The following is a 55515-nucleotide window of genomic DNA, read 5'->3' on the forward strand; positions in this document are numbered from 1 at the left end:
CGAAGCGGCGATGGCGAGATAGGGGTTGCTGTCGGCACCGGGCAGGCGGTTTTCGACGCGGCGGTTGTTCTTGTCGGCGATTGGGATGCGGAAACCGCAGCTGCGATTATCCTCGCCCCACTGGACGTTGATCGGCGCGGCGCTGTCAGGGCGCATGCGGCGAAAGCTGTTCACATTGGGTGCCCACATTGGCGAGATTTGCGGCATGAAACGGATCAGCCCCGCAACATAGCTGCGGAACATCGCGCTATCACGGCCATTGGCGGTCGCGAACAGATTGCGCCCGGTATCGGCATCGACGATCGACTGATGGATGTGCATCGCGCTGCCCGGCTGACCCGCCATCGGGTTCGCCATGAAGGTCGCATAAACATCATGCTGCTTCGCGACATTGCGCACGACACGCTTGAACAGGAAGACCTCATCGGCAAGGCGTAACGGATCGCCGTGGATGAAGTTCACCTCCAGCTGCGCGGCGCCCATTTCATGGATCATCGTGTCGATATCGAGCCCCATCATCTCGCAATCGTCATAGATATGATCGATGATATCCTCATATTCGTTCATCGCCTCCAGCCCATAGGGCTGGCTCGCGCTTTCACTGCGCCCCGACTCTCCGGTCGGCGGGGTCAGCGGAAAATCGGGATCGGTGTTCTGCGACACGAGGTAAAATTCGACCTCGGGTGCGATGATCGGGCGCCAACCCTTGTCGGCATAGAGCGCCAGCACTTTTTTCAGGATCGTTCGCGGTGCGATATCGACCTCGCTGCCATCGCGGTTAAGGGCGTCGGCGATGACGAAAGCGGTGGGTGACTTGAACCCCGGCGCGACGCAGATCGTGCTGGGGTCGGCGATCAATATCTTGTCGGGGTCCTTGTCCCAGATATCGTCGATATCTTCAGGATAATGGCCGTCGATCGTACAGATGAAGACGCTGCCCGGAATGCGCAACGACTTGTCTTTCACCGATGACAGGAACTTCTTCGCCGGCAGCACCTTTCCGCGCTGAACTCCGTTGATGTCGGGGACGATGCATTCGACCTCGTCGATATTATGTTCGCTGATCCATTGTTCCAGATTGACTGACATGCGCCCCCGATTGGGCCGGGGGTCCGGCCCTGTTGTGGAAGATGCAGCCTATCGTGAAGTCGAGGGGAGCGCCAGAGGGGCCGGTATCGGCCATTTTTCCTCCCCGGCTATTCCGTCGGTTCCGCGCTCTGCCCGGCGGCGCAAAGCGACTCGACTTTTCGCTGTCCTACATTGTTCGGCCGCGATACCCTTCCTTCATGTCCTTGTCCGTTTTCCCTTCTCACTCCGCCGCACGGGTCCGCGCCGCTGCGTTCGGGGGAGGGGAAACCAGGGGGGACGTAGTGTGACTTTACTATACTTTGGAATAAAATTGCGCGGGCGCGTCGCAGGACACGCCGGCGATCATGGAGGTGAATGATGAGGGGCGACAACGACCAGATGGCTTCCTTTTGGATGCCCTTCACCGATAACCGGTCGTACAAGGCGCACCCGCGCCAGCTCGTTTCGGCGAGCGGCATGCATTATCGATCGAGCGACGGGCAGGCGATTCTCGACGGCACCTCGGGCCTGTGGTGCAGCAATGCGGGCCATTGCCGGCCCGAGATTACCGAAGCGATTGCAAAGACGGCGGCGACGCTGGATTTCGCCCCGACCTTTCAACTCGGACACCCGCTGCCTTTCGAGCTTGCACAGCGGCTCGCGGCGCTGATGCCGGAGGGGCTTGACCGGATATTCTTCACCAACAGCGGCTCTGAATCGGTCGATACGGCGCTGAAAATCGCCATCGCGGTTCAACGCGCCAGGGGGCAGGGGACGCGGACCCGCCTGATCGGGCGTGAGCGCGGCTATCATGGCACCGGCTTCGGCGGGATCAGCGTCGGGGGCATCGTCACCAACCGGCGGACCTTCGGCGGCGGGCTGCCCGGCGCCGACCATATGCGCCACACCCATGATATCGCGCGCAACGCTTTTTCGCGCGGCTTTCCGCAGCATGGCGCCGAACTGGCCGACGATCTCCAGCGTCTCGTCGATTTGCACGGCGCCGACACGATTGCGGCGGTGATCGTCGAACCGATGGCGGGGTCGACCGGGGTGCTTGTGCCGCCCGTCGGCTATCTCCAGCGGCTGCGCGAGATTTGCGACCGCCACGGCATCATCCTCATCTTCGACGAAGTGATCACCGCTTTCGGCCGCGTCGGCGGCGCGACCGCGGCGGGGCAGTGGGGCGTGACCCCGGACATCATCACCATGGCAAAGGGGCTGACCAACGCGGCGGTGCCGATGGGCGCGGTCGCGGTCCGGCGCGAGCTTCACGACGCGATGATCGACAGCGTGCCCGGCGGGATCGAGCTGTTCCACGGCTATACCTATTCGGGGCACCCGCTCGCCAGCGCGGCGGGGCTTGCGACCCTCGACCTCTATGCGCGCGATGGATTGTTCGAGCGCGCGGCCGACCTCGGCGCCTATTGGGAGGATGCGGCGCACAGCCTGAAGGGGCGACGTCATATTATCGACATTCGCACGATCGGACTGGTCGCGGGGATTGAGCTCGATCCCCGCCCCGGCGCTCCGACGGCGCGCGCGATGGAACTGTTTCGCGCCTGTTTCGACAATGGCCTGCTCGTCCGCGCGACGGGCGATATCATCGCGCTGTCGCCCCCGCTGATCGCCGAGAAGGCGCATATCGACGAAATGTTTGGAAAGCTGGGCGATCTGCTCGAGGGTATCGCTTAAGCCTCTGTTTCAAAACGGGACGCGGCTCGCCGTGGCCAGCCATGGCAAAATCGGCTATGGGCGCGGTCAGGCCTATATGGCTTTTCCCATTCACTACAGGCGTATCACCGTGTCCTTTGCTTTTCGTTCGCTCACTCCGATTGCCGCTATCGCCCTGGCGGCGGTGTCTTTGCCCGCGCTTGCCCAATCGGGATCGCCGATCATCGGCATCGACGCGCTGCGCGAATGGAACCTCGTCGTTCTCGGCAATCTCAACTCCTCATCGGAGGTGGAGGGACGGACTTTTGTCGGCGGCAATCTGACCGGCAATTCGTCCAACTATGGTATCCGCCCGCTCGCCGCGTCGCCGAATGGCACCCCCGGACTGACGGTGGTCGGTGATATCAATGGCGGACACAAGAATCTGAACAATGGTTCGGGCGCGATCGTCGGCGGCAACGTCAACAGCGGCTTCAACCTCAACGGCTCGGCGCAGACGGTGAAGGTCGGCGGCACGATCAGCAACACCAACGTCAATCAGAACACCGTCCTGTCGGGGCTCGGCGCGAAGGACCCGGGCTTTACCGTGGGCTTGCAACAGCAGAAGAGCCAGCTCAGCAGCAGCATGGCCAGCCTGTCTTTCGACATGGGCACATTGGCAACGAACAGCAAGTTCGTGACGCAAGGCAATCGCGGCATTTTCACCGCTCAGCCGAACGCCGACGGGATGGCGGTTTTCAACATCACGTCAGCCGACCTCGACAAGATCGGCGAGATTCAGTTCAATCTGAACGGCGCGAAGACCGCGATCGTCAATGTCACGGGTCAGAAGATCACGCTCAACGACAATTTCCTCGGCGGCACGAATAATCTGGGTGAGAATGTCATCTGGAACTTCCCCGACGCTGAAGAGCTGAAGCTGACGACCGCGTGGGGCGGGTCGGTGCTGGCGCCGCACGCCGATGCGCAGACCGGCAATTATATTCAGGGCTCGGCGGTTTTCGGCAATCTGAAGCAGAATGGCGAGATGCACATCGGCACTTACAAGGGTGGCGATATCCGGCCGCCGGGTGGCGGTTCCTCGTCGGGCGGCGGCACCAGCTCGGGGGGCGCGACGCCGATCCCGGAACCGGGGATGTTCGGGCTGTTCGCGCTGGGTGTTGGCGGGCTGATCTACGCGCGCCGCCGCCGCGCAAAGCGCGCCGAATAAGGGCCAACGCGCGCTGAATAACGGGCGTTCAGGCTTCGTCGGCGATCGGGAAGGTCACCGTCACCCGCGTTCCCTTGCCCAGCTCGCTCTCGATATCCAGCTGCCCCTGATGGCGCTCGCTGATATGCTTGACGATGGCCAGGCCAAGGCCGGTGCCCCCGACCGAACGGCTGCGCGCTTCGTCGACGCGATAGAAACGCTCGGTCAGGCGGGGGATATGATCGGGCGCGATGCCGTCGCCCTCGTCGCTGACCGACAGCCGCGCGCGCTGGCCCTCGCGAACGAGTTCGACCGTCACCGGGCTCCCGGCGCGGCCATATTTCATCGCGTTCGAGATGATATTGTGCGCAAGCTGTCCCAACTGCGCTTCGTCGCCGAGCATGGGATAGGCGCCGTCGTCGAGCTTGGGGGCAATGTCCTTCGTCCGCGGTTGTTCGCTGTCGCGCAGCTGTCCGATCGTGTGCCGGACGATCGCGTCCAGTTTGACCGGCGTCGTCGGCCGCCGGAAGCGGTCGGCTTCGACGCGTGAGATCGAGAGGAGGTCAAGGACGAGCTGTTGCATGCGCCCGGCCTCACGTTGAATGATCGACAGGAAGCGGTGCCGCATCGGGGCGTCCGCCTCGGAGTTCATGTCCTGCAGCGTCTCGACATAGCCCAGGATCGCGGCGAGCGGCGTGCGCAGTTCGTGGCTTGCATTGGCGACGAAATCGGAACGCATCCGGTCGGCAGCATCGATCACCGAACGGTCGGTCAGAAAGATGATTCGTTCGGCCCCCGACAAAGCCGCGATGCGCATCGTCCAGCGCTGACCGGGACGCGGATAGTCGACAAGGTCGATGGTCTGCATCGAAGCCGCGACGTCAGCCTGCGACAGCGAGCCCGCCGCGGCGGGGTGACGGATCGCGGTTCGGATGTCTGCCCCAACAATGTGGCGGCCGAGCAGCTTGATCGCGGCGTCGTTGGCGATGGTGACGATATTGTCGGCAGTCCCGAGCAGCGGCTCCTTTTCCTGATCCGCCCAGCGTGCGAAGTCGGGATGACGCAGCAGCGAGGGGTGCTGGGGATTGGCAGGAAGATGTGCGACCTCGCCGCTTGGCTCGGGCAATGCGGTGGGCAGGGCAGCATGGACGATAGCGGCCGCGGCGACGCCGGCGATCGTCAATATGGCGATCGTCAGGGCATCGCCGCCAGCCAGTGCGGCAAAAATGGCTGCGACAGCGACGAGCGTCAGTGCGATGACCAGGCTGGACAGACGATCGAACATTGCAGCCGGCCTCGCACGAAGCGGCGGCCGCCGCAAGGCGGTTTTCAGCGGTTAATGATCGGCCGGTGAATGTCCCAAGGTGGGATAATGCGCGGTGATGCCGGTCTTTCGCTTTTCCTAAACGACTCATTGGGTTATGCGCTGACCATGGAAAACAGCGATATCCCGGCGGAAAGCGGCTCGGACAATGAACAGGACATCCCGACGCGCCGCACGATGCTGGCGCTGGGGGCGGTTGGTGTGTCGGCGGCGCTGACGATCCGTCCCGCTTTCGCCCAAACCGCCGTCTCGGTGATGAACTGCCAAATTCCCGTGCCCGCGCCGACTGCGGCGGGGAAGTTCATTGATACCAATGGCAAGCTGGTCCCGCCGGGCACAAAGGGTGCTTTTCCAGGCGCGTCGAGGCCGTTTACCGGCGAAGAAGTGAAGCGTGCGTTCCGCGGTCAGACGTTGCCGGGAACCTCCTACAAGCAGTCGCAGGCCTATCTGCAATATATACGGCGCTTGCAGGCGGGGCAGAGCGGCTTTACCTGTTTCGCATCGATCCAGATGCCGCGCTGATCATCGCTTCCTTTTCTGGTGATGACGGCTTCGACCGCATCGCAGACAAAGGACAATGTGTGAAACTAGCTTCACTGAAGCAGGGCCGCGATGGTCGGCTTGTTGTCGTTTCGGATGATCTTGCCTGGTGTGCAGATGCCACGCATGTCAGCCCGACCTTACAGGCCGCGCTCGACAATTGGGCGTATGCCGCGCCGCGACTCGCTGCGCTTGCCGAAGATCTCAACCATGATGCGATTCCCAAGGATCGTTTCCATGAGCGTGACGCGGCTTCGCCGTTGCCGCGCGCCTATCAATGGGCCGATGGCAGCGCTTATGTGAATCATGTCGCGCTGGTGCGGCAGGCGCGCGGTGCCGAAATGCCCGATAGTTTCTGGCACGATCCGCTGATGTATCAGGGCGGCAGCGATGCCTTTCTGGCACCGCGCGATCCAATCCCGCTGGGCGACCCGGCCTGGGGCTGTGACATGGAGGCCGAGGTCGTCGTGGTGACCGGCGACGTTCCTGCGGGCGTCGATGCGGTTACGGCGCGCGATCATATCCTGCTCGTCGGCCTGACCAACGACGTCTCGCTGCGCGGCCTGATCCCGGGCGAACTGGCGAAGGGCTTCGGCTTCTTTCAGTCGAAGCCATCGAGCGCGATGTCGCCGGTGTTCGTTACCCCCGATGCGCTGGGCGACCGTTGGAAGGACGGCAAGCTGCACGGAACCCTGTGCGTGGACCTGAATGGCGAACCGCTGGGCCGCGCCGATGCCGGGGTCGACATGACCTTTGATTTCGGGGCGCTCGTTGCCCATGCCGCCAAGACGCGCAATCTGGGGGCCGGTACGATCATCGGGTCGGGGACGGTGTCGAACCGCGATGCGGATGGCGGCCCGGGGAAACCCGTCAGCGAAGGCGGGCTGGGTTACTGCTGCCTTGCTGAAGTGCGCACGGTTGAAACCATCCGGAACGGCGAAGCGAAAACGCCCTTCATGCAAAAGGGCGATCGCGTCCGCATCTGGATGGATGACGATCGCCACCACAGCATCTTCGGCGCGATCGAACAGCAGGTGGATTGAGGTCGCCGGTCAGGGGAGGGCGCGGCACGCCGCGCCCTCCTTGAGATCATTTGCCACCCGACATGGCGCCCGACGAGAAAGCGTCGCCCAGCGAGCAGGCTGCGGGACCCAGAATGACAATGAACAGCACCGGCAGGATGAACAGGATCAGTGGAATGGTCATGATCGCCGGCAGGCGCGCGGCCTTTTCCTCTGCTCGCATCATGCGCTCATTTCGGAATTCTGCCGACAGCACGCGCAGCGCCGAAGCCAGCGGAGTGCCGTATTTTTCGGTCTGGATCAGCGTCGTGACGACGCCTTTCACCGATTCCAGATTGACGCGGTAAGCCAGATTTTCAAAGGCCTGCCGTCGTTCGGTCAGGAAACCAAGTTCGATCGATGAAAGGGCGAACTCTTCGCCCAGTTCGGGGTAGGCGCGGCCCAGTTCCTTCGCGACGCGGCTGAACGCTGCATCGACGGTCAAGCCTGCCTCGGCACAGATGACGAGCAGGTCGAGCGCGTCTGGCAAGCCCTTGCGGATCGCGTCGGTACGCTTGGTCCGCTTGTTCTCGACGAACAAGTCGGGCGCTTTATAACCGAGAATGAGTGCCGCCATCGTAGCGCCCGAACGCTTGAAGGACGAAAGATCGGGCCACATATCAATGCCATAAATCAGGAAGGCGGCGGTGCAGCCAAACAGGATCGGCAGCACCATCCGGCCAAAAATCACCGTAACTGCCAGATCCTTTGACCTGATGCCGGCCTGTGCGAGCTTTTGCTGGACCTCCTTGATCTGGCTGTCCTGCAGCACTTGCAATCGACCGAGGACGGTACGCATCTTGTCGGCGGTTTGATTTTTGCGAACCAGCTTCGCGCGTCGCTTCGCGGTGGAGGCTGTGATCCCGGCCTTCAACTGTTCGCGGCGCTCATTTAGCGCCTTGACCCGTTTGGTCATCGGGTTGCGGACGGTCAATGCGCCATAGATGGCGACCAGCACGGCGAACACGCCCACCGCGGCCATCACGGTGCCGACCCAGACGACGTCGATACCAAAGATCGTCGGACCGGCCGGGGTTCCCGTAAACGCGGCGGAGAGGAGGCTGCTGTTCATGGCTGTTATGCCTTCAGATTTCGAAGCTGATCATGCGCGACATGATGAACACGCCTATGCTCATCCACACCAACCCGCCGGCGCCGGCGATCATCAGACGCTCTTCGGAGAAGAATCCGACCAGATATTCGGGATTCATCATCCAGACCATTGCGAACACAAAGAAAGGAAGCGAGCCGACGATATAGGCCGACGCCTTGGCTTCCGATGACATTGCCCGGATTTTCAGTTTCATCTGGGCGCGTTTGCGGAGAACGTCGGACAGATTGGCGAGCGTTTCAGCGAGGTTTCCGCCCGTTTCGCGCTGGATCGCGATCGTGATGCAGAAAAACTGGAATTCCGGCGTGCCCAGCATGGCGGCCGTTTCCTGAAGCGCGGCTTCCATCGTATTGCCGATGCGGATGCGTTCGACGACGCCCTTGAATTCCTCGCCGACCGGGCCGGGCACTTCCTGGCTGACGACCTGAAAGGTTTCGGTGACCGGCAGGCCCGATCGCAAGCCACGGACCAGCAGATCGATCGCATCCGGAAAGCGGGTGTTGAACCGCGCGACGCGTTTTGTGATCATTTGGCCGACGATCACATGAGGCAGCCCGACCCCTGCGAGCAGTCCGAGCATGCCCGCCAGCATCGCAGGTGCTCGCAGCATCAATAGCCCGCCAGTGACGAGGATGAATAACCCCATGGCGCCGAACATATATTGACTGACGGTCCAGTTCTTGCCGGTTCGGCGCAATCGCAATTCCATCAAATCGCGGCGCGGCATCAGGCTGGAAATCTGGCTGTTGCCCGCGTTTCCGGCGGATTGGATTGTCTTGCGCATCTGGGCGGCGACGACGGCCTCGGTCGAGGCAGCGTGGCGGTCCTTCAGCATGGACAGGCGCCGTGTCTTCGCCTTGCCCACCGACGGCCCGCCGAGGAGAATCACGAGCAGCGAAAACGCCAGAAAGGCGGCGCTGATGATAAGAATCACTGACAAGTTCATAGTCGCCATTCGTCCCGTTTGGGCCTTGCAAGGAGGTTGCGGCCGGAGGGTTCCGGCCGCAATATCATCCTTGTTTCACGCCTTTTTTTGCCATTATGCCGCCGATCCCGCCCAGCTTTCCAAGCAGGGATCCGCCAGATTTGCGCTTCGCTGCGACCGGTGCCGCTTCGGCTTCGATATCGGCGCCGTCGAGGACGATCCGCATCAAATTGGTCCATGGCTGGGCGGATTTTGTTCCCTTGCAGATTTCGGCATAGGATTTGCCAAGTTTGGCTGCCTGGCTGACCATTTTGGGGTCGAAGGGGATGACGATGTCAATCTGGCGTTCGATCGACGATTCAAACTCCTTGCGCGACAATTCGCCGATGCCGTTCTGGAATTTGTTCGCGACCAGCACGACGCGGGCGCCCGGCAAATTTTGCTTGAACCACGCCAGAAGGCGGATCGTGTCGCGTGCCGCAGCAAGCGTCACGTCGGTAACCAGCATCATCGTTCCAGCTTCCGACGCCAGATGGGGGAAGGGGATCAGCACCTGACGCGGGATGTCGACGATCGTCATCTCGAACGCGTTGCGCAATTCTTCCTCGAGCTGGAAGAAAGCAGAGCCGTCGGTCATCACCGGCTGATGGATCGGCGCCTCGGCCGACAACAGGCTGAGCTTATCCGACGCCCGCACCATTGCGCGTTCGATGAAAAGGCCGTCGATGCGGCTGGGATTGTCGATTGCGTCGATCAGGCCGCGCCCCGGTTCGAGGTCGAGCGTCAACGCGCCGGTCCCGAAATGGACGTCAAGATCGAGCAGCGCGGTCTGGCGGCCCGCCTGTTCGCTCATCGCCCATGCAAGCGATGTCGATACGAGCGACGCGCCGACCCCGCCGCGCACGCCGACGACCGTCATCATGTGATGCGGCTTATCGTCCTGCATATCGGCGTGTTTCGGCGCCGTCAGCATCGCCTGCGCCATGGTCAGCGATTCGCGAACCTGGTCGAGCGACAGGGGTTTGAGCAGATAGTCCTGAATGCCGCTGGACAGGAGGTCGCGATACAGACGGACATCGTTGACCTGCCCGGCCGCGATGACGACTGTGCCGGGTTCGCAAACCTCCGCGAGCGCATTGATATCGTTGATCGGGTCACCCGACTCCGACATATCGACGAACAGGATGTTCGGGCTTGCCGAAACCGACAGCGACTGGACCGCATTGCGCAGCCCGCCCTTGTTGCACTTTTCGGTGGGCCATCCCATGTCGGCGGCGGCGACGCGCATCAGTTCCAGCGTGTCTTCGTCACACACAAAGGCGTTGAACGGATCGCGCAGCCCCGCAGGTTTGAAAGGAGCGTTCACTTGCCGCCTCCGTTGGTCTCTTCGGCCTTCAGCTGACCGGCCCCGGTCTGGGGTTTTTCCCGATAGGTTTTGATCGGCCGGGTTGCGGCGGACGGATCATAATTTTCGTTGCGCGCACCCTTGATCAGATCATTGGGGTCGGCAACCATCGCCGCCAGATTGCTGTTTGCCGCGCAGCCAAAATTGGCCGAGGTGGCGTTGGCGAGGTTGATCGACGATGAGCTGGACCAGTCGGGGCATCCCGGCACATGGGCCGATGCGCGGGTGATGATCACGCGCAAATAACCGGACGGAACAGCGCCGGTGGTCACAGGGACATCCGCACTCAAAAGCAGCCCGCGCCGCTCGACCATCTGGCGGACCGCCGCCTGTGCCGCACTCGCACCATAGGTTGCTGGATCTTCGATCGCGATGCGGTCACCGTAGCGCGCACCCATGGCGTCAAGCCAATCGCGCAGACGGGCTTGTTCGCTTGGCGCGAGGTCGCCGTCACTGGCAGCAACGTCGAATTGATAGGTGGCTTTGCGCACGATCGGCTGATGGACCGAATCCAGGCTGCGATTGCTGGTGGCGGTGCCGTTTGCGCATCCGGCAAGCGAAGTTGCCAGCGCCAATATTGTCCAGGCTGCGATTTTGTTCATCACTTTGCTCCTCGAAACCAGCGCGTCATTTGTTGATGCTGAAGCCCGGCGATACGTCGCCGCCGCCGCGCGGGCGGTCGGCATCGCCGGGTGACGTGTCGAGCCGCGGCTTGGGGCGGTCGCCGCCGGTGATGCCGTCGCTTTCCTGGCTGCCCAGAAGTCGGTCGGCGTCGTTCGCAACCTGAAAAGCGTCGGTAGGCAGCTTGATGTCGTTCGCCGACACCGGCTGGACCAGATAGGGGGTGACGACGATAACCAGTTCGGTTTCACCGCGGCGGAAGCTGTCCGATTTGAACAACATGCCAAGGATGGGCACGTCGCCGAGACCCGGAATCTTGTCGATGGCGCCGATCGAACGGTTGTTCATCAAGCCGGCGATCATGAAGCTTTCGCCCGATCCGAGTTCGACGGTCGTTTCGGCCCGACGAACGGTGAGAGCCGGGATCTGGTATCCCTGCATCTGGATCGCGCCTTCCGTCGACAGTTCCGATACTTCGGGACGGACGCGCAGGCTGATCCGTCCGTTCGACAGGACCGTCGGCGTGTAGGCCAGGCTGACACCATATTGACGATATTCGATCGTCGTGCCGGCGAAGTTTCCGGGGATCGGGATCGGGAATTCGCCGCCAGCCAGGAAGTCGGCGGTTTCACCCGAGATTGCGGTCAGGTTTGGCTGAGCCAGCGTGACCACCATCCCCGAACGCTCGCCGATATCGAGCGATGCGATCACATCGAGTCCAAACAGGCGTCCGGCGCCGGCAAGGCTGTTCGTGCCCGAGGGGGTCTGGATGTTGTAGGTGGTGCTGCCGTCGGGGTTGCGGGTGATCGTGCCGGCTTGCCGGCCGCGGACGATGTTGCCGAGGAAGCCGTTGCCGAAGGGGCCGTCATTGTCGCTCGTCGCCACGTTTCCGCTGATTTCCTTGACCAAAGTGCGGTTCACTTCGGCGATGCGGACCTGCAGATTTACTTGCAGCGGCGTGGCGGTGCGGAGGCGCGACATGACTTTGGTCTGTTCGCCCACGAACGCCTGGACAAGGCGTTCCGCCTCGGCCGCGTCGTCGGGCGACTGGACAGTTCCGGTCAGCAGGATGAAGCCGTTCATCGCATTCGAAGAAATGCTGGCATCCGGCATGGCGAGCGACAGCATCTGCTCGATCGTCTCGATATTGTTGCCGACCCGGGCGACGGTCGAATACACGACCCGGCCGCTGGCATCGGTGGCGTAGATGCTGGTTTCGCCCGGCCCCTTGCCAAAGATGTAAAGCTGACGGCTCGAACGGATTTGCACGTCGGCGACGGCATCGTTCGCGACGAAGACGTCGCTCATCGAAGCGGGCAGGCTGATCAGGCGGCCACGGCCCACCGACAATTCGATGCTGCCGCTGGCGTTCTGGACGGCCTGAGCCGAAGCGGGGCTCGACGGGGCCCATGCAAGGGTGGCCGCCATCAGGCCGATGGCCAGGGTGCGCGCGAGCGCGGCGGCCTTGAAATCGGGTTTGCTGTTCATCTTACTTGCCCCCCACCGGAACTTCGGTCACCTTTTCGCCGCGCGTCACGCGGACCACGGGTCCGCTGCGAACGGCTGGTGCGGCGCTTCCGCCGTCGCTGGACGACTGTTGCACCAGCGCAGGCCGGCCGAGCGACCCGCGGCCGCTCACCGGAATCCAGAAACGTGACACGTCGCCGCCGGTGGTCGCAGACGAGCGGCCTGCGGTCGGACGATTGGCGACTTCGGCCAGCATTTTCCTTTCGGCTGCGCTGCCGCCTTTCGCGGGTACGTTCACGTCGCCCGAAGCGATCGCGGCGTCGAGGTCGCCGGTGCTTTCGGCGAGCGGACGCAGTGCGAGCGACAATTTGCCCATGTTCTGGCCGACTGCGATCTTCTCGGCGATCTCGGGCGTCGCTTCGAGCGTGACCGAGCTGAAGGTGTTCACCGGGGTCTTTCCGGTTTCATCCTCCGCATTGAACCGCTGGTCGGTGGCGAGGACGCGCACGTTGCGCACGATGGTTTCCGCGGTGAAAAGCTGGGAGTCGGGATAGGAGCTTCCTTCCTTGACCTCGATCGTCTGCGACAACACCACATCGACCCGGTCGCCCGGAAAGACGAAGCCGGCGACGCCCTGTTCCTGCGAAACCTTGACGGTGACGGCGCGCATGCCCGGGCCGAGCGCCGCAGCAAGGAAGCCGCGATCATTCGGATGGACGAGCGCGCCTTGCGTCAGCGGCTGACCGGCAGTGATCGGGTGGCGTACGACGGTTCCGACCAATGTCTGAGCGTCGGATTTGTCCTTCAGGAAATAGGCGTTCTCGACCAGTTCCTTGGGCCAGGGTTGATAGCGGAAGCTGTCGGGGCCGATGATCGTACCCACCGGCAGCGACCGCGTCGCGACGAGGATAAGCGGACCCGTGATCTCCGGTGCAGCCGCAGCGCGGGCCTCCGGTGTCGATGCCCCACGCATTATCTGGTTGACCCCGAATGCAGCGCCGATGGCAATCACCAGCGCGCCGACGATCAGCATTATCTTTCGCGTATCCATGACGATTTTTCGCCTCCTGCACCTACCGGGAACGGCGGTGCTTGCCCTCAGGTCGAACCGATAGCCTGAAACTGGTTAAAATATTGTTGGTGAAGTGCCCAAAGCCCTGCAGCCGCGATGGCGACGCCATAGGGAACCTCCACCGGCGTGTCGGACGGGCGCAGTTTTGTGCCCACGAGCATGACCGCCGACAGGATGCCACCCGCGATGGCCATGACGGTCAGCATCGGCAGAAACAGCGGCAGGGGAATCCACAGCATCACTGCGCCGATCATCTTCACGTCGCCTCCACCCATTGCGCCGACGGCAAACATCCCGACAAAGACAAGAAAGACCGCCACTGCGGCGCCGAACTGCAATGGTATGTCAGGCCATAGCGCGAGCCCGGTTGCTACCCAGAAGGGAATGGCGAGCAGCGCGATCGCGGCGTTGAGGCCGTTCGATATGGTGCGCGAGCGCAGGTCGCTCACCGCCGCGGCGACCATCAAGATCGCGAGCAACGCCACGAGGCACAGGGTGATCGAGCCTTTGTCCATCGGCACAGCTCTAGTCAGCATGGCTTACCAAAGAGTAACCATGTTCGCGGGCCCGGCAGCTTGCATTCCTGTCGTCAGCCGATATGCGGCGGGGCATGACCGCCGCCGCCCCCTCCGCCACCGATGTCCTGATTGTCGGCGCGGGTATTGCCGGGGCCAGCCTGGCCGCCGCACTGGCGCCGTATCGCCGGGTCATGATGATCGAGGCGGAGGATATGCCCGGCTATCATGCGACGGGGCGGTCGGCCGCTTTCTGGCACGAAAGCTATGGCGGGGCAGAGGTGCAGCCGTTGTCGGCCGCATCCTTTGCGACGCTGGCCGATCCGCCGGCCGCATTCGCCAGCCGCGGTTTTTTGTTTCCGCGCACCGCGCTGACGATCGGGCGGCGTGGCGAGGGGGCGGCGGTTGACGCTTTTTGCGCCGAATTTTCCGCGAAGGGCGTCGATGTCTCGCGGATGGGGCATGCGGAAATGGCACGCATGATCCCCGGCGTTCGTCCTGAGTGGAGCGAGGCGGCTTTCGAGCCTGCGTGCAGCGACATCGACGTCGGTCGGCTGCACTCCGCCTATTTGCGCGCGGCGAAGCGCGGCGGCGCGGCGTTGGTGACGCGCGCACCGCTGGAGCGCGGGCGGCGGATGGACGATGGCTGGGAGGTCATCGCGGGCGGCGAAGTCATACACGCGTCCCTGATCGTCAATGCGGCGGGGGCATGGGCCGACGGCGTGGCGGAGGCGTGTGGCGCCGCTCCGCTGGGCATCCAGCCCTATCGGCGAACCGTCCTGCAACTGCGCCTTGGTGTGCCGGTGCCGGCGGAGCTGCCGCTGATCGTCCATGTCGGCGGGCAGTTTTACTTCAAGGGCGCGAGCGAGGGGCGCATCTGGCTGACCCCGCACGACGAGACGCCGTCCGATCCCTGCGACGCTGCCCCCGAAGAGATGGATGTCGCGCTGGCGATCGACCGCTTGCAAGCGGTCGTCGACTGGCCAATCGCCGCCGTCGAACGCAAATGGGCGGGGCTGCGCAGCTTCGCGCCCGATCGCGCGCCGGTGTTTGGCATCGATCCGCATGTCCCCGGCTTTGCCTGGTGCGCGGGACAGGGCGGTTTCGGCATTCAGACCGCACCGGCAATCGCTGCGTTGCTTGCGGCCCAACTGGGCGCGCCGCGGCCTGAAGGGGAGATCGGCAATGTCGATCCCGCACCTTTCGCACCATCACGTTTTGCTTTGTCTGGCAGCTGAACTTCAGCAGGCCGCCGCGCGCATCATTTTTTGCGCGTGGCGCGCATCACTTCGATCGCCGCGTCGCTTGCGAGCTGGTCGGCGATTTCGTTGTCGCCGTGGCCTGCATGGCCCTTGACCCACAGCCATTCGATCTTGTGCCGCTTTGCTTCCGAAACGAGCCGCTGCCACAGATCGGCGTTGGCGACCGGCTTTTTTGCCGCGGTTTTCCAGCCGTTTTTCTGCCAGCCGAAGACCCATTTGGTGATGCCGTCGCGGACATAGACGCTGTCGGTCGACAATTCGACGTTACAGCCGCGTTTGAGCGCCGCCAGCGCCTCGATCGCCGCCATTAATTCCATGCGATTGTTCGTCGTGTCGGGTTCGCCGCCGGACAATTTCTTGACCACATCACCCCAACGCAGCACCGCGCCCCAGCCGCCGGGGCCGGGATTGCCCTTGCACGCGCCATCGGTCGCGACGATCACGGTTTTTGTTTCGCCTTCGGTCATGCGATTGCAAACAGGGTGGCGGCGTCGGGCGCCTGATAACGGCGCAAGCGGTTGAGAAAGGGCAGCGGGTCCTTGCGCGTGACGAGCGCATCGGCAGGGGTATGGACCCAGTCATGCGCGCGGGTCAGCAGGAAGCGCAGCGCTGCGCCGCGTGCGAGCAGGGGCAGGGCGGCGATTTCGGCGTCGGACAGCGATACTTCGCGGGCATAGCCGCGCATCAATGCCCGCGCGAGATCGGCGTTACAGTCGCTGCCGTCGTCCGAGAAGGTCCAAGCGGCGTGGGTGATCACAACGTCATAAGCGCGAAAATCCGTCGCGGCGAAATAGAAGTCGATCAGGCCGGTCACCTCGTCGCCGAGCATCAGCACATTGTCGGGAAACAGATCAGCGTGAATGACATGCGCGGGCAGATCGGTGGGCCAATGGGCACCCAGATAGTTCAACTCGTCATCGACAATCGCTTGCAGGCCCGGCATCACCGCGTCGAGGTCACCCGTCGCCTTGGCGACACCGCGCCAGCTGGGTTGACCCATGCTGTTTTCGCGCGCGCCGTCATAATTTTCGAGCGCGCGGTGCATCGCGCCGAGTGCGACGCCGGTCGCTTCGGACTGGCCGACGGTGGGATGGGTCAGCGACATCCCCGAGAGAAACTGGATGATGCACGCCGCGCGGTCCGAAATTTGCTGAATGGCGATCCCGTCGCGATCGCGGATCATTGCGGGGACGGGGCAGCGGCTGGCGGCGAGATGTGCGAGCAGATCGACGAAAAAGGGCAGGTCGCCTTCCTGCACGCGCTTTTCATAAAGGGTCAGGATGAAACGGCCGTCGGTGGTTTCGAGCAGGAAATTGCTGTTCTCGACACCCTCTGCAATGCCCTTACACGACAGGACGGTGCCCATGTCATAGCGCGCGACCAGCGCGGCGAGGTCGTCGGGATCGACAGCGGTGTAAACGGCCATGGCGGGGGTCCTATTCCGTTTCCGGTTCGAGCCCGCGGGGCAGTTTGAACACCATATTTTCCTCGGCCGTCACCACGACATCCTCGACGATCGGTCGGTACATCGCGACCGCATCGATCACTTCGCGAACGAGTGTTTCGGGCGCGCTCGCGCCCGCTGTAATTCCGAGTGTCTCAATATCGCGCAGCCAGTCGGGATCGATATCGGTCCCGCGCTGAACCAGATGCGCGGGTATACCAAGGCGTTCGGCGACCTCGACCAGTCGCAGGCTGTTTGAGCTGTTGGGTGCACCGATGACGATCATGCGGTCGCACTGTCCGGCGATGGCCTTCACCGCGTCCTGGCGGTTCGAGGTTGCGTAACAGATATCTTCGCTTCGCGGTCCGGCGATGTCGGGGAAACGATGGCGCAGCGCGGCGACGATATCGCGCGTGTCGTCCACCGACAGCGTCGTCTGAGTCAGGAAGGCCAGTTTTTGCGGGTCGGGCGGCGACAGGGCAGTAACATCGTCGACCGATTCGACCAGGGTCATCGCGCCGTCGGGCAATTGGCCCAGTGTGCCGATGACCTCGGGATGGCCGGCATGGCCGATGAAGATGATGTGCCGTTCGGCATCATGGTGACGCTCGGCCATGCGATGGACCTTCGACACCAGGGGACAGGTCGCGTCGATAAAGTCGAGTCCCCGCGTTTCAGCCTTCGCCGGCACAGCCTTGGGCACCCCATGGGCGCTGAACACCACGGGAATATCGTCGGGAACCTGATCGAGCGATTCGACGAAAACCGCGCCCTTGGCCTTCAGCGATTCAACGACATAGCGGTTGTGAACGATTTCGTGTCGCACATAGACCGGGGCGCCGAAGCGTTCGAGTGCGAGTTCGACGATACGGATTGCCCGATCGACCCCGGCGCAAAAGCCGCGCGGTGCGGCCACCAAAACCTTGAGTTCTGCCGTTTCATTGCCGGATAAGGGCGTCATGGGATGGGGTGCATTCATGGTGTGGGCGCTCTAGCGCAGCAGGGCATAAGCGGTAAAGCGGCTTCGTCCGAGTTGCGCCGCGTTCATCGCACCGATAAGAAGCGGCGCGCATGAAGCGGGATCAACCGTCCCGACGCAATCGCGCCTGTTTGGAAAGCCTGTTCATCATGATGCCCATTTCGTCTTCGCCCCGTAAGTTTCTGGCTGTGCTTTGCGGCACGGCGGCGATGGCGACGGCGGCTGGCTGTGCAAAGAACAACGACATCGACGTGTCGTCGGGCGTCGGGATCACGTCGGTCCGCGATACCTGCCCCGCCGTTGCCGTGCCGCTGTACACCGGCGATATCACGTTGTTCGACCCGGCGACCAGCCGCGATGCGCGCGCGATCGACGTTGTTGCGTCGATCACCAATCTGACCCCGCAGTGCAACGACACCGGCGAAAAAGTCTATCAGCTCGCGAATTTCGAGGTTGTTGCGACGCGGCGCGACGCCGGTCCGGCGCGCACCCTGACCTTGCCCTATTTTTCGACCGTCGTGCAGGGCGGCACCGCCGTCGTTGCAAAGCGGCTTGGCAATGTCACCGTCACCTTCCCCGAGGGACAGGTGCGAGGCACCGGCCGCGGTCAGGCGTCGGCCTATGTCGACCGCGCCGCCGCGACGCTTCCCGCCGACATTCAGGAACGCATCACCCGCAAGCGCAAGGCGGGCGATCAGGATGCCGCGGTCGACCCGCTGAGCATCCCCGAAGTACGCGTCGCGGTTCAGCGCGCCAGTTTCGAACTGCTCGTCGGCTTTCAGCTGACGCAGGAACAGCTGGAATATAACGTCCGACGATAGGCTTTGCGGCGGCGCGCCCCTGCGCCGTTTGCCCTGCGGCGCCATTTGGGCGGCGCAGGGCTTTTCGCGTTGCCCAAGCTGCGGTAGGGCGCGCTAACCCCTCTTGATCCCAGATAGGCTTTGCCCGTGACCCTGTTTAGCCGCTTTTCCGACCATATCGGCGCCGCACTCGATGCGCTCGCCGCAAAAAATGCTCTGCCTGAAGGGCTCGATCGCAGCGCGATCAGCGTCGAGCCGCCGCGCGATCCGGCGCATGGCGATGTCGCGACCAATGCCGCGATGGTGCTGGCCAAGCCCGCGAGCATGAACCCGCGTGCGCTGGCTGAGCTGCTTGTCGCCGAACTGGGCGCGCTGGACGAAGTGACCGAGGCGAGCGTCGCCGGGCCGGGCTTCATCAACCTGCGCCTCGTCGAAGACAGCTGGCGCGGCGAACTGGCGCTGATCCACGCCGACGCTCTTGAATATGGCCGTTCGACAATGGGGCAGGGGCGGCGCGTCAATGTCGAATATGTCTCCGCCAACCCCACCGGCCCGATGCATGTCGGCCATTGTCGCGGTGCTGTGGTCGGCGATGCGCTGGCTACGCTGCTCGAATATGCCGGGCACGATGTCATTCGCGAATATTATGTCAACGACGCGGGCGCGCAGGTCGATGTTCTCGCGCGGTCGGTGCACATGCGTTATCGCGAGGCATTGGGCGAGGATATCGGGTCGATCCCCGAGGGCCTGTATCCGGGCGATTATCTGAAGCCCGTCGCGGCCAGGCTGGCGACCGAATATGGCGACCGTTTCGTCGGAGCACCCGACAGCGCGTGGCTGGGACTGTTCCGGGCCGAGGCGATCAGCGCAATGATGGATATGATCCGCGCCGACCTCGCCAAGCTGGGCATTCATCATAACCTCTTCTCGTCGGAAGCCGAGTTGCAAGCCGCGGGCAAGCCCGACGAGGCCGAAAAATGGCTGCGCGAGCAGGGGCTTGTCTACGACGGCGTGCTCGAGGCGCCGAAGGGCGAGACCCCCGAGGATTGGGAGCCTGTCGAACTGCCGCTGTTCCGTTCGACGCAATTTGGCGACGATCAGGACCGGCCGATCAAGAAATCGGACGGCAGCTGGACCTATTTTGGCGCCGACCTCGCTTATCATTACCAGAAGGCGCAGGACGCCGACGAGCTGATCGACATTTGGGGCGCCGACCACGCCGGTACGGTGAAGCGGATCAAGGCCGCGGTCGCCGCGATGACCGGCGGGACGAAGAAATTCGACGTCAAGCTGGTCCAGATGGTGCGCCTGCTCAAGAATGGCGAGCCGTTCAAAATGTCGAAACGTGCAGGCAATTTCGTGACCCTCGCCGATGTCGTCGACGAAGTCGGCAAGGATGCCGTGCGCTTCACCATGCTGACGCGAAAAGCCGACGCCCAGATGGATTTCGACTTTGCCAAGGTCGTCGAGGCGTCGCGCGACAATCCCGTCTTCTATGTCCAATATGCCCATGCGCGGATCGCGTCGCTGAAGCGCAAGCTTGCCGATGCCGGGATTGCACCCGTCGCGCCAGCGCCCGCCCGGCTCGACGAGCATGAACTGGCGATCGTCAAACTGCTCGCGCAATTCCCGCGGATCGTCGAAGCCGCGGCTTCGGCGCGCGAGCCCCATCGCATCGCTTTTTATCTGGCAGAGGTCGCCGCGGCCTTCCACGCATGGTGGAACATGGGCAATGATCGCCCCGAAGCGCGCGTCATCCTGGCCGGCGATCCCGAATTGACCGCGACGCGCCTTTATCTGGCCGATGGAATCGGGCAGGTTATCCGCAACGGGCTGTACCTGATGGGGGTCGAGGCGCTCGAGGAGATGGTTTGATGGCGGACGACAGGGGGGATGCAGGGTTGGGGCTTGAGGGCGAGGATCGCCTGCCCTGGCTGGAGGCCGCCGATGGTTATGGGGATGAGGGCGAAGTTTCGCCTGTTCGCCTGTTAGTCATGGTGCTGGGCGGATTGTTGTTGATCGGTACGGTGCTGGGCGGCCTGTGGTGGGTCCAGAACGGCGGCGCGCGCGGGCAGGGCGAACTGATCGCGGCGCAACCCGGCGACTATAAGATTGCGCCCAGCGACGACGCCTCGAAAACCTTTGAGGGCGAGGGCGATTCGAGCTTCGCCGCGAGCGAGGGCGCTGAGCCGGCGGGCAGGGTCGACCCGACCCGCATGCCGGAAGAACCAGCTGTGACGCCGCAGGAACGCGAAGCTGCCGCAAAGGCAGCGAAAAAGGCTGGGGCGGATAAGGCGGTCGCCGACAAGAGCAAGGACAAGCCTGCCGCCGCCCCGGTCAAGTCCGCCGAAGTGGCGCCCAAGGTCGTGCCAACCGTTCCGGCGGCGGGAACGATCCAGCTTGGCGCATTCAGCAGCGAAGGCGCCGCGACCAAGGCGTGGACCAATTTGTCGAAGCGCTTCGCCTATCTGGCCGAGCACAACAAATCGGTGTCGCCGGCGAAGGTGGAAGGCGGGACGGTGTACCGCCTGCGTGTTTCTACCGGGACGGCGGCTAATGCAGCGAATTTGTGCGGGAAATTGCGTGTTGCCGGTGAAAATTGCGTCATCGTTCGCTGAATCGGCCCGCTTTGCCGCAGAATCCGTTGGAGCAGGCTTGCCGCTGTGCCATGTTGGCCTTTGGTTGCCGCATGAGGGGGTGCCAACCGATGGAGGTTGACGCACGATGATACCCGCCATTTTCGGCCTGTCGGGCCTGACTCTGACCGATGACGAGCGCGCCTTCTTTCGCGACTGCGACCCCGCAGGCTATATCATCTTCGGTCGCAATATCGAAAATCGTGCGCAGTTGCGGCGGCTGACCGACGATCTGCGCAGCCTCGACGGGCGCGATAATCTGCCGATCCTGATCGACCAGGAGGGCGGCCGCGTCGCGCGGATGAAATCACCCGAATGGCCATTGTTTCCAAGCGGATCGGCGTTCGATGAGCTTTATGAACGCGCGCCGGCCAGCGCGATCGAGGCGGCGCGGCTGAACGCGATGGCACTCGCGGCGATGCTGGCCGAGGTGGGCATCACCGTCGATTGCCTGCCGCTCCTCGACGTTCGCCAGCCCGGTGCGAGCGACGTAATCGGCGACCGCGCTCTCGGCAGCGAGCCGATGCGCGTCGCAGCCCTCGGCCGCGCGATCCTCAGCGGATTGCAGGCGGGCGGGGTGATCGGCATCGTCAAGCATATCCCGGGCCACGGCCGCGCCTTGCTCGATTCGCACAAGGAACTGCCGCGTGTCGGGGCGTCGGATCACGATTTGCAGACCGATCTCGCGCCCTTTGCCGCGCTGCGCGATGCGGCGATGGCGATGACGTGCCACGTGGTCTTTGACGTCTGGGATCCCGATCGCCCGGCGACGTTGTCGCCGGTCATCATCGACAGCGTGATCCGCCAGCGCATCGGCTTTCATGGCCTGTTGATGACCGACGATCTGGATATGAACGCGCTGTCGGGCGACGTTCCCTCGCGCGCGGCCGACGCGATCGCTGCGGGGTGCGACATCGCGCTCAATTGCTGGGCGAAGATGGATGATATGATCGGCATCGCCAATGCGCTCGATCCGATCAGCACGATATCGCAGGCGCGGCTTGAAGGCGCAATGGACCGGATTGCCGGGGTGCCCGATCCACGTGAGTTTGCAGTGCTGGTCGACCAGCGCGACGCGCTGCTGGCCGCGGCGTAAGCGGGCCGGGGGGCGCGGTGGAGCTCGATTTCGGACCGACCCCGACGGCCGAGCGTGAAGATGCGCTGCAGCTCAACTTCGAAAGCTGGGAGGGACCGCTCGACCTGCTGCTGACGCTTGCGCGTGGGCAGAAAGTCGATCTCCGGCAAATTTCGATCCTTGCGCTGGTCGAACAATATCTGGACTTCATCAATGAAGCGCGCGCGCTGAAGCTGGAGGTTGCGGCCGATTATCTGGTGATGGCGGCGTGGCTGGCCTATCTGAAATCGGCGCTGCTTTTGCCCAAGGACCCGCTGGAAGAGCCGTCGCCCGACGAGCTGGCGCTGCGCCTGCAGTTGCGGTTGCAGCGGCTGGCGGCGATGCGCGAATCTGCGGCGCGTCTGCTCGCGCGTGATTGCGTAGGCCGCGACGTGTTTCTGCGCCCGAAGCCCGAGGGGCTGCGTGATGTGAAGGTCCGGCGCTGGGATGCCAGCCTGTATGATCTTTTGGCGGCCTATGGTCAGGTCAAGCTGCGAACGGAGCCGGTGGTGCATATGGTCTCGCGGCGGCCTGTCGTGACGCTTGACGCTGCGCTCCAGCATTTGCAGCGACTGATCGGGGTACAGCTCGACTGGACCGAGCTGTCCGACTTCCTGCCCGCCGATTATGATGGCCCCTTGCGCCGTTCGGCGATCGCATCGAGCTTTGTCGCTGCGCTCGAACTGGCGCGGCAGGGGCGTATCGCCCTGAAGCAGGAGGGGGCGTTCGAACCCCTTTATCTGAAGGCAGCCGAAGCATGAACCCGATCGACGACCGCGAACGCGCGATAGAAGCGATGCTCTTTGCCAGCGACGACCCGCTCGATGCGCGGCAGGTCGCGGGGCGAATGGGCGATGAAATGACGCCGAGCGAGGTGCGTGCGATTATCCAGACAATCGCGGCGCGACACGCCGGAAGTGGAATCGAGCTGGTTGAGCGCGGCGGGAATTGGCATTTCCAGACACCGGCGGATCTGGCCCATCTGCTCCGCCGCGAACGCGACGATCCGCGCAAATTGTCGCGCGCGGCGTCGGAAGTGCTGGCGATCGTCGCCTATCATGAGCCCGTCAGTCGCGCCGAAATCGAGGCGATCCGCGGCGTCCAGACGTCGAAAGGGACGCTCGACGTGCTGATGGAGGCCGAATGGATCGCTCCGGCCGGACGCCGCGAGGTTCCGGGACGGCCGCTGATTTACAAGACGACTGACGCGTTCCTGCAACATTTCGGTCTCAACAGCCGCAAGGATTTGCCGGGAATCGAGGATCTGCGCGCGGCAGGGCTGCTCGATCCCGTCGATCTGGCGTTTGAAGAAGCTATCGGCGAGCTTGATCTAGTAAAAGACGGCGAAGAGGCTTAGATGAAAAGCTCAAGGAGATTATAAGATGGGTAGCTTCAGCATTTGGCATTGGCTGGTTGTCGGCATTCTCGTCTTGCTGTTGTTCGGCAAGGGGCGCTTTTCCGACATGATGGGCGATGTCGCCAAGGGTATCAAAAGCTTCAAGAAAGGCATGTCGGAGGATGATGCTCCGGTCCCGCCCAAGCATATCGAAGGCCAGCGTGCCCCTGATGCCACCCCGATGTCGACGCCGACGGCCGAGCACGACAAGCTCTGATCGCGTCCGCCTGCGGGGGATAGTTTAAACGATGTTCGATGTTGCGCCCACCGAGTTGATGCTCGTCGTGGTGGTGGCCTTGGTTGTCATCGGACCCAAGGACCTGCCCAAAGCGATGCGCTTTGTCGGCAAATGGATGGGCAAGGCGCGCGGCATGGCGCGCCATTTCCGTTCGGGGCTCGACACGATGATGCGCGAGGCCGAACTGGAAGAGCTGGAAAAGCAGTGGCGCGAACAAAATGAAGCGATCATGCGCGAATTTCCCCGCGTCGATGACATCAACGCGCCAGTGAAGCCTGCGACCACCGAGGCGCCCGGCGAGCAGCCCGTCGAGGATGTCGATCAGGCTGCGGCCGCAACCAAGCCCGAAACGCATGACGCCCCGCCCAAGGATGGGCCGTTGCCATGACCGTCGAAGCTCCCGTTACCGCGGAGGAAGAGGGCGCTGGCGGCAAGATGCCGCTGCTGGACCATCTTATCGAACTGCGCTCGCGATTGTTGAAATCGCTGTTGGCCATCGCGATCGCTTTTGGCGTGTGCCTCTATTTTGCGGAGGATATCTTCCGCGTCCTAGTCCAGCCGCTCGTCGCGGCGGGGCAGGGAAAGATCATTTATACGCAATTGTTCGAGGCGTTTTTTGTCCAGATCAAGGTCGCGTTATTCGCCGCGACGATGATCGCCTTTCCGGTGATCGCGAATCAGTTGTGGAAGTTTGTCGCGCCCGGCCTGTACCGCCAGGAAAAGCGAGCGCTTTTGCCTTTCATTTTTGCGACGCCGGTGTTGTTCGCGGCCGGTGCCTGCCTTGCCTATTTCGTGACTGTTCCGGTCGCGCTCCGCTTCCTGCTGGGCTATCAGGGCGATCTTGGAGGAATTCAGCAAGAGGCGCTGCCGTCTGTCGCTAATTATCTCAGCTTCATCATGCAGTTCATCATGGCGTTCGGAATCTGCTTTCTGCTGCCGATCCTTCTGATGCTGCTCGAGCGTTCGGGAATCGTCACCCGCGAGCAACTTGTGTCGGCGCGGCGCTATATGATCGTCGCCGCTTTCGCGATCGCTGCCGTCGCGACTCCGCCCGATATTCTCAGCCAGTTCCTCCTCGCGGTACCGCTGATTCTGCTATATGAAATCTCGATCTTCGCGATCTGGTTTACCCAGCGCCGACGCAAAACAGGCGCCGAAGAGGCGCCTGTCGAGCCTCTTTAAGAGGCTTTAGTTAGGGTAAGCGGGTCTGAACGCGGTCAATCGATGGCGTCTGCGCCTGCTTGACCGACTGACTCGATATCGCGACCTGCTCCCTTAACGGTATTGCAGCCAGCGACCAGAAAGCTTGCCATCAATGCCAGGATGATTGCGCGAAAGCTCGTCATCATTCTTCACCTTGTTCGTTGTTGTCGTTGGAGCGCAAAATGGCCCGGCACGCTTTCGAGGGGGGGGAGGGAATGCGGGCCGGGCCAATGTTGCTGAGCAGCGCTGCGGGGGGGCGATGATCGCTGCTCGAAAAGGAAACGACCCAAGCGGGGAATAAGTTCCCAAAAAAAATCACTGCGGCGAATTTTTTTTCGACCCACCGAAAATTGCGGAATTGAGATCGGATTCCAGCAGCTTGTCAGGCCATGCTGGTGAGGCCGCTTGCCACCGCAAGGCCTAGGAACGCCAGAAAGCCCATAGAGTCTGTCGTCATGGTGACGAAAATCGAACTGGCGACCGCCGGATCCTGATCGAGCCGGTCGAGCAGCAGCGGGATAGCGACCCCGGCCACACCGGCAACGAAGATGTTCACCACCATCGCCGCTGCAATCACCCCGCCGAGCTGGGGATTGGCGAACCACAGCGCGGTGGCGGTTCCGGCGATCAGCGCGATCGTCGATCCGTTCAGCAGCGCGATCTTCATTTCGCGCCAGATCGCGCGCCAGCTGTTCGAATCGGTGAGCTGGTTCATCGCGAGCGCGCGCACGGTGACCGCCAGCGTCTGCGTTCCGGCGTTGCCGCCGACCCCGGCGACGATCGGCATCAGCGCGGCGAGGGCGACCATATGCTCGATCGCGCCGCCGAAAAATCCGACGATGGACGACGCCACAAGAGCAGTGCCGAGATTGGCGATCAGCCAGCGCACGCGCGCGCTATAGGTTTCGCGGATCGGTTCGTTGATATCGCCGTCGCCAGCGCCCGACAGGCGCAAGATATCCTCACCCGCCTCTTCCTGAATGATGTGGACGACGTCATCGACCGTGATCATGCCCACAAGGCGCCCGGCGCGATCAATGACAGCGGCGGAGATCAGCGCATATTTCTGGAAGCGCAGCGCGACCTCTTCCTGATCCATGTCGACTGGAATGAGCGTCTGTTCGCGCTTCATGACATCGCTGATCGCAATGTCGCGCGGGGTGCGGAGTATCCAGCTCAATTGGCAGGTGCCGACCGGGCGATGCATCGGATCGACGACGTAGATTTCCCAGAAGTCGCTGGTCAGTTCGGTGTCTTCGCGCAGCCGGTCGATGACGTCACCGACGGTGACATGCTCGGGCACCGCCACCAGATCGCGCTGCATCAGGCGGCCGGCGGATTCCTCGGGGAAAGACAGCGCATCCTCGATCGCGGCGCGATCTTCCGGCTCCATCGCGTCGAGCACGGCCTGTTGCTCGTCGGCCTCCATATCCTCGATGATCGCGACGGCGTCGTCGGTATCGAGTTCGGCGGCCAGTTCGGCCACTTGTTCCGGGGCGAGAAGATCGATGAGCTCTTCGCGCACATAATCGTTCATTTCCGCGAGCACGTCGGCGGAAAGCATGTCGCCCAGCACCGCGGCGAGCATCGGGCGTTCGTCGGTGCGGGCGAGTTCGAACAGGTCGGCGATGTCGGCGGGGTGGAGGCGGCCGATACGCTCGCGCGCGGCTTCGCCTTCGCCGGCCTCGGCGAGGTCGAGGACGTCGCGGACGAATTCGGGTTTCAGCCGATCATCCTCGTCGAGTTCGGTTTCAGCTTCGCGCGAAGCCGCATCGCGGTTGTTTTCGCGATCGTCGGTGATCGGCATATCGTCGGGGGGCAGGGAATCGTCGCGTTTGTCCATCGCGTTATCCTCCCTGTCGATGTGGCGCGAGTTGCCGGCGGGTCGAGCCTTCCCCTAGTGCCGCAGCCGCCCGATGGCAACGCCGCGCGGGCCGGCCGGGCAATTTATGCGTGGCTTTGCCGCCGTCGCCCGCTATGGCACGGCCAACTTTCCCACAGGAGTCCTTTATGACCGAACAGACCCTCACCCTTTCGCTGTCGACCGGCGATGTCGTCATCCGCCTGCGTCCCGATCTGGCGCCGAAGCATGTCGAGCGTATCACCCAGCTGGCGAGCGAAGGCTTTTACGACGGCGTCGTGTTCCACCGCGTGATCCCCGGCTTCATGGCGCAGGGCGGCGATCCGACGGGGACCGGCATGGGCGGCAGCCAGCTTCCCGACCTTCCGCAGGAATTCAGCAGCGAACCGCATGTTCGCGGGGTGTGCTCGATGGCGCGTGCGCAGAACCCGAACAGCGCGAACAGCCAGTTCTTCATCTGCTTCGAAGATGCGCGCTTCCTCGACAACCAGTATACCGTCTGGGGCGAAGTGACCGAAGGCATGGACAATGTCGACGCGCTGCCCAAGGGTGAGCCGCCGCGCGAGCCCGGCAAGATCGTCAAGGCGACGGTTGCTTAATGAGATTGTCGCCCCCGCGAAGGCGGGGGCCGCTATCGGCCTTGCACAAGGTTGCCAGCGGCCCCTGCCTTCGCAGGGGCGACGTTTTATTCGTCTAGAAACCCATTCAGCCTTTCACAGGCGGCGATCCAGTCGCTCTTGAATTCCTGCACGACCTGTCCGGCGCCCATGGCCTCGTTCATCAGTCCGACGCCCTGGCCGACCCAATAGGTCGCAAGCGCCCTAGCGCCTTCATGGCCGCCTTCGGACAATTTATCGATCTTGCGCAGCGCAGGTTCGCTGACCAGCGACTGGAGCGGCATCGGCAGCGGTTTGGGCGCGCCTTCGGCTTCCCACGCATCGGTCCAAGGCGAGCGTAGCTGGCGCGACGGTTTGCCGGTGCGGCTCTTCGACCGCACCGTGTCGCGTGACGAGGCCGCGAGCATTTTTTCCTTCACGATCGGGTTGGTTTCGGCCTCCGCGGTGGTGAGCCACACCGATCCGGTCCAAGCGCCATGCGCGCCCATCGCCATCGCTGCCGCCATCTGGCGCCCGGTGACGATCCCGCCCGCCGCGAGGATCGCCGTGTTCGCGCCGACCGCTTCGACTGCGGCGGCGACTTCGGGGACCAGCACCATCGTCGCGACTTCGCCGCAATGACCGCCGGCTTCACCGCCCGCGACGACGAGAATGTCGACCCCGGCGCGGACCTGAGTCAGCGCATGGTCGCGCGTGCCGACGAGCGCGGCGACGGGCACACCGTGGCGCTTGCCGAGATCGAGCATCAGTTGCGGCGGGACGCCGAGCGCGTTGGCGATCAGGCCGATCGGATGGCGGAAGGCGACTTCGAGCAGCTTTGCTGCGCCATCCTCGTGCATATTGTCGCCAAAACTCTGCCGCCCGGCCATGGCATCGGAGAGGCCCGCGGCATCGACTCCATGTTGTTCGAGCAGGCCGGCGGCAAAGTTCAGATGAGTTTCAGGAACCTGCGCCGGTCCCGACGCGGCGTGGCCTTTGCCAGCGAAGCTGTTGGGGACGATCAGGTCGACGCCATAAGGGCGCCCGCCGATATGCTCGTCGATCCACGCCAATTCTTCCTCGAGCCGCTCGGGCGGCAGTGAGGCAGCGCCGAACACGCCCATGCCCCCCGCCTTGGACACCGCGACGACGACGTCGCGGCAATGCGAGAAAGCCAGAAGCGGAAATTCGATGCCGAGCATCGCGCAGATCGGGGATTGCATGGGAACCTCTCCATTTTGTTATCGGGTCCATGTCAGCGCCAGTTGACGTAAACGTCAAGTTGATTTGCGCCCGCCAGCCTTTATCGCGGGGGCATGACAAATTTCACGCTCCCCGATTTCGACCTCGATGCCTTTGTTCAGGCCACTTTCGCCGAGGATCTCGGTTCGGGGGGCGATGTCACTTCGATGGCAGTGATCCCCGCCGACGCACGATTCGACGGGGTGATGGATAGCCGCGATGCGATCACCGTTGCGGGGCTTCCCATCGCCGAGCATTTTTTCTGCGCTCTCGCGCCCGACATGGATATGGAAATATTGGTTGAGGAGGGCGCCCGGGTCGCGCCGGGAACCGACCTCATCCGCCTTTCGGGCAATGCGCGCGCGATGCTGACCGCCGAGCGTTCGGCGTTGAACACCGTGCAGCATCTGTCGGGCATCGCGACGATGACGCGGCAATATGTCGATGCGATCGCCGGGACCGGCGCGGTGCTGCTGGACACGCGAAAGACCATTCCGGGCCTGCGCGTTCTCGAGAAATATGCGACGCGGATGGGCGGCGCGACGAACCACCGCATGGGTCTGTGGGACGCGGCGATGATCAAGGACAATCATGTCGCGGTCGCCGGATCGGTCGAGGAAGCGGTGCGCCGCGCCGTCGATGCGGGCATCGCGGACATCATCGTCGAAGTCGACCGGGTCGATCAGGTCGCGGGCGCTCTGGGCGCCGGGGCGACGCATCTGCTCCTCGACAATATGGACCTTGCCACCTTGCGCGAATCGGTTGCGATCGTCGGTGGCCGGGTTCCGGTCGAGGCCTCGGGCGGGGTGCGGCTCGACACGATCCGCGCGATTGCCGAAACCGGGGTGACCTATGTTTCGGTCGGCCGCCTGACCCAGTCGGCGCCGGCCGCCGACATCGGGCTCGATTTTGCGCTGGCCTAGCGTCGCCGCATTCGGGCTGCTGATCGCCCCCACGGCGGCCGAGGCGCAGGCTTTGGCGTGCGCGATACCCGATCGCATCCCGGTCCCGCGGGTCGAACAACCCCGACGCGGCGAGCCGGTGCGGAAGCCCGAGACGGCGGGCTATCTGCTGAGCATGAGCTGGTCGCCGCAGCATTGCGCCGATGTGCGCAACCCGAAGGATGCGCGCGACCGCTTTCAATGTTCGGGTGAGAATGGTCGCTTTGGCTGGGTGCTCCACGGCCTGTGGCCCGAGGCAGCGACACCGGGCTATCCACAATGGTGCCGCCCTGCGAAGATCGTGCCGCAGCCGGTGCTCCGCAAGCATCTGTGCATGACGCCCTCGGCGCAGCTGCTCCAGCACGAGTGGGCGAAGCATGGCACGTGCATGAGCCCGAATCCCGCCGCCTATTTCCGCTCGGCCGAAATCCTGTTCCGCGCGGTGCGCTTTCCCGACATGGCGGCGCTCGCCGCCCGGCCGCAGACTGCGGGGAGCATTCGCCGGGCTTTTGCAAAGGCCAATCCGGGGGTGACCGAGCCGATGATCGCGGTGGCGATCGACAAGCAGGGATGGCTGAACGAGGTGCGACTGTGCCTCGGCCCGCGGATGCGCCCGCAGCGGTGCAAGCCGTTCCAGGCCGGCGCGCGCGATAACCGGCCGGTGCAGGTGCGCCCGATGCCGGGGCGTTAGGAAGCGGAGCACGACGCGTCCCGCGACGAGACAGCGGGGCATTAACGCTCTTTTAACCTTACCGGCAGGTTAAGATGGTCCTAGCCTGCGGGCCATGGACTCGGACGATCATATCGACATTCGCGGCCGTATGCGCGCGCATGGTGCCCGCCAGCTGACGATCGCGCGGCTGGGCGCACCGGCGGATTGGGAAGGCGAATTGCGCCGGGCGCTGGTGGCGCAGCGCGAAGAGCGCGGCTTCTGGTCGCAGGGAGGCGACGCGCGCCTGTTCCTGCAGAGCTTTGCGATTTTCTTTACCGCGGCGATGATGTTCCTGATTTAATCGCAGGCCTTGTGCAGCCGCCACGCGAGGAAGGCGGACACGAGGCACATTACCGCAACCATCAGCAGCGTGTCGTCGATCGTCAGCCCGAGGCCGATCAGCACGCTGAGCATCAGCGTCGCGGCAACCATGAAACCCGAATTGACGATATTGTTCGCCGCGATCGTGCGCGCGGTCTGCGACTTGGCGACGGTGGTGGTGAGGAAGGCATAGAGCGGCACGACGAACATCCCGCCCGCGATCGCGATGCCGAGCAGCGCGATGATGATGCGATCGCCCGCGGTCAGCGACAGGAATTCCAGCCAGTTCATCAGGCTGCCGTCGACGTGGACCCAGTTTTTCACCGACCACCAGAGGTCGAGCACGAACAGGCCCATGACGATCACTGATCCCGGCGAATAGCGCGCGGAAACCTTGCCCTTCAGCAATCGGTTGACGATGATAGAGCCGATCGCAACGCCGACCGAGAAAATGGCGGTGAAGAGGGTCGCGACGGTGTTGTCGGCGCCCAGTGCATTTTTTACCAGCGGGGGGAATTGCGCCGCGAGGATCGCGCCGATGGCCCAGAAAAAACTGATCGAGACGATCGCGAGGAACAGGCGCGGAATGTGCATCGTCGAATTGACGAGCCGCCACGACGAGCGAAAGACATTATGGTCGATGACAAGCCCTTCGGCCTCTTTTTCAGGCGGCGCGGAGGGCACGAAATTGGCGGTGAGCCGGCCGATGATGGCAACGATGATAATGCCGGGAATGGCAATATGCGTCGGGGTCAGACCGCCGACGATGGTGCCGCCAAGGATGGCGATATAGGTTCCGGCCTCGACCCAGCCGGTGCCCGCGAGAACTTCATCTTCCTGCAGATGCTGGGGCAGGATCGCATATTTGATCGGGCCGAAGAAGGTCGAGTGCGTTCCCATCGCGAACAGCGCGAGCAGCATCACGGGTACATTGTGCAGCCAGATACCGATCGCGCCGACCACCATGATGCCGATTTCCGCGGTCTTGATGATACGGATCATCTTCGTCTTGTCGCTGCTGTCGGCGAGCTGGCCGGCGAGAGCGGAAAAGAGAAAGAAGGGAAGAATGAACAACCCGCCCGCCAGCGCATTGAACCAGGCTTCGGTTTCGGGGTCTTTGTAGATGGTGAAGGTGACGAGGATCACCATCGCCATCTTGTAGAAATTGTCGTTGAAGGCGTTGAGAAATTGGGTCGCGAACAGTGGCAGGAACCGGCGTTGCTTCATCAGCGCAAAGGAACCGGTCATGCAAAGCCCATCCTGATCGTCCAACATATGCACAACCGATGCCCGGACGGGCAATTTGGTTGTCGCGCGGGGGGCATATCGGTTAGGGGATGCAGGGTCAAAGCCCATTTTGAAACAGCGGCGCCGCGTTGGCGGGGAACAGGGGTCATGCTCAGCTTACCGAACATCTTGACGCTGTCGCGGATATTGGCGGTGCCCATATTGCTCTTTCTGCTGTGGCCGGGAGTGGTGGAAGGGTCGCATCAGCCGAAGCCGATCGACTATGCGCTCGCCTTTGGCCTTTATTGCCTGATGGGCATTACCGATTATTTTGACGGTTATGTTGCGCGCTCGCGCGGTATCGTGTCGCGGCTGGGCGCCTTTCTGGATCCGATCGCCGACAAGATCATGATTGCTGCGGTGATTTTGCTGCTCGTCTTCACCCGTGACATCACCGGATATCATGTCGTCGCGGCGCTGATGATCCTGCTGCGCGAGATTATCGTGTCGGGGCTGCGCGAATTTCTGGCGACGCTGCAGGTGTCTATGCCGGTCACCCAGCTCGCCAAATGGAAGACGACCTTTCAGCTTGTCGCCTTTGGCGCGCTGATATTGGCGGGCGCGCTTCCTGCGATGGCGTGGATCAAGACTGTCGGGCTTGCCTCCTTGTGGGGAGCGGCCGTGCTGACGCTGATCACAGGATGGGACTATCTGCGCGTCGGCCTGAAGCATATGGACTGAGGGGCGATGACGCTGCGCCTCTCCTATTTTTCCTGGGTGCGCGAACGGATGGGCGTGGCGGAGGAGGAGGTTGCACCTCCCGCAGAGACCGCTACGGTCGCCGACCTTACCCGCTGGCTTGCGGCGCGCGACGAGCGGGGAGGGCGGGCCTTTGCCGACCCCGCCCGTATCCGCGTGGCGATCGACGGCCTGATGGCGACGCCCGGCACGAAACTCGCCGGAGCGGGCGAGGTCGCGCTGTTCCCCCCGGTAACTGGCGGGTGATCCGGGTTGCGGTCCAGAGCGGGGCGATCGACGTTCCCGCTGAAATCGACCTTCATGATGCGGGCGGTCATGGCGCGACCGCGAGTTTCATCGGCCGGGTACGCGGCGATGATGGACTGATCGAGCTGTTTCTGGAGCATCACCCCGCCATGACGAGCGCGGGCCTGGCCGATCTGGCGCATGTCGCGGCCGATCGCTGGCAGCTGGCGGCGATCACCCTTATCCACCGCGTTGGCGCGATGGCGCCGGGGGACACGATCGTCCTGATTCTCGCGAGCAGCCGCCATCGTATCGAGGCGCTGGCGGCGTGCGAATTTCTGATCGACCGATTGAAGACCGATGTCATGCTGTGGAAGCGCGAGACATTCGCCGATGGCCGGGCGCAGTGGGTCGAGCAGCGCGACGGCGATCATGCGCGTGCGGAGCGCTGGGATTGATCTTCACCTTGATTTCCGTTTGCATCGAGCGAAGTCGAGATGCCCATCGGTTCAGCGCTAACCTGCCGGGTGTCTCGACTTCGCTCGACACGAACGGAAGCTAAAGGGCGGTCAACTCGCCTGATGTTTGCGGAAAATATCGGCGAGCATCTGAAACTCTTCGGCGCGCGGGCTGCCCTTGCGCCAGACGAGCGCGATCGTTCGCCAGTCATGCTCTGAATCGAGCGGGCGTGTGTCGATGTCGGTATGGTCGAGAATACCGGCGTCGATCGCCATTTGCGGCAGCATGGTGATGCCGAGCCCATTGTCGACCATCTGAACAAGCGTGTGCAGCGATGTTCCCATCATCCGCGCTCCGGCGCGCAGTTCGGGTCGGTTGCATGCCGCGAGGACATGATCCTTCAGGCAATGCCCATCCTCGAGCATCAGCATTTGTGCGGGGTCGAGCTGATCGGCGCTGACCATCGCGGGCAGGTCTTCGGACTGATCGCCCGGGAAGGCAACGAACAGTGCGTCGTCGAACAGCTTTTCGCTTTCCACGTCGCCGCAGGCATAGGGAAGCGCGAGCAGCACGCAGTCGACCGTGCCATGATGCAACGACTCGCACGCCTGCGCGCTCGGCTCCTCACGCAGAAACAGCTTCAGCGACGGGCGCTCCTTGCGCAGCCGCGGGAGAAGGCTGGGCAGCAAGAAAGGGGCAATGGTCGGGATGACACTCATGCGGAGTTCGCCGACCAGAGGGGCGGCGGCAGCGGCTGCCATTTCGGCCAATTCCTCCGCTTCGCGCAGCACACGATGGGCTTTGGCGACGATGGCGTTGCCAAGCGCAGTGAAGCGCACGACGCGTCGGGTACGTTCGACCAGCGTCTGACCAAGCAGAGTCTCGAGTTCGCGGATCCCGGCCGACAGCGTCGACTGGGTGACGTTGCATGCATCGGCGGCCCGGCCGAAATGGCCATGTTCGTGCAGCGCGACCAGATATTGCATCTGTTTGAGCGAAGGCAGATAATTTTGCATTGATCGAATATAGCAATGACGGCGGCGATTTTGAATGTCCTTGCCGATTATAATTCGCAGCCGAAATGGTGGCGTTTGTTGCTGCCATCCGCGGCATCGTGATAGTTATTCTGATCACCAACGCGAAGGGGGCGTGGATGGCAGTTTCCCGTTTTTTGATTGGCGGTGTGGCAAGCGCTTTGCTGCTGACCGGCGGCCTGTTCATTTGGAAGGGCTATACGCAGATAGCCGAGGAGGAGGCGCTGCCCGATCCGCCGCCCGCGATGGCGGCCATTCCCGTCGCGGCAGCCGGTGCGCCGAAGCGCGGGCCGGCACCGCCTGCGTTGCCTGCCGCCAAGGAAGCTTCGCGCGAGGAGCGACGGTTCAACCGCTTCGACCGCGACCGCAATGACCGGATAAGCCGCGTCGAACTCATGTCGTCGCGGACCGCGGCGTTCCGCAAGCTCGACACCGACGGCAACAATCTGCTGACATTCGAGGAATGGGCGGCGGCGACCGGGCAGCGTTTTGCTGGCGCCGATGGCGACAAATCGGGCGATCTGACGCGCGCCGAATTTGCGACGACGGCGCCCAAGCCGGCGGCGAAGCCGAAGTGTAATTGTTGAACGGCGCAACCCTCTCCCTTGATGGGGGAGGGGGTGCGTTTCGGCCTTGGGCTACCTCGCGGCATCACCCTCATCCAACTTCGCCTAACCGCTGCGCGGCAAGGCTCCGTATCCTTCTCCCATCAAGGGAGAAGGAATCAGGACGCCGCCTTCATCCAATCCGCCAGCGAGGCTCCCGCGCGCTGGGTATAGCCGAGCTTGCGATCCTTCTTGCGCACATCCTCGGCGAGCGGCGGGAAGAGGCCGAAGTTGACGTTCATCGGTTGATAACTCGCCGCATCGGCGCCGCCGGTGATATGGCCGAGCAGCGCGCCGAGCGCGGTTTCGGGCGGCGGCGGCGGCAAGCTGCGACCGCCGAGTTCGGAAGCGGCAAAGCGCGCCGCGATCAGGCCGATGGCGGCGCTTTCAACATAGCCCTCACAGCCGGTGATCTGCCCGGCGAAGCGGATGTGCGGCGCCGATTTGAGGCGCAATTGCGCGTCGAGCAGCTCGGGTGAGCGGATGAAGCTGTTGCGATGCAGCCCACCAAGACGTGCAAATTCGGCTTTTTCGAGGCCCGGGATAGTACGGAATAGCTCGACCTGCGCGGCGTGCTTCAGCTTGGTCTGGAAACCGACCATGTTCCACAAGGTGCCGAGCGCATTATCCTGACGCAACTGGACGACCGCATAGGGCCAGCGGCCGGTCCGCGGATTGTCGAGCCCGACGCCTTTCATCGGGCCGAAGCGCAAGGTTTCGGGGCCACGTTCGGCCATCACTTCGATCGGCATGCAGCCTTCGAAATAGGGCGTGTCCTTTTCCCAATCCTTGAAATCGGTCTTGTCGCCGTCAACCAGTCCCTGAACGAAGGCGTGATACTGGTCCTTGTCCATCGGGCAGTTGATATAATCCTTGCCGTCACCGATCGGCCCGACCTTGTCCCAGCGGCTTGCCATCCAGGCGATGTCCATGTCGACGCTGTCCCGATAGACGATCGGGGCGATCGCGTCGAAGAAGGCGAGCGCGTCCTTGCCGGTCGCGGCGCCGATGCTGGAGGCGAGGCCGGCGGCGGTGAGCGGGCCGGTGGCGACGATCGTCAGCCCGTCGGTTGGCAGCGTGTCGATGCGTTCGCGGACGATGGTGACATTGGGGTGCTCCGAAAGCGCGCGGGTGACGGCTCCCGAAAAAAGGTCACGATCGACCGCAAGCGCCGATCCGGCGGGCACCTTGTGAACATCGGCCTCGCGCATGATGATCGAGCCCAGCGTGCGCATTTCGCGGTGGAGCAGGCCGACGGCGTTGCTGTCGCCATCGTCGCTGCGAAAGCTGTTCGAACAGACCATCTCGGCGAGCGTGTCGCCCTGATGCGCCGGGGTCATATCGCCGCCGCCGCGCATTTCGGACAGGCGGACGCGATAGCCCGCCTCGGCGAGCTGCCATGCCGCTTCCGATCCGGCGAGGCCGCCGCCGATGATATGCACTTGATAGTCGGTCATTTGTCGTTTCCGTTGACATGCGCGCGATCCGCGGCGAGCAAAGGCATATGCTCGCGGAGCACAGGGGATGGCAGCCTCTGGCATGTCGCGCGGGATATGCAAAGGGGTGGGTGATGAACGGTGAGGGGAATTGGGATCGCGCGCGCTGGCTGTGGCTTGCGGCGCTGGTCGGCGGGATCAGTTATTTCTTCGCGGTGCGGCAGGGTTTGGATGGCGCGGCGATCCATCTGTGGAAGGCGACGGGCGTCGGCTTGCTCGCCGCTTGGGCGGCGGCGAATGCGCGCGGTGCGGATGGCTGGCTGATCGCTGCGGTGATGGCGTTTGGCGCGCTGGGCGACTGGGCGCTTGATGCCATCGGTATGATCGAGGGTGCGGCGGCCTTCGCGCTCGGGCATGTGATCGCGATCTTCCTTTATCTGCGCAATCGGCGGCCCGAACTGCCGGCCTCTCAGAAGATGCTCGCGATTGTGCTGGTGCCGTTGGCGCTGATTATCGTCTGGGGGATGGCGCGCGGTGCCGAACCATCGCTGATGCAAGCTGCGATCGGCTATACCGCGATCGTCGCGGCGATGGCGGCTGCGGCGTGGGTCAGCCGCTTTCCCCGCTATCGCACCGGGATCGGCGCGATGCTGTTCCTTGCCAGCGACCTGTTCATTTTCGCGGGCGAAGGCGGGGCGCTCTCCAAGGGCATCACCGGCTGGCTCGTCTGGCCGCTTTATTTCGGTGGGCAGGCGCTGATCGCGTGGGGTGTGGTCGGAACGCTATCGCGGGAGGCGAAAGCTTAGCCGTCCCACGCTGCGATCGTCGTGCGATGGAGCAGGCGGTCGTGACCGTCATAGCCGCCGGTCGCGCGGTGGAGGAGTGAGCGATTGTCCCACATGATGAGCATATTCGGCTCCCATGCGTGGCTGTAACGAAACTCCTCGCGCCCCTGCCATTGCAGCAGTTCATAGAGCAAGGGCAGCGCCTCTTCGTCGGCCATACCCTCGACGCCGATGATATAGCCTGCACAGCCGAACAGGCCTTCGCGGCCGGTTTCAGGGTGCCGGCGGATGAAGGGGTGAAGCTGCGTCGCCATCGCTGCTTCGCCCGGCTTGATGTCCATGCTGCGGCCTTTATCGTTCGCGCCGTACATGCCGGCGGGGGCATAGCCGCCGCGCGCGCTGTGGATCGCGTTTCGGCCCTCGATTCGCGCGCGCAATTCGGTCGGCATCGCATCGAGCGCGGCGTGCTGGTTCGAAAAATCGGTGTTGCCGCCGACGGGTGGGATAGTGATGCCGAACAGGCAGGTTCCCGCAGGCGGGCGCGCCTGAAAACTCCAGTCGCTGTGCCAGTTTTCGGCGAACAAGGGCGAGGTTTCGTCGGCGTGGCGCTTTACCGCTATGACATGGCTTCGTCCCGCGATGGGGGCGATGAAGGGATCGTCGCCGAAGCCGCCGAAATGGCCGGTGAAACGCTCGAGATCATCATCGCTCATCGCCTGATCGGGGAAGGCGAGGACATGATGGTGGAGCCAGGCCGCGCGGATCGCGGCGATGGTTGCGGGATCGAGCGGCTGCGTCAGGTCGATGCCGGTCACATGCGCGCCGCATGCCTGTCCGCTGGGGGTGATGGTAAGCGCCATGGCGCGATGCTGCGCGGTTTGGGCGGCAAGGTCAACCAGCCGCAAACGGGGCATTTAGCCGGGTATGAATGCGGTCGAAAAGGGAGAAATAATGCGCCAGCCCATCGATGTGTAAAGGCCGCAGCCCTCCTCGGTCGCGACGAGAAGTTCGGGGGCATCCTCCGACTGACGTTGTCCCTTCAGCACGTTCATGATGACATTTCCCAATCCTTTTCGCTGATGTTCGGGTGCGGTCACGATCCGGTCATAGATGAAAACGCCCACCGCTTCTGTGGCATGTCCGCTGGCGGCCAGGCCCCCGTCCGGCGTTATGACGCGGGCGGTCGTCGTAGACCCGTTGCGATCGCATCGAAGCTCATAGCCTTCGGGGAGCAGTCTTGTTGCGGCTCTGTGGCCGTCGGCGGCCGCCATCATGAAATAGCTTTGGGGTTCGAGATGCCATGCCGGCGGCAATGCGGCCTTCAAGGCCGAAACCGTCCCGCATAATTTGATGAAATGCCGTGGCAGCACGACCTCGCGCCCGACTTCTTCCAGCCCGGCGCAACATTCGGGGAAGACCCACCGGAGGGTCTCGTTGGGCAAATTGGTGTCCACCCTGAAGCCGCCTCGGTCGAGGACGGGCAATGGGAGGTTACGGCAAATCGATCGCGCGGAAAGCCAGCCGGATATCAGGGCGGGGTCGGCGGGCGTGTCGGACATTTAGCTTCAATAGCAAAGCTATCCGGTCGATTCATCAGAATGTTTTGATGAAGCCATGGCGTTGCCGGAATCAGCTTAGCGGGGTGGCGGCAATGCGTTGGGCGCGCTCGCTTCAGGCAGCGCCATCGGCGGCGCGTAGATCACTGGCTCGGGGAGAGGGAGTGGCGCAGGAAGCGGTTCGGGCATCGGCATCTTCGGCGACCCCAGCTCGGAGCCATCCTTTGTTCCGGGACGCTCTTGCGCGGTGATGAACGCCGTACAGTCCCGAAGCGCCTTGGCCGCCCCGTGGTTGCCGGCGAGCTCTATGGCGTAAACCTGCTTGCCCTTGACCATCGCGGTCAGGGTGACGCGGTCGGGAAGCGCCGCGAGCAAGTCGGTGACAGTCGGGAGATTGCCCGAATCGACCACGAGCGAGCCGCCAATATCTGTCGCGAAACCGGTGACCGCGAAGCGAGCAGCGCCTGCGACGAGTTCGGCGGGGAATTCGCCATGCTTGTCGCCCTTTGGCAATGTGTAGCGGGTCTCGTCGGCCAGATGAATGATGCTGCCCGAAGCGGGGGCGCCCGGACGGTAATAATAGGGGCCCATAAAGCCGAGCACCGTATCGCCATTGATGCTGAAGTTGGCGTGGCAGCGCTCGTCACCCTTATCGGTGATGGCCCAACCGTCGGCTTCATATGTCGGGAAAAGGGCATAATTGCCGGCAGTCAGCGGTGCCGCAGGGCCGGCAAGCAAAAAGAGAAAAGTAGCCGCGCACAAGGCTTTCATATCATTTTTTCCTTCGCGTCTATTGCTTGGATGCCGGATCAAATTCGGCGTGACGCCAATTTTGGCGGAAAGCCTTCCGCCCTGGCGTCAATCGCGCTTTTGCAATCCGATCACGGCGTGGATCGGCAGTTCGGCGTAAAGATGCGGGAAAAGGGCGCCGCCGCGCGCCTCCTCCCAGCGTATCGCGTCGCCGAGGAGGAGCAGGTCCACCTCGGCGATCATCAGGCACGTCTGGCCCGCGAAATGCTTTGCCAGCGTCGCGTCGAGCTGTTCGCCGGTCGACAGGTGGATATAGCCGTCGGCAATATCCACCGGCGCGCCGCGAAACACGCGCTCGCGCTCGAAATCGGCCCATTGCTGCGCGGTCAGCACCTTATAGGCCGTCGAGGCGGTCATTCGGGCGCGCCGTCCGTCGCGGCTTCGGCTCCTGCTTCGGTGCCGGCGACTTCGTTCTCCGCTCCGCCGGTTTCGCCGGCTTCCGTGTCTTCCTCGTCGCTTTCCTCGATCAGCGCCGCCGATACGACATGCTCGTCCTTGGCGACGTCGAACAGGCGCACGCCCGCCGAGCCGCGGCCGATGACGCGCATCGAATCCAGCCCCATGCGGATCAGTTTCGCCTGATCGGTGACAAGCATCAGTTGATGCACCTTGGTGGCGGGGAAGCTGGCGACGACAAGACCGTTGCGGGCGATATTGTCGATGTTGGTAATGCCTTGGCCACCGCGGCCGGTGCGGCGATATTCATAAGCCGACGACAATTTGCCATAGCCATTGGCGCAGATGGTCAGGATGAACTGTTCGCGCGCGGCGAGTTCGGCCATCCGCTCCCCGCTGAGCGTTGGTTCGTTTTCATTGTCCTTCCAGGGCGCGGCACGCAGATAGGCTTCGCGCTCGTCGCCGGTCGTACCGACGCGGTGGAGGATCGACAGCGAAATCACTTCATCGCCCTCGGCCAGCCGCATGCCACGCACACCGGTCGAATTGCGGCTCTGGAATTCGCGGACATCGTCGCCGGCAAAGCGGATTGCCTTGCCCTGACGCGTCGCCAGCAGCACGTCGTCGCTTTCGTCGAGCAAGGCGACGCCGATCAGGCGATCGTCCTCATCCTCGCCCTCGAACTTCATGGCGATCTTGCCGTTCGTCGGGACGTTGGTGAATGCGTCCATGCTGTTGCGACGCACGCTGCCCTTCGCCGTGGCGAACATGACGTGGAGCTTGCCCCATTCGGCCTCGTCCTCCGGCAGGGGAAGGACCGTCGAGATTGTTTCATCCTTGCCGAGCGGTAACAGATTGACCATCGGCCGCCCGCGTGTGGCGGGACCGCCCTCGGGCAGGCGCCAGACTTTCATTCGATAGACTTTGCCAAGGGTCGAGAAGAACAGCACCGGCGTGTGCGTCGAGGTGACGAACAATTCGGTGACGACATCCTCGTCCTTCGTCGCCATGCCGGCGCGGCCCTTGCCGCCGCGGCGCTGGGCACGGAAGGTGTCGAGCGGGGTGCGTTTGATATACCCGTCGAGAGTGACGGTGACGACCATCTCTTCGCGCTCGATCAGATCCTCGTCGTCGATGCCGTCGGCAGCCGGGGCGAGGAGAGTGCGGCGCGGGGTGGCGAATTCGTCGCGCACCGCGATCAATTCTTCGCGCATCACGGCGACCAGCTTGTTACGGTCGGCGAGGATGCTCAAAAGCTCCTCAATTTCGTCCGCCAGCTCTTTGAGTTCCTTTCCGATATCGTCACGGCCCAAGGCGGTCAGACGATGCAGGCGCAGGTCAAGGATCGCCTTCACCTGCGTTTCGGACAGGCGATAGGTGGCGCTTTCCTCCATCTCGCCCTCGATCGCTTCGACGAGGCGGATATAAGGAGCGATGTCGCCAACCGGCCATTCACGGGCAAGCAACGCATCGCGCGCTGCCGACGGGCTCGACGAACCGCGGATGATGCGGACGACTTCGTCGAGGTTCGACACCGCGACGACGAGGCCAAGCAAGATGTGGGCACGGTCGCGCGCTTTCGCGAGTTCGAACTTGCAGCGGCGGGTGATCACTTCCTCGCGGAAGGCGATGAACGCCTCGAGGATCGTCTTCAGCCCCATCATTTCGGGGCGGCCGCCGCGGATCGCCAGCATATTGGCGGGGAAGGAGGATTGCGCCGGAGTGTGACGCCACAATTGATTGAGCACGACTTCGGCGGTCGCGTCGCGCTTCAGCTCGACGACGACGCGCACGCCCTCGCGGTTGCTCTCGTCGCGAATGTCGGCGACGCCCTCGATCCGCTTGTCGCGCGCGGCTTCGGCGATTTTCTCGACCAGACCCGATTTGCCGACTTGAAAGGGGATGGAGGTCAGCACGATCGACTGGCGGTCGTTTCGGCCTTCTTCGATGATATGCGTCGCGCGCACCATCACCGAACCGCGTCCGGTGGCATAGGCGTTGCGGGCGCCACCCTGTCCCAGCATCATCGCACCGGTCGGAAAATCGGGGCCGGGGACGATCGCCATCAGTTCGTCGAGGGTGATTTCGGGATTGTCGATCGTCGCGAGCGTTGCGTTGATCACTTCGCCGAGATTGTGCGGCGGAATATTGGTCGCCATGCCGACCGCGATGCCGCCCGCGCCGTTGACGAGCAGGTTCGGGTAACGGGCCGGCAAAACCTGCGGTTCCTGACGGCTGGCATCATAGTTCGGCTGGAAGTCGACGGTGTCCTTGTCGAGATCGCCGAGCAGGGTCATCGCGACCTTGGCGAGGCGAGCTTCCGTATAACGCATCGACGCCGGCGGATCGGGGTCCATCGAACCGAAATTGCCCTGACCGTCGATCAGCGGCGCGCGCATCGACCAGTCTTGCGTCATGCGCGCGAGTGCGTCGTAGATCGAGCTGTCGCCGTGCGGGTGATAGTTACCCATGACGTCGCCGACGATCTTCGCCGATTTCTTATACGGCCGGCCGGGGACGAAGCCGCCTTCCTGCGCCGAATAGAGGATGCGGCGATGCACCGGTTTCAGGCCGTCGCGCACATCGGGCAGCGCACGGCTGACAATCACGCTCATCGCGTAATCGAGGTAAGACGTCTTCATTTCATCGACGATGTTGATCGACGAAACACCGTCTTCCGACGGCGGCAAATTCACATTTTCTTCGGTCAAGACCCGGCCTTTTTTCTTCTTTCGGGAGATGTTTTTTCCCTAGCCGATGGGGACCGTGAAGGCCAGCGATTCGCGCGATTTTTGGCCAGATTTTTCGGGTTTGAAGCGTGCCGGAAACCGGGCGCAGCGGCGCGCGCAGATCGCGGCGCTTTTGGGCCGTCCTGCCGCAATTTCGCAGCTTGCCAATCGCCTCTTCGCCCGTAAAGGTCGGCGGCGATGACCGTTTTTTCGTCCGGTGCCCGCCGATGGCCCTGATCGCGCTGATCGGCGCCAGCGAGGCGCTGCCCGACGGCAGCTTGCGCGCGCTCGTCACCGTGGCGGGAGAGACGCTGATCGAGCGGCAGGCGGCGCGGCTGGCCGATGTGGGCGTGACCCATATTGCGGTCGCGGTCGGCGCGGTTCCGGCCGAATTGCTGGCGACATGCGACCGGATCCGTCGGCGGGGCATGCGGGTGACGTCGGTGCGCGCTGCTGGCGACCTGATGGCGATGGTCGAAGGTGATGACCGGATCATATTGGTTGCCGACGGACTGCGCGCCGGCGGCACGCATTATGCGGCAATCGCGCGGCCCGGGTCGCCGGCGATCCTCGTCACCGGCGATACGATGTTGACCCAGGGGTTCGAACGGATCGACGCGACGCGGCGCTGGGGCGGGCTTGCGTGCATTTCGGACAAGATGGTCGCCGAGCTTGCGGCGATGCCGGGCGAGTGGGACATGATGCTGACGCTGCTGCGGCTCGCGGTGCAGGCGGGCGCGCGGCGGCTCTATTGCGAACCGGCCTTGTTCGAACAGGGCGAGATTGCGATCGTCACCGACCGGCCGACAGCGGCGCTGATCGAGCAATCGAGCCTGCAACAGGTCGAATATGGCGGCATGGGATTTGGCCGGTCGGCGGTGATGATGCCGTTGATCCGACTGGCCGGGCCGCTGTTGGTGAAGTCGCCGAACACCGCGCGCTATCTACCTTATATTACGGCCCTCTTATGGATTATCGTCGCGCTGCTCGCGGCAAGCGGGCTTGCGGCGGCGGGTGCGCTCGTCGCGGTCGTAGGAGGGTTTGGCCTTACCGCGATGCGCTTCCTTTCTGCCTTTCGTGCAGAAAGTGCGGCGCAAGACCGCACTCGCGAGGTGATCCGTACCTTTGCCTGGGTGCTTCTCGCGATATTTCCATGGCTGCTGTCGCTTGCGGGCCCCGCACACAAGATGCCGCCCTTTTCCGAGGCGGCGCTTGCGCCCTGCCTTGCGGCGGCCATTCTTCTCGCGCGCTGGCTTTATGAGGATTCGGGAGAGAGAAGGCGCTTTCACTGGCTGCTTCCCGACGCCGATCAGGCGTGGATATTGCTCGCGCCCGCGCTGTTGTTCGGCTTTGCGCCGTTGATGTTTGCGATCCTGCCGCTGCTCGCGCTTTTACAGATACTTCTCTGGCTGCGCCTGGCCCGACGACCGGAAAGCCGGTAAAACAAAGCGCTTCAAGGTTTAAGGCCTATTAACGCTATGCTGCTATTGGCGGATGCGCATGGCCGAATCCTTCATCTTGCCCGGCATTGCCCTGCCGTCGCCGACGCTGTCGGCGCGCCTGCGCGAACTTGCCGATTATCTGGCCGCGCCGGCCGATGGGCGGCTGACAGAGGAGCAGCGCGCGCTTTCGCTGGGTATCGCACGACGGCTCGTTACCGATGTTGCCGTGCGGCTCGATTTGGGCATCGATACGGGCGCGCTTTGGCGCGACTGGTTGGCTGGCGGCTTGCCCGGACCCGAGCGTTTCGCTCGCGCGTGTTTCGCGCGTGCCGAGGAACATCGCTGGCGCGAACAATCGGCGCAGCAGAGCGGCCCGCCCGAAATGCTGCCCCGCGAATCCAATGGGCTGGGCGACGAAGAGCCGGCGGTCCGCGAGCCCTTATCCGCAATGGATCGCGCCTATCTGATGCTTCAAATCGCCGACCGCCGTCGTTTCGATGCTCTCGGTCACCCGGCGCTGGCGGTTGCCGACCTCGATCCCATGATCTTCCGTGCGCTGCTCAACGACGTTGCTGCATGGCGCCTCGGCCAGATCAGTCAGGATCAGGGCCGCGCCGCCGCACTCGGCGATGCAGTACGCGCAGCGATGGACGGGCAGGCCGATGAGCGTGGCATCGACGCCGCTGCCAGCGGCTATCATGATATGCTCGCGGAACGTGGCGCACTTTCCGACACGGCGGCGACCGCGATCGCGCGGCACGACTGGCCGGTGCTGATCGCGCTGGCTGCGGCTGCGTCGGATCGCAGCTATAGCGATACGGCGCTCGCGTTGCTGACGGCGGAGGCCGCGGCATTGCCGTTGCTGTTTGCGCCGTTACAGCTTGATCGGATCGCGCTCGCACCGCTCGAAGCGTCGCTGGCGATGCTCTCGGCGCGCGCCGTTGCGGGTCAAGGTGACGGCCAGTGACGGGCGATCATCTCATCAGCGGTCGCGTCGATCAGGCGGGTCTGCTCGTCAGCGCCGATGCATCGCTGCTGCGCTTGCAAGAGCGTGCGGGCGCGGGGCTCGGCAAGCCATTGGCGCTGCCGCATCTGGCGCGGCTTGTCGCGCTGGCGCAGCGGCTCCAGACCGACATTAATCGCCCACTCTATACCGCCGACGATCATAGCGACGTCCATGCGCTCGTCCGCATCGTTCCCGATTCCGATGGCGCAAGCGTCGAGATCAGCGATTGGCGCACGCGTCCGATCGCTTCCCCGCACATGCCGGCGCTGGCCGAGACCAGTGTGACCCCGCAAAGCTGGACGTGGGAATGCGACCCGCAATTGCGCATGGTCGCGCTGCGTTCGGGCACCGAGGCGCCGCCGATCCCTCGAGCTTGGGAAGGGCATTCGCTGTCCGAACTGTTCGAACTTCAGCCCGACGAGGAAGGCCGCTTTCCGGTGCTGCGCGCGCTGGCAAGGCAGATGCGGTTTGACGGGCAAAGGGTACGCGCCGATGGGCCGACCGCGCGGGTGTCGATGATCTTGTCGGGTGAGGCTTTGTTCGATGCGACGGGGCGTTTCACCGGTTTTCGCGGTATTGCTACGCCTGCCGATGAGCCTGCGGCGGAACATATGGCTCCGGTACAGTCAGCGATCGATCCGGCGTTCGGATCTTTGCCGCTGTCCGATCCGATTTTCGGACGGCGGATCGATGGCGCGCTGCGCGGGCCGCTCAGCCGTATCATCGCAACGGCAGAGACGATCTCGGGCCAGCTGGAGGGGCCGATCCGCGCCGATTATGCGCGTTATGCCGGCGATATCGCGCATGCCGGGCGCCATTTGCTCGGCCTCGTCGACGATCTGGCCGACTTGCAGAATATCGAGCGCCCGGGGTTCAAGGCTGCGGCTGACGAGATCGATCTTGGCGACCTCGCGCGCCGGGCGGTCGGCTTGCTCGGCATGAAGGCGGAGGAAAAGGGCATTCGCATCGATGTCCCGCGCACCGATGACCAGATGCCTGCGACGGGCGAGTTCCGCCGCGTGCTGCAGGTGCTGCTCAATCTGCTCGGCAATGCGATCCGCTATTCGCCCGAAAATTCACTGATCTGGATCCGCGTCGACCGGGAAGGCGACCGGGCTATGGTGACCGTCGCCGATCAGGGCCAAGGAATCGACCCTGACCAGCAAGCGGTCGTGTTCGAGAAATTCGAGCGGCTGGGCCGCACCGACAGCGGTGGATCGGGGCTCGGCCTTTATATCGCGCGCCGCCTGGCGCGGGCGATGAATGGCGATCTGACAGTCGATAGCGCCCCGGGGCAGGGCGCGCGCTTCACATTAAGCTTGCCGGCGCGCAACGTCTGAATCGAAACGGCGGCACAGTCGCCTGCGCCGCCGTTGGAAATTCGCTTTAAATCGAAAGCTTAACGCTTGTCGACCGCCACATAGGGACGATGCGTCGGGCCGGTGTAAAGCTGGCGCGGGCGGCCGATCTTCTGCGCGGGATCCGAAATCATTTCGTTCCACTGCGCGACCCAGCCGACGGTGCGGGCGAGTGCGAAGAGCGCGGTAAACATCGTCGTCGGGAAACCGATGGCCGACAGGATTACGCCCGAATAGAAGTCGACGTTCGGGAACAGCTTTTTCTCGACGAAATAGGGATCGTTGAGCGCCATTTCCTCAAGCTGCAGCGCGACTTCGAACACCGGATCGCTGACCTTCAGCGCGTCGAACACTTCGCGCACGGTCTTCTGCATCACCGTCGCGCGGGGATCGTAGTTTTTGTACACGCGGTGGCCAAAGCCCATCAGGCGGAACGGATCATTCTTGTCCTTCGCGCGCGCGATATATTCGGGGATGCGGTCGGGGGTGCCGATTTCGCGCAGCATGTTGAGTGCGGCTTCGTTCGCGCCGCCATGCGCAGGGCCCCACAGGCAGGCGATGCCCGCCGCGATGCACGCGAAGGGGTTGGCGCCCGACGAACCCGCCAGGCGAACGGTCGAGGTCGACGCATTCTGCTCATGATCGGCGTGCAGGATGAAGATGCGGTCGAGCGCGCGCTCGACGACCGGGTTGACCACATATTCCTCGGCGGGAACGCCAAAGGTCATGCGCAGGAAATTGCCGGTGTAGCTCAGCGAATTGTCGGGATAGACGAAAGGCTGACCAACCGAATATTTATACGCCATCGCCGCGATCGTCGGCATTTTCGCAATCAGTCGGTGGCTGGCGATCATGCGCTGGCGCGGATCGTGGATTTCGGTCGAGTCGGGGTAGAAGGCGCTGAGCGCGCCGACGACGCCGCACATCACTGCCATCGGGTGCGCGTCGCGGCGGAAACCGCGATAGAAAGTCGCAAGCTGTTCGTGCAGCATCGTGTGGCGAGTGATCGTGTTTTCGAACGATGCCAGTTCGCCAGCGTTCGGCAGCTCGCCGTTCAGCAGCAGATAGCAGGTTTCCATGAAGCTGGAGTTTTCGGCGAGGTCGCCGATCGCATAGCCGCGATGCAGCAATACGCCCTCGTCGCCGTCGATATAGGTCAGCTGCGATTCGCAGCTCGCCGTCGACGTGAAGCCCGGGTCATAGGTGAAGGCACCGGTTTGGGCGTAGAATTTGCGGATATCCACGACATCCGGGCCGACTGTGCCGGACAGCACAGGGCTTTCGATATTCTTGTCGCCCAGAGTGATTTTCGCGTTCTGGTCGGTCATGGCTTTCCCCTTATCAATGGGCTGAGACGGTGATTGGCTACGCCCCTGCCGGAAAATTGTGCGCTGCGTCAAGTCGCGCCAGGCTGGTATCGCGGCCAAGCAGCAGGAGTACGTCGAAAATTCCCGGCGATATCGTTCGCCCGGTCAGCGCGGCGCGCAGTGGCTGGGCCAATTTGCCGAGTCCGACGCCCGCAGCTTCGCTTTCCTCGCGAATGGCAGCTTCGACCGATTCCGGCGACCAGTCCGACAACGCGCGTAAGCGGTCGGCGATCGACGACAACATGCCCTCTGGCGTGTCCTTGAGCACGGCCGCCGCCTTTTCGTCGAAGGTCAGCGGCTCGGGCACGAACAGGAAGGTCGCGCCATCGGCGATTTCGTGGAGCGTCTTGGCGCGCGGTTTCAACGCAGCCATCGCTTTTGTCAGCAACGCCTGATCGTCGGCGGTCAGATCGCGGCCGACGAGTTTGCCCGTCATGGGTGCGACCAGCGCGGCGAGGCGGGCATCGTCGGCCTCGCGGAGATAATGGCCGTTCAGATTCTCTAGCTTCTTGAAATCGAAACGCGACGGTGAGCGGCCGACATGGCCCAGGTCGAACCATTCGACGGCCTGCGCGCGGCTGATGATTTCATCATCGCCATGTCCCCAGCCCAGCCGCAGGAGATAATTGTTCACCGCCTCGGGCAAATATCCCATTTCGTCGCGATAGGCATCGACGCCCAGCGCGCCGTGGCGTTTCGACAGCTTGGCGCCATCGGCACCGTGGATCAGCGGGACGTGGGCATAGACGGGTTCGCGCCAGTTCATCGAACGCAACAGCGCGACCTGACGGAAAGCATTGTTCAGATGATCGTCGCCGCGGATAACATGCGTGACGCCCATGTCATTGTCGTCGACGACGACGCTGAGCATATAGGTTGGCGTGCGGTCGCTGCGCAGCAGAACGAAATCGTCGAGTTCGGCATTCTGGACGGTCACGTCGCCTTGTACGCGGTCGCTGATCGTCACGGCGCCTTCCTGCGGCGCGCGCAGGCGGATGACGTGAGGGATGGCAGGGTCGCCATCGTTGCGGTCGCGCCAGGGGCTGCGAACGCGGAAGGGAAGGCGCTTTTCCTGCGCTTCAGCGCGCATCGCCGCCAGTTCATCCTGCGTCAGATAACAGCGATAGGCTTCGCCCTTGGCCAGCAATTCATCGGCGACGGCGGCATGACGGTCGGCGCGTGCGAATTGAAATACCGTCTCGCCATCCCAGTCGAGGTCGAGCCAGCGCATCCCGTCGAGAATCGCGTCAATCGCGGCGTCGGTCGAGCGTGCGCGGTCGGTATCCTCGATGCGGAGCAGGAATTTGCCGCCGTGATGGCGCGCGAACAGCCAGTTGAACAGCGCGGTGCGCGCACCGCCGATATGCAGAAATCCGGTCGGGGAGGGCGCAAAGCGCGTCACCACATCGGCGCCAGTCGCTTCGCCTGCAATTGCTTGGTTTTCGGTTGCCACCAGCTTCTCTTTCAATCACTCTGTCGCCCCGGATACAGGTGCGGGGACGGGGGTCGGGGGAGCCCCTAGCATGGCGACAAGGCAGCTTCAAACGCCCATTGGCACACGGTGGGTTACGGCATGGCGCAGCTTGGGCGACGGACTCGAAGCGCGGCTGGAGGCGGAGCGTGAGCGGATCGGGCTTTGGCTGCCGGTCGCGCTCGGCGCCGGGGTGGCTTCCTGGTTCTTCCTTCCGGCTGCGGCGCATTGGATCGGCCTGTTGTCGTTGCTCGCCGCGGGCGCGCTCGTCGGACTGCTGATCGGTTGGCAGAGCCGGGTTGGACGGGTGATCGCTGTCGGTTGCGGTGTGATGGCGGCGGGAATATTGCTGATCTGGGCGCGGTCGCTGTGGGTAGAAGCACCGGTGCTGGCACGGCCGATTGCCACCGAATTTTCCGCTTTTGTCGAACGCGTGGAGCCCTTGCCGGCGCGCGGCCAAGTTCGTTTCATCGTCCGGCCCCATGATCGGTCGGACCTGCCGCCACGAATGCGGCTTACGGCCGACAGCGAGCGAGCAGGCGACATCATGCCCGGCGAAGATATTGGCGTTCGCGCCCGGTTGATGCCGCCGCCCGCGGCGAGCTTGCCCGGCGGCTATGATTTCGCGCAGCGCGCCTGGTTCGATCGCATCGGAGCAGTTGGCACGATTTTGGGTGAAATTGCGCGGGTCGACGGACGGGGCGCACGTGCACCGCCGCTACGCGCACGGCTGAGCGCGCATATTCACGAACAGCTCGAGGGATCGACGGGCGGCATCGCCGCGGCGCTGGTTACTGGCGACCGCGGTGCGATTGCGGAGGCCGACGAAGAAGGGATGCGGCGCAGCGGGCTGGCGCATCTTTTATCGATCAGCGGGCTGCATGTGACCGCGGTGGTGGGTTTCGCGATGCTGCTGACGATGCGTCTGCTGGCGCTCAACCGGCGACTGGCGCTTGCGGGATATGTGCTGCCGCTCGCCGCCGCCGCCGGAGCGATTGCGGGCGGAGCCTATACTTTGCTTGCGGGAATGGAGGTGCCGACGCTGCGCTCTTTCATCGCCGCGCTGCTGGTCCTCTTCGCTTTCCTCCTTGGGCGTGAGGCCTTGACCTTGCGACTTGTGGCGGCGGGTGCGCTGATCGTGCTGATCTGGCGCCCTGAATCGCTTGCGGGGCCGAGCTTCCAGCTGAGCTTTGCTGCGGTCACCGCGATTATTGCGCTTCACGAAAGCCGCTGGATGCGGGCATTTCTCGCGCGTCGCGGGGAATCGTGGGTTATCCGGCTGGGGCGCGGCATTGTCGGATTGCTGATCACCGGTCTGGTGGTCGAGGTCGCATTGGCGCCGATCGCGCTGTTTCATTTCCACAAGGCCGGGCTTTATGGCGCGCTCGCCAATGTCGTCGCGATCCCGCTGACCACCTTCGTCATCATGCCGGCCGAGGCGCTGGCCTTGCTGTTCGACAGTGTCGGGCTGGGTGCCCCCTTCTGGTGGATCGCGGGGCAGGCACTAAACTTGCTGCTCGCGCTTGCGCACGCGGTCGCGGCGGCGCCGGGGGCGGTCGCGATGTTGCCGAGCTTTCCTGGCTGGGGGTTCGGCTTTGCGATCTTTGGCGGGCTATGGCTGCTTCTCTGGCAGACGCGGTGGCGCCGCGCGGGTTTCGTGCCGCTCGCTATCGGTGTAGCTGCGCTACTCGTGCAGCCTCGCCCCGATCTGCTGGTGACGAGCGATGGGCGGCATATTGCGGTCGCTGTGCCGGGCGGCGGCTATGCGCTGCTCCGCGACCGCGCGGGCGATTATGTCCGCGACACGATGGCCGAGGCGGCGGGTCACGATGCGCCGCTGGCTGCGCTTGCGGATCTTGATCATGTCGAATGCAACCGGGACTTCTGCCGCTGGAGGCAGGGCGAGGGTGCGGTTCAACGCACCATCCTCGCCTCGCGCGGACGCGATCGGATAGAGGGCACGGAAATGGCGGCGGCGTGCGCGGCCGCTGATGTTGTGATCAGCGATCGCTGGTTGCCGCACGAATGCGTTGCTCGCTGGCTCACGATCGACCGGGACAGCCTGGCGACAAGTGGCGGGCTCGCTATTTATCTGGGCGACGATCCACACATCGTCACCGCGCTGCGAACGGGCGACGCACATCCATGGCGCCGCCCGCCGCAGGTCAGTGGTAACGACGAAGCAGTCCCGACAGCCGACCTTGCACGATGACGCGATCGGCGGCGTAGCGCTGCGGTTCATAGGCGCTGTTCGCCGGGTCGAGCCGGATCATCTGGCCTTCGCGGCGGAAATATTTGAGCGTCGCATCCTGCCCGTCGACCAGTGCAACGACGATATCGCCCTCGCGCGCGGTGCTGGCCTTCTGGATCAGCGCATAGTCGCCGTCGAAGATGCCGGCTTCAACCATCGAGTCGCCCGACACTTCGAGTGCATAATGTTCGCCTGCGCCAAGCAGCGCGGCGGGAACGGCGAGGTTGTTGTGATCCTCAAACGCCTCGATCGGCACGCCTGCGGCGATCTTGCCATGCAGCGGCACTTCGATGACGTCGTTCGCGGCGATGGGGCGCAGCGCGGGGGCGGGTTTGCGCAGCGGAACGATATTGTCGCGATCATTGCGCACCGGCGCACTGGCTGCCTTTGCGGCCTCCGGCACCTTCAGTACTTCGAGCGCACGGGCGCGATTGGGCAGTCGACGGAGAAAACCGCGTTCTTCCAAGGCACTGATAAGTCTGTGGATCCCGGATTTGGATTTGAGGCCAAGTGCTTCCTTCATCTCCTCGAACGAAGGCGAAATGCCGCCCGCGTCGAGCCGTTCCTGGATGAAGTGGAGCAGTTCATGCTGCTTCGCCGTCAACATCGTTCATTCTCCATGATGCCAAATACCGGACATAAGGAGAACGATAGTGGAACAGAGCGGAACTTGTCAAGGGATGGCGATATAATCGGCGATATCCCTGAGGTCGCGTGGCGGCGCGCCGATCTCGCGGATGATCAGCGCGTTGGCGGCGATCAGCGGAAAGGTCTGGCCGCTGTCCTGTGAGGTGAAGGGCGTAAGCCGGCCCGCATCGAGTCGCGCGCGGATATAGTCGCGGCGGCCATCGCCCGCGGTCAGCGGGGTGGCGAGCGGCGCCTGATGGATCGGCGGCAATGGATCGCGTGCGCCCGCGAGGTGGCGAACGAGCGGCAACAGGAACAATGTTGCGGTGACGAAAGCTGACGCGGGATTGCCGGGGAGGCCCAGCAAAACAGCGTCGCCGATGGTGCCTGCGATCAGCGGCTTGCCGGGGCGCATCGCGATCTTCCAGAAATCGATGCGGCCGCCGGCATCCTCGAGCGCGCCGCGGACATGATCATGATCGCCAACCGAGGCGCCGCCGACGGTGACGATGACGTCATGGTGGCGTGCCAGATCCTTGAGAATGCTGGAGAGAAGGTGGCGGTCGTCGCGGGCGTGGAGCGGCATACTGACAAGCGCGGGCTCGGCGGCGAGCATCGCCGCGAGCATGACGCCATTGCTATCCGGGATCTGGCCGGGGACGAGCGGGCGGCCCGGCTGAACAAGTTCGTCGCCCGTGGTGAGGATTGCGACACGCGGCTGCCCGCCGACGTTCAGGGAGCCCGCGCCCGCCATTGCGGCAGCGGCGATCGCGCCGGGGGTGAGAAGCGCGCCGGCGCCCAGCAAATGCGCGCCTTTCGCAAAATCCCCCGCGCGGGCGCGGACGTGACGGCCGCGTTCGCGGGGGCCTTCGCCGGATAATATCAGCTTTTTTCCGTCGGTTGCCGTGTCTTCCTGAACCAGAATCGTGTCGGCGCCGACAGGGAGCATCGCGCCGGTAAAGATGCGCATCGCTTCGCCAGTGCCGATCGAGCGAGGCGGTGCGGCCCCGGCGGCGACGTCGCCGACGATGGTCCATGGCCCGGGCAGGTCGGCGAAGCGCATCGCATAGCCATCCATAGCCGACAGGGGCGCGGCAGGCTGATCGCGGATCGCTGTCACATTGTCTGAAAGATATCGTCCAAGTACATCAGACAAAGCGATATTCTCTGACTTGAGCGGTTCGCGGGCCGCAAACAACCGCGCCTGCGCCTCATCGACCGATATCATTCGGCGCGCCAGTCACCCGAGCGACCGCCGCTCTTTTCGAGCACGCGAATGTCGCCGAGGATCATCGCGCGGTCGAGCGCCTTTGCCATGTCATAGAGGGTGAGCAGCGCGACCGAAGCAGCGGTCAGCGCCTCCATCTCTACCCCGGTCGGGCCGGTCGTTGCGGCGGTGGCGCGGACAGATATGCCGGTTTCTTCCCATTCGAATTCGACGCCCACCTTGGTGAGCGCGAGCGGGTGACAGAGCGGGATCAGGTCGGCTGTGCGCTTCGCCGCCATGATCCCCGCGATGCGGGCGGTCGAGAGAACATCGCCTTTGGGGGCATTGCCGGTGCGGATCGCCTCCAGAGCGTCGGCCGACATGGTGATGCGGCCACCCGCGACGGCGCGGCGCGGGGTGGCGGCTTTGGCGCCGACATCGACCATAGATGCGGCGCCGCTTTCGTCGAGGTGAGTCGGTTTGTTTGTCATGCGGATGGAGCGAAGCAAGGTGCGGGGGGAAAGGCAAGCGGCGATAGGGCGGCCTTGCGTGCCGGGAGATGGCTATATGGGGGGAGCGTGCGCTTTTCTTCTCGTGCAGGTCTCGACCGGACGGGCACGGGCAAGGGACAACTGGACGGTTGTTGTTCGTCCGGACTCGTCGCAATAGGCGGCTGTTCACATGGCGTTGCTATCGAAAGGCCGAAATGTCTCCTGTCGTCGTCGGCCTGCTTCTCGCTTCGGCGCTCATCCATGCGATCTGGAATGCCATTGTCAGAAATGGCAAGGACCGCTTTTGGTCCATAGCGGTCATATGTCTGGTCGGGGCCATCGCGGCCTTTCCCTTCGCGCTGGCCCTAGGCGCGCCCGCGCCGCCAAGCTGGCCGTACCTCATCCTGTCTTCGGTGTTGCAGATCGGTTATAGTCTGTTTCTGGTCCGGGCTTACCGTGATGGCGAGCTATCGAGCGTTTATCCCATAGCGCGGGGTAGCGCGCCCTTGCTTGTCACACTCGGTGCCGCCCTGATCGCCCGTGAGTTGCCCGACACCGCCGGGCTTGCAGGAATTGCCTGTGTCTCCTCGGGTATCATCCTGTTGGCGCTTGGAGGCAATCGCCCCGACCCCAAATCGGCTGTCGCGGCGTTCGTGACGGGCATTTTTATCGCCAGCTATATGGTCGTCGACGGACTTGGTGTCCGTTTGTCGGAAAGCGCGCCGAGCTATGCCGCTTGGCAAGCTGTCACCGCGGGACTGTTCATCCCTTTGTCCTTCGTCGTTATCCGGCAGCGCATTCCCGCCCTGCCGCGTGGAAAAGAGGGCGTGCTGGTCGTTGGCGCCGGGATACTCAGCACCCTCGGCTATTGCATTGCAATCTGGGCCATGAGCCAAAGCGCAATGGGCGGAGTTTCCGCAATTCGCGAGACCAGCATATTATTTGCAGCACTGATCGGCGCCTTCGTGTTGGGCGAAAAGATGACCGTGCCGAAAATATTGGGCGCGGTAATGGTGACGGCTGGCGTAATCTGTCTCTCGGCGGGGTGACGACCCGTGGGCAAGCCGGCTTTTGCTTTTTGGGGAGCTTGCCCGGCTTCCCGTCCCTTTTCGGCCGTTCGCTGTCGATCCGGACGAAGTGACCGGAATCATCATCTCTTTCATCGTTATCCCGGACTTCTTCCGGAGTCCGTTGTTGCGGCGTGGAAGGGATGGATTCCGGATCAAGTCCGGGATGACGAATTAGAAATGTCCGGAAACGACCGATTTTCGCCATTCCAGTGATTGCCAGAGCGTCCTGTTATCGGACGTTCATTGGATCAGGGCACCGACTTGCCTTGGTTTTTTCCGGATGCGCCCGAGGCGGTCTAAAACCCGAATACGCTTTAACGGAACACCTTGATATTCGGTTGTAGAGCTACGACCACTCTGGTCGGTTACCAAAAGTAACACTCGCTGCCCAAGTGGGGTTGTATCGAAGGTCGCAGACAAGACCTTGAAGTCTGCGGCCTGTGCCCCGTTACTATCACAAAATTCGGGCAGAGCCTCCGCAAAGAGA

General features: G+C 63.4%; 57 protein-coding genes (2 of these 57 running past the window's edge). 28 read left to right on the top strand and 29 right to left on the bottom strand.

Annotated elements, in window-relative coordinates:
- On the bottom strand, positions 1–1089 hold the 5' portion of the coding sequence (locus tag ACSYDV_RS08005) for a glutamine synthetase family protein (protein ID WP_438323268.1). The gene continues 258 nt to the left of window position 1, outside the view; 1089 of the gene's 1347 nt are visible here — the first part of the coding sequence; it begins with the start codon at positions 1087–1089; its stop codon lies beyond the left edge, outside the window.
- A 357-nt stretch (positions 1090–1446) separates the two neighbouring features.
- Between ACSYDV_RS08005 and aptA the strand changes: the two genes are divergently transcribed.
- Together aptA and ACSYDV_RS08015 are read left to right on the top strand one after the other, a co-directional pair.
- Complete coding sequence (gene aptA, locus ACSYDV_RS08010; RefSeq protein WP_438323269.1) at positions 1447–2763, top strand: omega-aminotransferase AptA; 1317 nt, start codon at positions 1447–1449, stop codon at positions 2761–2763.
- 31 nt (positions 2764–2794) lie between these two features.
- On the top strand, positions 2795–3952 hold the full coding sequence (locus ACSYDV_RS08015) for a choice-of-anchor A family protein (RefSeq protein ID WP_438323270.1): 1158 nt from the start codon (positions 2795–2797) through the stop codon (positions 3950–3952).
- A gap of 28 nt (positions 3953–3980) precedes the next feature.
- Here the strand turns inward: ACSYDV_RS08015 and ACSYDV_RS08020 are convergent, their stop codons facing one another.
- Positions 3981–5216 carry an ATP-binding protein gene (locus tag ACSYDV_RS08020; RefSeq protein WP_438323271.1) on the bottom strand — a complete coding sequence of 412 codons (1236 nt, stop codon included), beginning with the start codon at positions 5214–5216 and terminating at the stop codon, positions 3981–3983.
- 147 nt (positions 5217–5363) lie between these two features.
- Here ACSYDV_RS08020 and ACSYDV_RS08025 point away from each other — a divergent pair, with 147 nt between their 5' ends.
- Positions 5364–5777, top strand: a complete 414-nt coding sequence (locus tag ACSYDV_RS08025) for a hypothetical protein (protein ID WP_438323272.1) — start codon at positions 5364–5366, stop codon at positions 5775–5777.
- 59 nt (positions 5778–5836) lie between these two features.
- On the top strand, positions 5837–6838 hold the full coding sequence (locus ACSYDV_RS08030; protein ID WP_438323273.1) for a fumarylacetoacetate hydrolase family protein: 1002 nt from the start codon (positions 5837–5839) through the stop codon (positions 6836–6838).
- Positions 6839–6884: 46 nt separating this feature from the next.
- Here ACSYDV_RS08030 and ACSYDV_RS08035 read toward each other — a convergent pair whose 3' ends face one another.
- The 7 genes from ACSYDV_RS08035 to ACSYDV_RS08065 form a co-directional block, all read right to left on the bottom strand.
- Positions 6885–7928 carry a type II secretion system F family protein gene (locus tag ACSYDV_RS08035; RefSeq protein ID WP_438323274.1) on the bottom strand — a complete coding sequence of 348 codons (1044 nt, stop codon included), beginning with the start codon at positions 7926–7928 and terminating at the stop codon, positions 6885–6887.
- A gap of 13 nt (positions 7929–7941) precedes the next feature.
- Positions 7942–8913, bottom strand: coding sequence for a type II secretion system F family protein (locus ACSYDV_RS08040; RefSeq protein WP_438323275.1), 972 nt, complete (start codon positions 8911–8913; stop codon positions 7942–7944).
- Between the two features lie 64 nt (positions 8914–8977).
- The gene (locus tag ACSYDV_RS08045; RefSeq protein WP_438323276.1) at positions 8978–10258 is read right to left on the bottom strand and encodes a CpaE/TadZ family protein; all 1281 of its coding nucleotides are present in this window, start codon (positions 10256–10258) and stop codon (positions 8978–8980) included.
- Complete coding sequence (locus ACSYDV_RS08050) at positions 10255–10899, bottom strand: CpaD family pilus assembly protein (RefSeq protein ID WP_438323277.1); 645 nt, start codon at positions 10897–10899, stop codon at positions 10255–10257. The genes ACSYDV_RS08045 and ACSYDV_RS08050 overlap by 4 nt, the downstream gene beginning before the upstream one ends.
- 25 nt (positions 10900–10924) lie before the next feature.
- The gene (locus ACSYDV_RS08055) at positions 10925–12406 is read right to left on the bottom strand and encodes a type II and III secretion system protein family protein (protein ID WP_438323278.1); all 1482 of its coding nucleotides are present in this window, start codon (positions 12404–12406) and stop codon (positions 10925–10927) included.
- A 1-nt stretch (position 12407) separates the two neighbouring features.
- Positions 12408–13436, bottom strand: a complete 1029-nt coding sequence (cpaB, locus tag ACSYDV_RS08060; RefSeq protein WP_438323279.1) for a Flp pilus assembly protein CpaB — start codon at positions 13434–13436, stop codon at positions 12408–12410.
- A gap of 47 nt (positions 13437–13483) precedes the next feature.
- A complete protein-coding gene (locus tag ACSYDV_RS08065) occupies positions 13484–13972 on the bottom strand; it encodes an A24 family peptidase (protein ID WP_438323280.1) in 489 nt (162 codons plus the stop codon).
- 95 nt (positions 13973–14067) lie between these two features.
- Here ACSYDV_RS08065 and ACSYDV_RS08070 point away from each other — a divergent pair, with 95 nt between their 5' ends.
- The gene (locus ACSYDV_RS08070; protein WP_438323281.1) at positions 14068–15210 is read left to right on the top strand and encodes an NAD(P)/FAD-dependent oxidoreductase; all 1143 of its coding nucleotides are present in this window, start codon (positions 14068–14070) and stop codon (positions 15208–15210) included.
- 23 nt (positions 15211–15233) lie between these two features.
- On the opposite strand, the gene rnhA is transcribed toward ACSYDV_RS08070, so the two are convergent.
- Genes rnhA through ispH form a run of 3 tightly spaced genes read right to left on the bottom strand, consistent with a single transcriptional unit; the run spans position 15234 to position 17639 of the window.
- Positions 15234–15701, bottom strand: coding sequence for a ribonuclease HI (rnhA, locus tag ACSYDV_RS08075; protein ID WP_438323282.1), 468 nt, complete (start codon positions 15699–15701; stop codon positions 15234–15236).
- Entirely contained in the window at positions 15698–16660 is a 963-nt protein-coding gene (gene thrB / locus ACSYDV_RS08080) for a homoserine kinase (protein WP_438323283.1), read from the bottom strand. The genes rnhA and thrB overlap by 4 nt, the downstream gene beginning before the upstream one ends.
- Before the next feature lie 10 nt (positions 16661–16670).
- Complete coding sequence (ispH, locus tag ACSYDV_RS08085) at positions 16671–17639, bottom strand: 4-hydroxy-3-methylbut-2-enyl diphosphate reductase (protein ID WP_438323284.1); 969 nt, start codon at positions 17637–17639, stop codon at positions 16671–16673.
- Between the two features lie 167 nt (positions 17640–17806).
- Between ispH and ACSYDV_RS08090 the strand changes: the two genes are divergently transcribed.
- From ACSYDV_RS08090 to tatC, 9 genes are all read left to right on the top strand, one after another.
- Positions 17807–18478: a hypothetical protein gene (locus tag ACSYDV_RS08090; RefSeq protein WP_438323285.1), complete on the top strand. Its 672-nt coding sequence runs from the start codon at positions 17807–17809 to the stop codon at positions 18476–18478.
- A 126-nt stretch (positions 18479–18604) separates the two neighbouring features.
- On the top strand, positions 18605–20332 hold the full coding sequence (gene argS / locus ACSYDV_RS08095; RefSeq protein ID WP_438323286.1) for an arginine--tRNA ligase: 1728 nt from the start codon (positions 18605–18607) through the stop codon (positions 20330–20332).
- Positions 20332–21075, top strand: coding sequence for an SPOR domain-containing protein (locus ACSYDV_RS08100; protein ID WP_438323287.1), 744 nt, complete (start codon positions 20332–20334; stop codon positions 21073–21075). The genes argS and ACSYDV_RS08100 overlap by 1 nt, the downstream gene beginning before the upstream one ends.
- Before the next feature lie 106 nt (positions 21076–21181).
- Positions 21182–22189 carry a beta-N-acetylhexosaminidase gene (gene nagZ / locus ACSYDV_RS08105; protein WP_438323288.1) on the top strand — a complete coding sequence of 336 codons (1008 nt, stop codon included), beginning with the start codon at positions 21182–21184 and terminating at the stop codon, positions 22187–22189.
- A gap of 17 nt (positions 22190–22206) precedes the next feature.
- A complete protein-coding gene (locus ACSYDV_RS08110) occupies positions 22207–22968 on the top strand; it encodes a segregation and condensation protein A (protein WP_438323289.1) in 762 nt (253 codons plus the stop codon).
- Positions 22965–23564, top strand: coding sequence for an SMC-Scp complex subunit ScpB (gene scpB, locus ACSYDV_RS08115; protein WP_438323290.1), 600 nt, complete (start codon positions 22965–22967; stop codon positions 23562–23564). The genes ACSYDV_RS08110 and scpB overlap by 4 nt, the downstream gene beginning before the upstream one ends.
- A gap of 25 nt (positions 23565–23589) precedes the next feature.
- On the top strand, positions 23590–23820 hold the full coding sequence (locus ACSYDV_RS08120) for a twin-arginine translocase TatA/TatE family subunit (RefSeq protein WP_438323291.1): 231 nt from the start codon (positions 23590–23592) through the stop codon (positions 23818–23820).
- Between the two features lie 31 nt (positions 23821–23851).
- On the top strand, positions 23852–24229 hold the full coding sequence (tatB, locus tag ACSYDV_RS08125; protein WP_438323292.1) for a Sec-independent protein translocase protein TatB: 378 nt from the start codon (positions 23852–23854) through the stop codon (positions 24227–24229).
- Entirely contained in the window at positions 24226–25023 is a 798-nt protein-coding gene (gene tatC / locus ACSYDV_RS08130) for a twin-arginine translocase subunit TatC (protein ID WP_438323293.1), read from the top strand. Before tatB ends, tatC begins: the two co-directional genes overlap by 4 nt.
- 35 nt (positions 25024–25058) lie before the next feature.
- Here tatC and ACSYDV_RS08135 read toward each other — a convergent pair whose 3' ends face one another.
- Complete coding sequence (locus ACSYDV_RS08135) at positions 25059–25154, bottom strand: entericidin A/B family lipoprotein (RefSeq protein ID WP_438323651.1); 96 nt, start codon at positions 25152–25154, stop codon at positions 25059–25061.
- Positions 25155–25426: 272 nt separating this feature from the next.
- The gene (gene mgtE, locus ACSYDV_RS08140) at positions 25427–26851 is read right to left on the bottom strand and encodes a magnesium transporter (protein ID WP_438323652.1); all 1425 of its coding nucleotides are present in this window, start codon (positions 26849–26851) and stop codon (positions 25427–25429) included.
- Positions 26852–27054: 203 nt separating this feature from the next.
- Between mgtE and ACSYDV_RS08145 the strand changes: the two genes are divergently transcribed.
- Positions 27055–27504, top strand: a complete 450-nt coding sequence (locus ACSYDV_RS08145; protein WP_438323294.1) for a peptidylprolyl isomerase — start codon at positions 27055–27057, stop codon at positions 27502–27504.
- Positions 27505–27590: 86 nt separating this feature from the next.
- On the opposite strand, the gene ACSYDV_RS08150 is transcribed toward ACSYDV_RS08145, so the two are convergent.
- Positions 27591–28724, bottom strand: coding sequence for an NAD(P)H-dependent flavin oxidoreductase (locus ACSYDV_RS08150; RefSeq protein WP_438323295.1), 1134 nt, complete (start codon positions 28722–28724; stop codon positions 27591–27593).
- Positions 28725–28817: 93 nt separating this feature from the next.
- Here ACSYDV_RS08150 and nadC point away from each other — a divergent pair, with 93 nt between their 5' ends.
- The 3 genes from nadC (at position 28818) to ACSYDV_RS08165 (ending at position 30697) form a co-directional block, all read left to right on the top strand.
- Entirely contained in the window at positions 28818–29666 is an 849-nt protein-coding gene (gene nadC, locus ACSYDV_RS08155) for a carboxylating nicotinate-nucleotide diphosphorylase (protein WP_438323296.1), read from the top strand.
- Positions 29653–30375, top strand: coding sequence for a ribonuclease T2 family protein (locus tag ACSYDV_RS08160; RefSeq protein WP_438323297.1), 723 nt, complete (start codon positions 29653–29655; stop codon positions 30373–30375). The genes nadC and ACSYDV_RS08160 overlap by 14 nt, the downstream gene beginning before the upstream one ends.
- A gap of 94 nt (positions 30376–30469) precedes the next feature.
- A complete protein-coding gene (locus ACSYDV_RS08165; protein ID WP_438323298.1) occupies positions 30470–30697 on the top strand; it encodes a hypothetical protein in 228 nt (75 codons plus the stop codon).
- On the opposite strand, the gene ACSYDV_RS08170 is transcribed toward ACSYDV_RS08165, so the two are convergent.
- Positions 30694–31965 carry an MFS transporter gene (locus tag ACSYDV_RS08170; protein WP_438323299.1) on the bottom strand — a complete coding sequence of 424 codons (1272 nt, stop codon included), beginning with the start codon at positions 31963–31965 and terminating at the stop codon, positions 30694–30696. The genes ACSYDV_RS08165 and ACSYDV_RS08170 overlap by 4 nt on opposite strands.
- A 147-nt stretch (positions 31966–32112) precedes the next feature.
- Here ACSYDV_RS08170 and pgsA point away from each other — a divergent pair, with 147 nt between their 5' ends.
- From pgsA to ACSYDV_RS08185, 3 genes are read left to right on the top strand one after another with little or no spacing between them, the layout of a single operon-like run.
- A complete protein-coding gene (gene pgsA, locus ACSYDV_RS08175; RefSeq protein ID WP_332818301.1) occupies positions 32113–32685 on the top strand; it encodes a CDP-diacylglycerol--glycerol-3-phosphate 3-phosphatidyltransferase in 573 nt (190 codons plus the stop codon).
- 6 nt (positions 32686–32691) lie between these two features.
- Positions 32692–32949 carry a MoaD/ThiS family protein gene (locus ACSYDV_RS08180; RefSeq protein ID WP_438323300.1) on the top strand — a complete coding sequence of 86 codons (258 nt, stop codon included), beginning with the start codon at positions 32692–32694 and terminating at the stop codon, positions 32947–32949.
- Positions 32946–33386 carry a molybdenum cofactor biosynthesis protein MoaE gene (locus ACSYDV_RS08185; protein ID WP_438323301.1) on the top strand — a complete coding sequence of 147 codons (441 nt, stop codon included), beginning with the start codon at positions 32946–32948 and terminating at the stop codon, positions 33384–33386. Before ACSYDV_RS08180 ends, ACSYDV_RS08185 begins: the two co-directional genes overlap by 4 nt.
- A gap of 111 nt (positions 33387–33497) precedes the next feature.
- Here the strand turns inward: ACSYDV_RS08185 and ACSYDV_RS08190 are convergent, their stop codons facing one another.
- Positions 33498–34403, bottom strand: coding sequence for a hydrogen peroxide-inducible genes activator (locus ACSYDV_RS08190; RefSeq protein WP_438323302.1), 906 nt, complete (start codon positions 34401–34403; stop codon positions 33498–33500).
- Between the two features lie 137 nt (positions 34404–34540).
- Here ACSYDV_RS08190 and ACSYDV_RS08195 point away from each other — a divergent pair, with 137 nt between their 5' ends.
- Positions 34541–35008 carry an EF-hand domain-containing protein gene (locus ACSYDV_RS08195; protein ID WP_438323303.1) on the top strand — a complete coding sequence of 156 codons (468 nt, stop codon included), beginning with the start codon at positions 34541–34543 and terminating at the stop codon, positions 35006–35008.
- A gap of 137 nt (positions 35009–35145) precedes the next feature.
- On the opposite strand, the gene trmFO is transcribed toward ACSYDV_RS08195, so the two are convergent.
- Positions 35146–36483 carry a methylenetetrahydrofolate--tRNA-(uracil(54)-C(5))-methyltransferase (FADH(2)-oxidizing) TrmFO gene (trmFO, locus tag ACSYDV_RS08200; protein ID WP_438323304.1) on the bottom strand — a complete coding sequence of 446 codons (1338 nt, stop codon included), beginning with the start codon at positions 36481–36483 and terminating at the stop codon, positions 35146–35148.
- Between the two features lie 113 nt (positions 36484–36596).
- On the opposite strand from trmFO, the gene ACSYDV_RS08205 reads away from it, so the two are divergent.
- On the top strand, positions 36597–37268 hold the full coding sequence (locus ACSYDV_RS08205; RefSeq protein ID WP_438323305.1) for a lysoplasmalogenase family protein: 672 nt from the start codon (positions 36597–36599) through the stop codon (positions 37266–37268).
- Here the strand turns inward: ACSYDV_RS08205 and ACSYDV_RS08210 are convergent.
- From ACSYDV_RS08210 to gyrA, 5 genes are all read right to left on the bottom strand, one after another.
- Entirely contained in the window at positions 37265–38107 is an 843-nt protein-coding gene (locus ACSYDV_RS08210) for a TauD/TfdA dioxygenase family protein (protein ID WP_438323306.1), read from the bottom strand. The genes ACSYDV_RS08205 and ACSYDV_RS08210 overlap by 4 nt on opposite strands.
- Positions 38108–38161: 54 nt before the next feature.
- Positions 38162–38701, bottom strand: a complete 540-nt coding sequence (locus ACSYDV_RS08215) for a GNAT family N-acetyltransferase (protein ID WP_438323307.1) — start codon at positions 38699–38701, stop codon at positions 38162–38164.
- Between the two features lie 180 nt (positions 38702–38881).
- Positions 38882–39574: a hypothetical protein gene (locus tag ACSYDV_RS08220; RefSeq protein WP_438323308.1), complete on the bottom strand. Its 693-nt coding sequence runs from the start codon at positions 39572–39574 to the stop codon at positions 38882–38884.
- Between the two features lie 87 nt (positions 39575–39661).
- Positions 39662–39970 carry a DUF952 domain-containing protein gene (locus tag ACSYDV_RS08225; protein WP_438323309.1) on the bottom strand — a complete coding sequence of 103 codons (309 nt, stop codon included), beginning with the start codon at positions 39968–39970 and terminating at the stop codon, positions 39662–39664.
- A complete protein-coding gene (gyrA, locus tag ACSYDV_RS08230) occupies positions 39967–42651 on the bottom strand; it encodes a DNA gyrase subunit A (protein WP_438323653.1) in 2685 nt (894 codons plus the stop codon). The genes ACSYDV_RS08225 and gyrA overlap by 4 nt, the downstream gene beginning before the upstream one ends.
- A 314-nt stretch (positions 42652–42965) precedes the next feature.
- Here gyrA and ACSYDV_RS08235 point away from each other — a divergent pair, with 314 nt between their 5' ends.
- Genes ACSYDV_RS08235 through ACSYDV_RS08245 form a run of 3 tightly spaced genes read left to right on the top strand, consistent with a single transcriptional unit; the run spans position 42966 to position 46526 of the window.
- The gene (locus ACSYDV_RS08235; RefSeq protein WP_438323310.1) at positions 42966–44180 is read left to right on the top strand and encodes a hypothetical protein; all 1215 of its coding nucleotides are present in this window, start codon (positions 42966–42968) and stop codon (positions 44178–44180) included.
- Between the two features lie 58 nt (positions 44181–44238).
- A complete protein-coding gene (locus tag ACSYDV_RS08240) occupies positions 44239–45147 on the top strand; it encodes a hypothetical protein (protein WP_438323311.1) in 909 nt (302 codons plus the stop codon).
- The gene (locus tag ACSYDV_RS08245) at positions 45144–46526 is read left to right on the top strand and encodes a sensor histidine kinase (RefSeq protein WP_438323312.1); all 1383 of its coding nucleotides are present in this window, start codon (positions 45144–45146) and stop codon (positions 46524–46526) included. Before ACSYDV_RS08240 ends, ACSYDV_RS08245 begins: the two co-directional genes overlap by 4 nt.
- A gap of 59 nt (positions 46527–46585) precedes the next feature.
- On the opposite strand, the gene ACSYDV_RS08250 is transcribed toward ACSYDV_RS08245, so the two are convergent.
- Positions 46586–47872 carry a citrate synthase gene (locus ACSYDV_RS08250; protein WP_438323313.1) on the bottom strand — a complete coding sequence of 429 codons (1287 nt, stop codon included), beginning with the start codon at positions 47870–47872 and terminating at the stop codon, positions 46586–46588.
- Between the two features lie 37 nt (positions 47873–47909).
- Entirely contained in the window at positions 47910–49364 is a 1455-nt protein-coding gene (gltX, locus tag ACSYDV_RS08255; RefSeq protein ID WP_438323314.1) for a glutamate--tRNA ligase, read from the bottom strand.
- A gap of 70 nt (positions 49365–49434) precedes the next feature.
- Here gltX and ACSYDV_RS08260 point away from each other — a divergent pair, with 70 nt between their 5' ends.
- A complete protein-coding gene (locus ACSYDV_RS08260; RefSeq protein WP_438323315.1) occupies positions 49435–51594 on the top strand; it encodes a ComEC/Rec2 family competence protein in 2160 nt (719 codons plus the stop codon).
- Here the strand turns inward: ACSYDV_RS08260 and lexA are convergent.
- The 3 genes from lexA to moaC all read right to left on the bottom strand — a co-directional run bounded on the left by lexA (position 51548) and on the right by moaC (position 53958).
- A complete protein-coding gene (lexA, locus tag ACSYDV_RS08265) occupies positions 51548–52240 on the bottom strand; it encodes a transcriptional repressor LexA (RefSeq protein ID WP_438323316.1) in 693 nt (230 codons plus the stop codon). The genes ACSYDV_RS08260 and lexA overlap by 47 nt on opposite strands.
- Positions 52241–52306: 66 nt before the next feature.
- Entirely contained in the window at positions 52307–53488 is a 1182-nt protein-coding gene (locus ACSYDV_RS08270) for a molybdopterin molybdotransferase MoeA (RefSeq protein ID WP_438323317.1), read from the bottom strand.
- Positions 53485–53958 (bottom strand): cyclic pyranopterin monophosphate synthase MoaC, encoded by a 474-nt coding sequence (gene moaC, locus ACSYDV_RS08275; protein WP_438323318.1) that lies wholly within the window; start codon positions 53956–53958, stop codon positions 53485–53487. Before moaC ends, ACSYDV_RS08270 begins: the two co-directional genes overlap by 4 nt.
- A gap of 215 nt (positions 53959–54173) precedes the next feature.
- Here moaC and ACSYDV_RS08280 point away from each other — a divergent pair, with 215 nt between their 5' ends.
- On the top strand, positions 54174–55007 hold the full coding sequence (locus tag ACSYDV_RS08280; protein ID WP_438323319.1) for an EamA family transporter: 834 nt from the start codon (positions 54174–54176) through the stop codon (positions 55005–55007).
- 261 nt (positions 55008–55268) lie between these two features.
- Here the strand turns inward: ACSYDV_RS08280 and ACSYDV_RS08285 are convergent, their stop codons facing one another.
- Positions 55269–55515, bottom strand: partial view of a hypothetical protein gene (locus tag ACSYDV_RS08285; RefSeq protein WP_438323320.1) — the 3' portion only. The gene runs 200 nt beyond the window's last position; 247 of the gene's 447 nt are visible here — the last part of the coding sequence; the start codon falls outside the window, past its right edge — the gene reads right to left on this strand; the stop codon is at positions 55269–55271.

The sequence above is a fragment of the Sphingopyxis selenitireducens genome (genome assembly GCF_051550705.1).
Taxonomy (GTDB): Bacteria; Pseudomonadota; Alphaproteobacteria; order Sphingomonadales; family Sphingomonadaceae; genus Sphingopyxis.

Coding starts and splice junctions, on each gene's coding strand:
- aptA (WP_438323269.1), top strand. CDS start 1,447: ATGAGGGGCGACAACGACCAGATGGCTTCCTTTTGGATGCCCTTCACC.
- ACSYDV_RS08020 (WP_438323271.1), bottom strand. CDS start 5,216: ATGTTCGATCGTCTGTCCAGCCTGGTCATCGCACTGACGCTCGTCGCT.
- ACSYDV_RS08025 (WP_438323272.1), top strand. CDS start 5,364: ATGGAAAACAGCGATATCCCGGCGGAAAGCGGCTCGGACAATGAACAG.
- ACSYDV_RS08035 (WP_438323274.1), bottom strand. CDS start 7,928: ATGAACAGCAGCCTCCTCTCCGCCGCGTTTACGGGAACCCCGGCCGGT.
- ACSYDV_RS08040 (WP_438323275.1), bottom strand. CDS start 8,913: ATGAACTTGTCAGTGATTCTTATCATCAGCGCCGCCTTTCTGGCGTTT.
- ACSYDV_RS08050 (WP_438323277.1), bottom strand. CDS start 10,899: ATGAACAAAATCGCAGCCTGGACAATATTGGCGCTGGCAACTTCGCTT.
- ACSYDV_RS08055 (WP_438323278.1), bottom strand. CDS start 12,406: ATGAACAGCAAACCCGATTTCAAGGCCGCCGCGCTCGCGCGCACCCTG.
- cpaB (WP_438323279.1), bottom strand. CDS start 13,436: ATGGATACGCGAAAGATAATGCTGATCGTCGGCGCGCTGGTGATTGCC.
- ACSYDV_RS08065 (WP_438323280.1), bottom strand. CDS start 13,972: ATGGACAAAGGCTCGATCACCCTGTGCCTCGTGGCGTTGCTCGCGATC.
- ACSYDV_RS08070 (WP_438323281.1), top strand. CDS start 14,068: ATGACCGCCGCCGCCCCCTCCGCCACCGATGTCCTGATTGTCGGCGCG.
- rnhA (WP_438323282.1), bottom strand. CDS start 15,701: ATGACCGAAGGCGAAACAAAAACCGTGATCGTCGCGACCGATGGCGCG.
- thrB (WP_438323283.1), bottom strand. CDS start 16,660: ATGGCCGTTTACACCGCTGTCGATCCCGACGACCTCGCCGCGCTGGTC.
- ispH (WP_438323284.1), bottom strand. CDS start 17,639: ATGACGCCCTTATCCGGCAATGAAACGGCAGAACTCAAGGTTTTGGTG.
- ACSYDV_RS08090 (WP_438323285.1), top strand. CDS start 17,807: ATGATGCCCATTTCGTCTTCGCCCCGTAAGTTTCTGGCTGTGCTTTGC.
- ACSYDV_RS08100 (WP_438323287.1), top strand. CDS start 20,332: ATGGCGGACGACAGGGGGGATGCAGGGTTGGGGCTTGAGGGCGAGGAT.
- nagZ (WP_438323288.1), top strand. CDS start 21,182: ATGATACCCGCCATTTTCGGCCTGTCGGGCCTGACTCTGACCGATGAC.
- scpB (WP_438323290.1), top strand. CDS start 22,965: ATGAACCCGATCGACGACCGCGAACGCGCGATAGAAGCGATGCTCTTT.
- ACSYDV_RS08120 (WP_438323291.1), top strand. CDS start 23,590: ATGGGTAGCTTCAGCATTTGGCATTGGCTGGTTGTCGGCATTCTCGTC.
- tatB (WP_438323292.1), top strand. CDS start 23,852: ATGTTCGATGTTGCGCCCACCGAGTTGATGCTCGTCGTGGTGGTGGCC.
- tatC (WP_438323293.1), top strand. CDS start 24,226: ATGACCGTCGAAGCTCCCGTTACCGCGGAGGAAGAGGGCGCTGGCGGC.
- ACSYDV_RS08135 (WP_438323651.1), bottom strand. CDS start 25,154: ATGGCAAGCTTTCTGGTCGCTGGCTGCAATACCGTTAAGGGAGCAGGT.
- mgtE (WP_438323652.1), bottom strand. CDS start 26,851: ATGCCGATCACCGACGATCGCGAAAACAACCGCGATGCGGCTTCGCGC.
- ACSYDV_RS08145 (WP_438323294.1), top strand. CDS start 27,055: ATGACCGAACAGACCCTCACCCTTTCGCTGTCGACCGGCGATGTCGTC.
- ACSYDV_RS08150 (WP_438323295.1), bottom strand. CDS start 28,724: ATGCAATCCCCGATCTGCGCGATGCTCGGCATCGAATTTCCGCTTCTG.
- nadC (WP_438323296.1), top strand. CDS start 28,818: ATGACAAATTTCACGCTCCCCGATTTCGACCTCGATGCCTTTGTTCAG.
- ACSYDV_RS08165 (WP_438323298.1), top strand. CDS start 30,470: ATGGACTCGGACGATCATATCGACATTCGCGGCCGTATGCGCGCGCAT.
- ACSYDV_RS08170 (WP_438323299.1), bottom strand. CDS start 31,965: ATGACCGGTTCCTTTGCGCTGATGAAGCAACGCCGGTTCCTGCCACTG.
- pgsA (WP_332818301.1), top strand. CDS start 32,113: ATGCTCAGCTTACCGAACATCTTGACGCTGTCGCGGATATTGGCGGTG.
- ACSYDV_RS08180 (WP_438323300.1), top strand. CDS start 32,692: ATGACGCTGCGCCTCTCCTATTTTTCCTGGGTGCGCGAACGGATGGGC.
- ACSYDV_RS08190 (WP_438323302.1), bottom strand. CDS start 34,403: ATGCAAAATTATCTGCCTTCGCTCAAACAGATGCAATATCTGGTCGCG.
- ACSYDV_RS08195 (WP_438323303.1), top strand. CDS start 34,541: ATGGCAGTTTCCCGTTTTTTGATTGGCGGTGTGGCAAGCGCTTTGCTG.
- trmFO (WP_438323304.1), bottom strand. CDS start 36,483: ATGACCGACTATCAAGTGCATATCATCGGCGGCGGCCTCGCCGGATCG.
- ACSYDV_RS08205 (WP_438323305.1), top strand. CDS start 36,597: ATGAACGGTGAGGGGAATTGGGATCGCGCGCGCTGGCTGTGGCTTGCG.
- ACSYDV_RS08210 (WP_438323306.1), bottom strand. CDS start 38,107: ATGGCGCTTACCATCACCCCCAGCGGACAGGCATGCGGCGCGCATGTG.
- ACSYDV_RS08220 (WP_438323308.1), bottom strand. CDS start 39,574: ATGAAAGCCTTGTGCGCGGCTACTTTTCTCTTTTTGCTTGCCGGCCCT.
- ACSYDV_RS08225 (WP_438323309.1), bottom strand. CDS start 39,970: ATGACCGCCTCGACGGCCTATAAGGTGCTGACCGCGCAGCAATGGGCC.
- gyrA (WP_438323653.1), bottom strand. CDS start 42,651: ATGAAGACGTCTTACCTCGATTACGCGATGAGCGTGATTGTCAGCCGT.
- ACSYDV_RS08235 (WP_438323310.1), top strand. CDS start 42,966: ATGGCCCTGATCGCGCTGATCGGCGCCAGCGAGGCGCTGCCCGACGGC.
- ACSYDV_RS08240 (WP_438323311.1), top strand. CDS start 44,239: ATGGCCGAATCCTTCATCTTGCCCGGCATTGCCCTGCCGTCGCCGACG.
- ACSYDV_RS08250 (WP_438323313.1), bottom strand. CDS start 47,872: ATGACCGACCAGAACGCGAAAATCACTCTGGGCGACAAGAATATCGAA.
- ACSYDV_RS08260 (WP_438323315.1), top strand. CDS start 49,435: ATGGCGACAAGGCAGCTTCAAACGCCCATTGGCACACGGTGGGTTACG.
- lexA (WP_438323316.1), bottom strand. CDS start 52,240: ATGTTGACGGCGAAGCAGCATGAACTGCTCCACTTCATCCAGGAACGG.
- ACSYDV_RS08270 (WP_438323317.1), bottom strand. CDS start 53,488: ATGATATCGGTCGATGAGGCGCAGGCGCGGTTGTTTGCGGCCCGCGAA.
- moaC (WP_438323318.1), bottom strand. CDS start 53,958: ATGACAAACAAACCGACTCACCTCGACGAAAGCGGCGCCGCATCTATG.
- ACSYDV_RS08280 (WP_438323319.1), top strand. CDS start 54,174: ATGTCTCCTGTCGTCGTCGGCCTGCTTCTCGCTTCGGCGCTCATCCAT.